At 32.4% G+C, this 50,478-nt stretch carries 40 protein-coding genes, 2 pseudogenes, 1 riboswitch and 1 other annotated feature (1 of these 44 cut by a window edge); of the genes and pseudogenes, 30 read left to right on the top strand and 12 right to left on the bottom strand.

Features of this window, described 5'->3' with window-relative positions; genetic code table 11:
- From V7Q02_RS05710 to V7Q02_RS05685, 6 genes and pseudogenes are all read left to right on the top strand, one after another.
- Positions 1-244, top strand: a pseudogene (locus V7Q02_RS05710) (hypothetical protein); the annotation flags it as partial.
- A 46-nt stretch (positions 245-290) separates the two neighbouring features.
- The gene (locus V7Q02_RS05705) at positions 291-749 is read left to right on the top strand and encodes a hypothetical protein (protein WP_333860042.1); all 459 of its coding nucleotides are present in this window, start codon (positions 291-293) and stop codon (positions 747-749) included.
- Positions 750-827: 78 nt separating this feature from the next.
- Positions 828-1,370: a phosphatase PAP2 family protein gene (locus tag V7Q02_RS05700; protein ID WP_333860041.1), complete on the top strand. Its 543-nt coding sequence runs from the start codon at positions 828-830 to the stop codon at positions 1,368-1,370.
- A 410-nt stretch (positions 1,371-1,780) separates the two neighbouring features.
- Positions 1,781-2,134: a hypothetical protein gene (locus V7Q02_RS05695; RefSeq protein ID WP_333860040.1), complete on the top strand. Its 354-nt coding sequence runs from the start codon at positions 1,781-1,783 to the stop codon at positions 2,132-2,134.
- A complete protein-coding gene (locus tag V7Q02_RS05690; RefSeq protein ID WP_333860039.1) occupies positions 2,131-2,838 on the top strand; it encodes a sigma-70 family RNA polymerase sigma factor in 708 nt (235 codons plus the stop codon). The genes V7Q02_RS05695 and V7Q02_RS05690 overlap by 4 nt, the downstream gene beginning before the upstream one ends.
- Before the next feature lie 415 nt (positions 2,839-3,253).
- Positions 3,254-5,152, top strand: coding sequence for a PAS domain-containing sensor histidine kinase (locus V7Q02_RS05685; RefSeq protein ID WP_333860038.1), 1,899 nt, complete (start codon positions 3,254-3,256; stop codon positions 5,150-5,152).
- Between the two features lie 361 nt (positions 5,153-5,513).
- Here V7Q02_RS05685 and V7Q02_RS05680 read toward each other — a convergent pair whose 3' ends face one another.
- The 4 genes from V7Q02_RS05680 to V7Q02_RS05665 all read right to left on the bottom strand — a co-directional run bounded on the left by V7Q02_RS05680 (position 5,514) and on the right by V7Q02_RS05665 (position 10,528).
- Positions 5,514-8,096 (bottom strand): ABC transporter permease, encoded by a 2,583-nt coding sequence (locus V7Q02_RS05680; protein WP_333860037.1) that lies wholly within the window; start codon positions 8,094-8,096, stop codon positions 5,514-5,516.
- Positions 8,093-8,776 carry an ABC transporter ATP-binding protein gene (locus tag V7Q02_RS05675; protein WP_333860035.1) on the bottom strand — a complete coding sequence of 228 codons (684 nt, stop codon included), beginning with the start codon at positions 8,774-8,776 and terminating at the stop codon, positions 8,093-8,095. Before V7Q02_RS05675 ends, V7Q02_RS05680 begins: the two co-directional genes overlap by 4 nt.
- 89 nt (positions 8,777-8,865) lie before the next feature.
- Positions 8,866-9,855: a sensor histidine kinase gene (locus V7Q02_RS05670; RefSeq protein ID WP_333860034.1), complete on the bottom strand. Its 990-nt coding sequence runs from the start codon at positions 9,853-9,855 to the stop codon at positions 8,866-8,868.
- On the bottom strand, positions 9,842-10,528 hold the full coding sequence (locus V7Q02_RS05665; RefSeq protein ID WP_333860033.1) for a response regulator transcription factor: 687 nt from the start codon (positions 10,526-10,528) through the stop codon (positions 9,842-9,844). Before V7Q02_RS05665 ends, V7Q02_RS05670 begins: the two co-directional genes overlap by 14 nt.
- Positions 10,529-11,100: 572 nt before the next feature.
- Between V7Q02_RS05665 and V7Q02_RS05660 the strand changes: the two genes are divergently transcribed.
- From V7Q02_RS05660 to V7Q02_RS05615, 10 genes and pseudogenes are all read left to right on the top strand, one after another.
- Positions 11,101-11,262 carry a hypothetical protein gene (locus V7Q02_RS05660; RefSeq protein WP_333860032.1) on the top strand — a complete coding sequence of 54 codons (162 nt, stop codon included), beginning with the start codon at positions 11,101-11,103 and terminating at the stop codon, positions 11,260-11,262.
- A 396-nt stretch (positions 11,263-11,658) separates the two neighbouring features.
- Positions 11,659-11,875: a binding site (T-box leader), on the top strand.
- 59 nt (positions 11,876-11,934) lie between these two features.
- Positions 11,935-13,371, top strand: coding sequence for a proline--tRNA ligase (proS, locus tag V7Q02_RS05655; protein ID WP_333860043.1), 1,437 nt, complete (start codon positions 11,935-11,937; stop codon positions 13,369-13,371).
- Between the two features lie 355 nt (positions 13,372-13,726).
- Positions 13,727-15,550: an ATP-dependent zinc metalloprotease FtsH gene (ftsH, locus tag V7Q02_RS05650; protein WP_333860031.1), complete on the top strand. Its 1,824-nt coding sequence runs from the start codon at positions 13,727-13,729 to the stop codon at positions 15,548-15,550.
- Positions 15,551-15,599: 49 nt separating this feature from the next.
- Complete coding sequence (locus tag V7Q02_RS05645; RefSeq protein WP_333860030.1) at positions 15,600-17,729, top strand: HelD family protein; 2,130 nt, start codon at positions 15,600-15,602, stop codon at positions 17,727-17,729.
- A 68-nt stretch (positions 17,730-17,797) separates the two neighbouring features.
- Positions 17,798-18,838 (top strand): [FeFe] hydrogenase H-cluster radical SAM maturase HydE, encoded by a 1,041-nt coding sequence (gene hydE / locus V7Q02_RS05640; RefSeq protein WP_333860029.1) that lies wholly within the window; start codon positions 17,798-17,800, stop codon positions 18,836-18,838.
- Positions 18,839-18,943: 105 nt separating this feature from the next.
- A riboswitch (Lysine riboswitch) is annotated at positions 18,944-19,114 on the top strand.
- A 202-nt stretch (positions 19,115-19,316) separates the two neighbouring features.
- Positions 19,317-20,516: an aspartate kinase gene (locus V7Q02_RS05635; protein ID WP_333860028.1), complete on the top strand. Its 1,200-nt coding sequence runs from the start codon at positions 19,317-19,319 to the stop codon at positions 20,514-20,516.
- Positions 20,517-20,561: 45 nt separating this feature from the next.
- Complete coding sequence (gene lysA / locus V7Q02_RS05630; RefSeq protein ID WP_333860027.1) at positions 20,562-21,857, top strand: diaminopimelate decarboxylase; 1,296 nt, start codon at positions 20,562-20,564, stop codon at positions 21,855-21,857.
- Between the two features lie 95 nt (positions 21,858-21,952).
- Positions 21,953-30,580: a GH36-type glycosyl hydrolase domain-containing protein gene (locus V7Q02_RS05625; RefSeq protein ID WP_333860026.1), complete on the top strand. Its 8,628-nt coding sequence runs from the start codon at positions 21,953-21,955 to the stop codon at positions 30,578-30,580.
- A 248-nt stretch (positions 30,581-30,828) separates the two neighbouring features.
- On the top strand, positions 30,829-31,839 hold the full coding sequence (trpS, locus tag V7Q02_RS05620) for a tryptophan--tRNA ligase (protein WP_333860025.1): 1,011 nt from the start codon (positions 30,829-30,831) through the stop codon (positions 31,837-31,839).
- A gap of 353 nt (positions 31,840-32,192) precedes the next feature.
- Positions 32,193-32,806, top strand: a pseudogene (locus V7Q02_RS05615) (phosphotransferase).
- Positions 32,807-32,979: 173 nt separating this feature from the next.
- Here the strand turns inward: V7Q02_RS05615 and V7Q02_RS05610 are convergent.
- A complete protein-coding gene (locus V7Q02_RS05610) occupies positions 32,980-34,368 on the bottom strand; it encodes a radical SAM protein (RefSeq protein WP_333860023.1) in 1,389 nt (462 codons plus the stop codon).
- A gap of 544 nt (positions 34,369-34,912) precedes the next feature.
- Between V7Q02_RS05610 and V7Q02_RS05605 the strand changes: the two genes are divergently transcribed.
- The 4 genes from V7Q02_RS05605 (at position 34,913) to V7Q02_RS05590 (ending at position 37,418) form a co-directional block, all read left to right on the top strand.
- Positions 34,913-35,434 (top strand): HD family phosphohydrolase, encoded by a 522-nt coding sequence (locus V7Q02_RS05605; protein ID WP_333860022.1) that lies wholly within the window; start codon positions 34,913-34,915, stop codon positions 35,432-35,434.
- Positions 35,435-35,594: 160 nt separating this feature from the next.
- A complete protein-coding gene (locus V7Q02_RS05600) occupies positions 35,595-36,254 on the top strand; it encodes a helix-turn-helix transcriptional regulator (protein ID WP_333860021.1) in 660 nt (219 codons plus the stop codon).
- Positions 36,255-36,301: 47 nt separating this feature from the next.
- Positions 36,302-37,051, top strand: coding sequence for a hypothetical protein (locus tag V7Q02_RS05595; RefSeq protein ID WP_333860020.1), 750 nt, complete (start codon positions 36,302-36,304; stop codon positions 37,049-37,051).
- Positions 36,975-37,418, top strand: a complete 444-nt coding sequence (locus tag V7Q02_RS05590) for an L-serine ammonia-lyase, iron-sulfur-dependent, subunit alpha (RefSeq protein WP_333860019.1) — start codon at positions 36,975-36,977, stop codon at positions 37,416-37,418. The genes V7Q02_RS05595 and V7Q02_RS05590 overlap by 77 nt, the downstream gene beginning before the upstream one ends.
- A gap of 73 nt (positions 37,419-37,491) precedes the next feature.
- Here the strand turns inward: V7Q02_RS05590 and V7Q02_RS05585 are convergent, their stop codons facing one another.
- Positions 37,492-38,319: a GGDEF domain-containing protein gene (locus tag V7Q02_RS05585; protein ID WP_333860018.1), complete on the bottom strand. Its 828-nt coding sequence runs from the start codon at positions 38,317-38,319 to the stop codon at positions 37,492-37,494.
- Between the two features lie 35 nt (positions 38,320-38,354).
- Complete coding sequence (locus V7Q02_RS05580) at positions 38,355-38,705, bottom strand: hypothetical protein (RefSeq protein WP_333860017.1); 351 nt, start codon at positions 38,703-38,705, stop codon at positions 38,355-38,357.
- Positions 38,706-39,149: 444 nt separating this feature from the next.
- On the opposite strand from V7Q02_RS05580, the gene V7Q02_RS05575 reads away from it, so the two are divergent.
- From V7Q02_RS05575 to V7Q02_RS05550, 6 genes are all read left to right on the top strand, one after another.
- Positions 39,150-39,377, top strand: a complete 228-nt coding sequence (locus V7Q02_RS05575) for a hypothetical protein (RefSeq protein ID WP_333860016.1) — start codon at positions 39,150-39,152, stop codon at positions 39,375-39,377.
- 136 nt (positions 39,378-39,513) lie between these two features.
- Positions 39,514-40,092 carry a helix-turn-helix domain-containing protein gene (locus V7Q02_RS05570; protein WP_333860015.1) on the top strand — a complete coding sequence of 193 codons (579 nt, stop codon included), beginning with the start codon at positions 39,514-39,516 and terminating at the stop codon, positions 40,090-40,092.
- On the top strand, positions 40,082-40,411 hold the full coding sequence (locus V7Q02_RS05565; protein WP_442882157.1) for a transposase: 330 nt from the start codon (positions 40,082-40,084) through the stop codon (positions 40,409-40,411). The genes V7Q02_RS05570 and V7Q02_RS05565 overlap by 11 nt, the downstream gene beginning before the upstream one ends.
- Before the next feature lie 353 nt (positions 40,412-40,764).
- Positions 40,765-40,890, top strand: coding sequence for a hypothetical protein (locus tag V7Q02_RS05560; protein WP_333860014.1), 126 nt, complete (start codon positions 40,765-40,767; stop codon positions 40,888-40,890).
- A gap of 273 nt (positions 40,891-41,163) precedes the next feature.
- Positions 41,164-42,123 carry an FAD:protein FMN transferase gene (locus V7Q02_RS05555; RefSeq protein ID WP_333860013.1) on the top strand — a complete coding sequence of 320 codons (960 nt, stop codon included), beginning with the start codon at positions 41,164-41,166 and terminating at the stop codon, positions 42,121-42,123.
- Positions 42,120-43,316 (top strand): 4Fe-4S binding protein, encoded by a 1,197-nt coding sequence (locus V7Q02_RS05550; RefSeq protein WP_333860012.1) that lies wholly within the window; start codon positions 42,120-42,122, stop codon positions 43,314-43,316. The genes V7Q02_RS05555 and V7Q02_RS05550 overlap by 4 nt, the downstream gene beginning before the upstream one ends.
- Before the next feature lie 118 nt (positions 43,317-43,434).
- Here the strand turns inward: V7Q02_RS05550 and V7Q02_RS05545 are convergent, their stop codons facing one another.
- The 5 genes from V7Q02_RS05545 to V7Q02_RS05525 form a co-directional block, all read right to left on the bottom strand.
- Complete coding sequence (locus V7Q02_RS05545; protein ID WP_333860011.1) at positions 43,435-44,232, bottom strand: ABC transporter ATP-binding protein; 798 nt, start codon at positions 44,230-44,232, stop codon at positions 43,435-43,437.
- Positions 44,207-45,097, bottom strand: a complete 891-nt coding sequence (locus V7Q02_RS05540) for an ABC transporter permease (RefSeq protein WP_333860010.1) — start codon at positions 45,095-45,097, stop codon at positions 44,207-44,209. Before V7Q02_RS05540 ends, V7Q02_RS05545 begins: the two co-directional genes overlap by 26 nt.
- Positions 45,097-46,113 carry an ABC transporter substrate-binding protein gene (locus V7Q02_RS05535; protein ID WP_333860009.1) on the bottom strand — a complete coding sequence of 339 codons (1,017 nt, stop codon included), beginning with the start codon at positions 46,111-46,113 and terminating at the stop codon, positions 45,097-45,099. Before V7Q02_RS05535 ends, V7Q02_RS05540 begins: the two co-directional genes overlap by 1 nt.
- A gap of 334 nt (positions 46,114-46,447) precedes the next feature.
- Positions 46,448-46,864, bottom strand: coding sequence for a HutP family protein (locus tag V7Q02_RS05530; RefSeq protein ID WP_333860008.1), 417 nt, complete (start codon positions 46,862-46,864; stop codon positions 46,448-46,450).
- Positions 46,865-46,890: 26 nt separating this feature from the next.
- A complete protein-coding gene (locus V7Q02_RS05525) occupies positions 46,891-47,466 on the bottom strand; it encodes a class I SAM-dependent methyltransferase (protein ID WP_333860007.1) in 576 nt (191 codons plus the stop codon).
- A gap of 177 nt (positions 47,467-47,643) precedes the next feature.
- On the opposite strand from V7Q02_RS05525, the gene V7Q02_RS05520 reads away from it, so the two are divergent.
- The 4 genes in view from V7Q02_RS05520 to V7Q02_RS05505 are tightly spaced (at most 25 nt apart) and all read left to right on the top strand, a layout consistent with a single transcriptional unit that may run on beyond the window.
- Positions 47,644-48,480: an Mrp/NBP35 family ATP-binding protein gene (locus V7Q02_RS05520; protein WP_333860006.1), complete on the top strand. Its 837-nt coding sequence runs from the start codon at positions 47,644-47,646 to the stop codon at positions 48,478-48,480.
- Positions 48,477-48,836 carry a NifB/NifX family molybdenum-iron cluster-binding protein gene (locus tag V7Q02_RS05515; protein WP_333860005.1) on the top strand — a complete coding sequence of 120 codons (360 nt, stop codon included), beginning with the start codon at positions 48,477-48,479 and terminating at the stop codon, positions 48,834-48,836. The genes V7Q02_RS05520 and V7Q02_RS05515 overlap by 4 nt, the downstream gene beginning before the upstream one ends.
- A 25-nt stretch (positions 48,837-48,861) precedes the next feature.
- The gene (locus V7Q02_RS05510; protein WP_333860004.1) at positions 48,862-49,692 is read left to right on the top strand and encodes an ATP-binding protein; all 831 of its coding nucleotides are present in this window, start codon (positions 48,862-48,864) and stop codon (positions 49,690-49,692) included.
- On the top strand, positions 49,683-50,478 hold the 5' portion of the coding sequence (locus tag V7Q02_RS05505; RefSeq protein WP_333860003.1) for an ATP-binding protein. The gene runs 53 nt beyond the window's last position; the window shows 796 of its 849 coding nt (coding positions 1-796); it begins with the start codon at positions 49,683-49,685; its stop codon lies beyond the right edge, outside the window. Before V7Q02_RS05510 ends, V7Q02_RS05505 begins: the two co-directional genes overlap by 10 nt.

Below are 50,478 nucleotides of genomic sequence, written 5' to 3'. Positions count from 1 at the left end.
GATATTTTATGCTTTTTTTGCTTCAATATTTTTGAATACAAGACATAGCACAACGTGTTATTATAGGTATACTGGAGAAAGATTTAAAAGACCTCATAGGGAGGCGTTTAAAATAAGTGTCCATAAAAGCTATAGGGAGAATGGCAAGGTTAAGAAAAAACAATTGATAATATGTACTGTAGGCTATTATGATATAACTGATGGATGGTCATACATAGGGGGATCATATTATAGGCGGAATTGAGAGAAAAGCCGGAGAATTAGGCATTACAGAAGATGAATTATATGATATGGTGTATGAAAAATTTGACCCTATAATAGCGGCAGTAGAAAAAGAATTTGAGGCAACAAAAGAATATAAGGTTAAAAGAAAACATGAGAAAATATTAAAAGAATACATAAAGGCAAAAGCCGCTTTTGAAAAGAAGTATGGGGATAGAACCTATGACTATTGTTATGATGTATTTGGAGTTCTTAGGAATAAGGAGTATTTAAAAGAGCTGAAGGATAATTATAGGGCACAGCAACAATATTATAGTAGTTACTATGACAATTTCAAAAGTAACTACAGTAATAATTATAATAGTGGTTACTTTGAAAATAAACAAAGTACCTACAATGAGGATGATAAGGCCAAGCTTAAAAAGATATATAAAGTTCTTGCATTAAAGTTTCATCCAGACATGGAGGAGGGTGATTCTGATATGATGAAATTCATTAATAAGTTAAAAGAACAGTGGGGAATATGAAAAGCAATTGTTGGATTTTAAATTTAAAATGTAGTATTATTGATTGATTATATAAAAGAAGTAATAAGGAGATAAAAAATGGTTGCATTAATATATAAATTTGATGAAAATATTCTCTCATATATAGCAAATAATATGCATAATCACGCTTTAGATAAGATAATGATTGTATTTACTTCACTTGGTAATAAGGGGCTTATATGGATTGTGATTTCTATGTTTCTGATAACAATTAAGAAATATAGGAAAATTGGAATTATGGTTTTAGTAGCTCTAATAATAGGATCAATATCTGGTGAAGGATTACTAAAACATTTATTTAAACGTACAAGGCCATTTTATTTTGTTCCAGATATGAAGCTTTTGATTGCAAAGCCAGTTTCATATTCATTCCCATCCGGGCATACTACGGCATCTTTTGCGGCAGTTAGTATATTATGTAGATATTTTAAAAACTATACACCTGTATTTTTGGTTGTAGCAATTTTAATAGCTTTTTCACGAATATATTTATATGTGCATTATCCCACTGATGTGCTTGCTGGAATAGTTTTGGGGCTTATATCTGCCAAAATAACAGTATATCTATTTAAAAGATTTAATTTAAAAATGAAAGCTTAATTTAATATGATAAAACATAAAATAATTATAAAAATAACATAAAATGTATAAAAATGCTTAATTCAGACGACATTATGATATAATAAATCCCAAAAATAAATATTTGAGTTAAGTACCCTACTAGAGATAGTGGAAGCTGTAAAAGGCACGGGAAAATTAGGACAATCTAAAGTTAGAGAATCCTTTTTCCTGTGCTTTTTTATATCAGAGTAATTCATTTAATAGAATTATTGCGAGTTTTCTGAGTCCCTAAAAAGAAATATCTACAGTTTTTGCAGTCCCTAAAAAAGAGGTTATCTATACTTTTTGAACTCCCTAAAAAGGGAAATAAATAATTAATTCTTAGATTTACTGCTTAAAAATTAACCGCTCCTGGTAATTAAAATAATAGAAATGAGGGAGGTCCTACTATGGTAAAAGATAAAATAAAACGTCAGGATTTAAAGTTGTATTTCCGGAAACTGCATGAAATAAAGATGCTGGAATCTGAATGTATAAAACCTGACAAGAATAATAAAGCTGAGTATGATGATTATTTAGAGAAATGTTCCAAGGTATCTAGGCTTAAGAGGGAAATATCTAGTGTTAACGTAGCATTTAACTTACTCACTGAAGATGAAAAGAATATATTGTATTTGGCATATTGGAAGCAGGTACCAATAATTCAGATAAGAGGTATATATCACATAGAAAGTACAACTATAAATAGATGGATTAATAAAGCTATTAGCAAGATGAATGATGTTATGGGTGATTTGGCATGACTAATGAAGAATTGGTGGAATTATACCAAAGTGGGGATAATCAGGCCTTAAATGAGCTTGTAGAGAAAAATACAGGTATGGTCCGTAAACTGGCTAACAAATTCTATACTGAAAAAACCAATTCTATAGATATTGAGGATTTGCAGCAGGAAGGGTTTATAGGGCTTATGGTTGCTGCTAAAAAATATGATTTTGATAATCCTAAAAGGACTAAATTTATAACCTATGCTGTATACTGGATTCACCAGAAGATGAACAATTTTATAAGGAGTAAAAATACAAATGATGAAGTAAGCATAAATGTACCTGTAAGTGAAAAAAATGATACGGAGCTTGTGGATTCTATAAAAGATGAAAATAACCTCTATGAGAATGTAGAGGATAGAATATACAACCTGCAGCTAAGGAAAGAGCTTGAGGATGTTATGAATAGCTATAATACCTTAAATGAAAGGGAAATTCTAAAATTAAGGTACGGATGGGACAATAATAAGTGTATGAGCTGTGAGGAAGTAGAACAAGTATTTAATGTTACAGGAACTAAGGCAAGGAATATAGAGTATAGAGCTATGGATAAAATAAGGCGTACTCCCTGGGGAGTTAGGAAAGCAGAGGAATTGTATATTGAGAAGGTTAAAGGTGCAAGATATAGCATAGATAAAATACTTGATACCATTAATTTTGGGTATAAATATTTGGTTTAAATATAAAGAATCCCATTGATTAAAGCAATAATAATGGGATTTCTTATATAAAAGTTTTTGTGATGGATACCATAGTATAGTAACCAATAGTGATGTGTATTATTCTTAAATTGTTAAAGTTTTCTCCTTTTAGGAGGATTTATCTGTTTTTTAGAGAAATATTAATTCAATATATGGCGAATATAATTTAGTTGTGACGTTATTGTAAAAAAAGGCGATGTAACTGCTATGAGTAAAAACAGGAATAATATTTTTTGAGACCAAATAACGTAATGTTAATTCTTCTTATTTTAGAGGTTACAATAAATTGGTTTGGGTGACTCATAGTGGAAATATGTATAATATTATGGTAAAATATTTTTATGTAATTATAAGTATAAATGACAATCATTTAAAATTTAAGGGGGAGTATATTATGTGCGATGAAGATTTCTTTAACAATTTAAATAAAGTGGCGGTTATATTAGTAAAGAATAAGAAGATTATAAAAGTTAGCCAACAATTCATTGACATAACTGAATATACTTGTGATGAACTACTAAATAGAAATATAGAAGGCGTGTTTAGAATCTTGAGAGTTGGCCCAAATGTCAGTATTGATAACATTGACGAACAGGCCAACTATTTTTTATTTACTAAATCATTTGAAGTTAGATTTATTAATATTGAAGTAATACGAAAAAAAAATGAACAAATATATATTTTAAAAGAGAAGCCAAATTTACGATTTGATTATAGATTTAGTTTTCTTTCCCAAATGTCTTCCGAGGATATATATGGGGTGGCAATATATAGCATCCCAGATTATATTTTACTTAAAGCTAATCAAAAGTACCTTAATTTTCTTGATGCATCATATAGTACCGCGGAAAATGCATTAGGTAGATTTATAGGTGAAATTATCAAAGGATGGCGTAGTGCCGAGGATATATTTAATATGGTTGCAAATGGTAAATCACAACATATAAAAGAGTTTGAACTTGATAAACTTTTAAGGGGCATAACATATTGGGATATTACTTTTATGCCTCTATATGAAAACGAAAACATTAGATATATTTTAATTTTCTGTGATGAGGTAACTGATAGAGTTCTTTATAGAAAGAAACTGGAAGAAAAGAATAAAGTAATAGAAAAACAAAAAAAACTATTAGAACTACTTGTTGAAAATATGGCTGATGGATTGATTTTATTGGATAAGGACAATATGTTAACTGTGCTTAATAAGGCAGCTACAGATTTATTTTATAAGCCAGAGAATGGAGATAGTTGTACTCAGACAAGGTATTATGATAGAGGTGGAAATGAAATTACTTTGGATGATTTTCCTAGCTCAACAATATTAAAAGGCGAAAAGGTGCGTGAATTTTTTGTAACAGCAAAAATGCCTGATAAGACTGTTCATTATAGTATCACTGGAACACCTATTTATAATAAAGAAGGAGAAATAGACTGTGGTATCATATGTGCACACGATGTTTCAGAAAAAGTTAAATATGAGCAAGAGAAACTGGAAGTACTTGAAAATGCTATAAAAATGAAGGACGAGTTTCTCTCAATAATATCGCATGAACTTAGAACACCACTTACTGTCATTAGTAGTGCTACCCAAGCAATGAATTATATTTGTGGTGACGAATTACCGGATAAGGCTAAAGAATATACTAATATTATAAGAAAGAATACATATAGGCAATTAAGATTGGTCAATAACCTCCTCGATATTACCCGTGCTAACGCAGGACGCATTAAAGTACATAAAAAAAGCCTGGACATCGTCTTTCTAACAAAGGCTATCACTGATTCTGTATGTACATATGCCTCACAAAAGGGTATTAAGCTAATGTTTGTATCTTCATTTAAAAAGAAGATACTCAGGATTGATGATGAAAAATATGAAAGAATACTTTTAAACCTCATCTCTAATGCTATTAAATTTACGTCGGGAGGAGAGGACATTATTGTGAAGCTAAGTTCTATAAAAGAAAACATATGTATTGAAGTAGAGGATAATGGAATAGGCATTCCTAATGATAAAATAGATATGATTTTTGAACGGTTTGGACAGGTTGATAGCTCCTTATCACGGCAGGCAGAAGGTACAGGTCTCGGCTTATCGCTGGTAAAAAAGCTTGTTGACGCATTAGGAGGTAGTATATCTGTTAAAAGCAAAGTTGGCATAGGTAGTACCTTTTCAATCTTACTCCCTGATGAAAAAATAGTTAAAAAATGCGAAGAGAAAGAAATGATAAATCTATTAGATAACCGTCTTATAGAACATATTAATGTAGAGTTTTCTGATATTTATTTATAATATATTATTTAGGGTTACTTGCAATAAGTCGTATTTTTCATATTTTGTAAAGTAAGCATATGCTCGCCTATTACAATATAATTAAACACAAAAAAGGATAGTGGCCGCTATGACATTAAATAGAATACCGGAGGATATGAGAAAAGATATTTTAAACCTCCAGAAGTAATATGAGTTAACCAGAAGAATGAAAGACAATGATAGGTACCATTATTGGGAAAGTTGTAGAAAGAGTAATTTGAGTGTACTTAAATTTAATACTATCACCTTACTTTTTGATACATAAGGATGTAAAAGTAAGGTGATTTTTATATCTATAACTTTTTTTTATTTTCCAACTCAGGTTAATATTAGTATTGAATCAAGTCATATCGTCCCGAAGAGCGTCAATAATATTTTGTTTTTTTATCTTGCCAGTGGCATACATCATTGTAATAAATACCACAAAGAGCACGCTGAACACACTGATAACCATACTTCCTAACGGGAATACAAAATGGACATTGTCTGCCCCGCCATTTGCCATCCCTTTGTAAATCAACCAAGAAGAGATTGCTGCTATGGGAAGTCCGAAGAGCAGCGTCCTCATACCATAAAAGGCACACTCAAAATTCATCATCTTTTGGAAATCACGGTCAGACATCCCTACAGAGCGCAGCATAGCAAGTTCTCGTCTGCGTAGTTTGATATTTGTGGAAATGGTGTTGAACACATTTGCAACCGCAATCAGCGAAATCATAATGATAAAAGTATAAGAGAACACGTTGACAATAAATATGTAATTGCGATTCTCATCAAGCATTTTATGAGAATTGTACAGAGTATAACTGGATTTAATTCCCGCGCTTTTAAGTATAGTCTCCATTTTAGATGCTGACTGTGTTGGATTTTTTGATTTAAATGTCAAGCCTTTAGCAGCAACATAGGTATCAGGGGTCTCAAACTTGTCTTTCAGCGAATAGGGAACAATCACCCTAAAAATAAGTGGATTATTTGTGCTAGAGTTTTCTAGAACCGGGAGAGTATCAGGCGGTACGGTATTTACAAACTTAATGCTTACGTTTTGCCCCTGTTCTATCTTGGGCTTGCCATTTACTTCGGGAGCAATGGTAAAATTTATAAAAGAATTTTTGAACACATCGTTTAAATCATTAACCTCCTGATTGGCTTTCGTTTGGTTTGTCATTTTTGCAACAGCAATCATTTTAGCATTTTGACCGGTATACTCATTTTTTGGTAAAACCAAACCTTTGATAATATTAAAATAGGTGCTGTCATCAATAAACTGAATGTCTATTGGCAGATTAATGGTTTCATTAGGTGAAGGTGAGCCTGCATATTTTAAATAAGCATCTGAAAGATTGTCTGTTTTGACAGTACATGAATACTTCAAAAGTGCTTGATATGAACTTTCGTAAACGCCATCCACATTTTTTAGTTTATAATAAAGCTGCAGCATTTTGCTATCGTCCATGTCCGGCGTGGCTAAACCAATGTCGTATGTGGTAAATACTGTAACCTTCTCCGACGCCTGTTTCATATACGTTACAAAAGAACTGGTGGATATAAACAGCACCACACTTAAAATAAGTGATAGTACAATACTGCGATAGCGTTTTTTGTTTCTTTTAAAATTTTTTAGCGCAAGAGTTCCCTCTAAACCATAAATACGCTGTGCAAGTTTTGATGTTTTCACAGCTTTTGATTCAACTTTGACCTCGTTCGTCTGGTGAATACTTTCCATAACTGGAGTGTTTGCAGCTTTTCTTGCCGGGATATAGGCCGAAATCAGAATCGTAATTATACTGACTGCTGCTGCAGCAACAATTATCGGTATAGATATCGTCAAGGTTAAAGGTACGCCGCTGTACATAATATTCTCGAATTTTTTGGCAACAATAGAAATTACAAGGCTGATACTACCTATGCCGACGATAATTCCAATAGGTATGCCAATTGCACCAATGCAAATTCCTTCAAATAGCACCGAATTTCGCAGCTGCTTTGCTGTGGCACCTACCGATGACAAAATTCCAAACTGGCGTGTACGCTCGTTTAGGGATATGTTGAATGAATTATAAATTAGAAAAATAGATCCTATCATTATCAAGATAACTAAAATACCGCCAACTGAGTACAGAAAAGTATTAAATATATTATCCTCTGAAAGACCCATGAAGCGCAGCACATTATCGTTAAAGATATAAGTGTGGCTTTGAGCCGTGCTGCTTGCGTAAGAGTGAACCCTGCGCGGATTTTTAAGCGTGATGAACAGGCTCAGGCTGTTAGCTTTTTCTTGCGGATTGGCTTTTGTTATCAAGGTATATCCTGGTGCGGAATCTTCCTCAAAATAGGCTTTTTGATAGATACCAACAACCTTGTAAGTTCTCGTAGTTTTTGGTACAAGTCTTTCTTTCGTGAAAATATAAGGGGCGTGTTGACCGAGATTTTTGCTTATTTCCATGCGGTTTCCGACATCAAGTGAAAGTGTGTCACCTAGTGAGAACTTAACACCGCCTTTTGTCTCGACGCCCATTGAAACAACAATCTCGCTGCTATTTTTAGGCAATCTGCCTGAAACAAGGGTTAGAGGCAGGGTATCAAAGGCTTTCTCACTAAATCCAGCTATAAAAAGATAGGGCTTTTTTGGATTTCTTGATCCATCAAGTCTTGCGTATCCTATATTTTCAAATACCGCGGTGTTTATGGCTTCTTTGTCCAGACTTCTTTCCTTCGCAAAAGAGGAATCAACATTCAAAAACTCCACATGCCAACCACCGTATTTCTGAGCAGCACCCTTTGCCAAATAGTTCAGAAGAGAAATGCCAAAGGTAGCTACTGCCGTGATCATGGCAGCGGACAGAATAACTCCGATAATCGTTACAATTGTTCGTGTGCGGCTCTTTTTCATACCCTGCAGTGTGACTTTATTGAAAATGTTCATGGTCTCACCTTCTCATCTCGTACTATTTTGCCGTCTGATATGCCGATAATGCGGTCTGCCTGCAGAGCAATATTTTCGTCATGGGTGACCACGATAAGGGTCTGATGATATTTTTGATTGCTTAATTTGAGCAGATTTATAATTTCATGTCCATTTCTGCTGTCCAAACTACCTGTAGGTTCATCGGCAAGCATGACTGCTGGAGCGTTCATTAAAGCGCGTCCAATGGAAACACGCTGCTGTTGACCGCCTGAAAGCTGATTGGGTAAATGCGTTTTACGGTCTTTTAACCCAAGCAGATTGAGTAAGTCATCAAGGCGGTTCTTGTTAACTTTTCTTTTGTCCATCAGTATAGGTAGGGTAATGTTTTCCACCACATTTAGTGTTGGAATGAGGTTGTGGAACTGGTAAATAAGTCCAACCTGACGCCTGCGGAAGATGGCAAGTTTTTCGTTGTTTTGAGCATATATATCCTGTCCGTCCAAATATATCTTTCCGCTTGTTGGTACATCTACACCACCGATGCTGTGGAGTAATGTGGATTTACCGGAGCCTGAGGATCCTATGATTGCAGTAAATTCTCCCTTTTCAATTGTAAGCGAAACATGGTCAAGTGCTGTAACTTGATTTTCACCCTTGCCATAGATTTTACATAGATTTTCAATTTTTAAAAATTCCATTATGGGAGTCTCCTTTCTTGTTTCCTGTGGTTTACTTATATAATAGAACCTTTAGCTTACATCTCTGTGACTTTCAGGTGAGAGATTCGTCACTTTGGGAAACGAATGGCAAATATCGCACCGCCCTTAGGGTGATTTTTTGCAGTAATTGTTCCTCCCTGCCGTATTATAATCATCTTGCAGAGAGCCAATCCAATCCCATATCCTGTGGCGTTTGAGTTTTTCCCACGATAGAACCTGTCAAACAAGTGAGGTAAATCTTCTTTTTCAAAACCCGCTCCGCTGTCGTGAATAGTAATTTCGCTAAACAGAGGATTGGATCTGCAGACAATCTCAATTTTACCCTTTTCACCCGTGTTCTCTATGCAATTTTTGAGGATGTTTTGAATTGCTTCTGAGAGCCAGCCTGAATCCCCCTGAATAATCATCCCTTTTGGTACATCTATTCGCAAATCAATATCATGCAGTTCCATTGGGATCAGGAATGGGCGAAGTGCGGTACATATCAAGTCCTTTACATCTATCTGCTTGCTTTTAAATACCACAATACCCGCATCTAGGCGTGATAATTGCAGTAGGGAAGTGAGTAGCCAATCTATTTGTACAAACAATCCTTCTGTTTCCCGTATCAATGCTTTCCGGTTATTCTCATCAGGGTTGGTCTCTACCAATGACAGAATAAGGTTTGCAGATGTGAGTGGAGTTCGAAGTTGGTGGGCTATGTCAGCTAGGGAATTGGCAAGATGCTCTTTTTCTTTTTTAAGGGCATCGTTTTGCTCACGAATACGCAGCGTCATTTTTGTTATTTCGCTTTGCAAAATGGAAAGTTCCCCTTCGTCCGATTCGGCAATATACAGATGATCAGCATTATGAAGCACAAGATCAATTTGATCTGAAATCTGCGCGATGCTTTTATATCTGGCTCTGGTAAACACAAAAAAAGCTGTGCAAAAGGCAGCGGCAGAAATAATGGATAAGATTCCAGCTGACATGTTGATTGAAAATCCCATCAGTATAGAGGCGGCGGCCATTAAGGATAACAAAATGGTAAATTTAAAAAGCTCTCTATTCCGAAGCATATTCTCCCCCTAGTCTATATCCTGTTCCGCGGACAGTTAAGATAATTTGCGGGTTTGCTGGGTCATTCTCTATTTTTTCCCGTAAGCGTTTTATGTATACAGTAAGTGTATTATCATTTACAAACTCGCCTGCCGCGTCCCACAATTGGTCAAGCAGTCTGCCTCTTGTGATAATACTTTTGGGGTTTCCGATAAACATCAGAAGCAATCGGTATTCCAATGCCGAGAGGAAAATTTCACTGCCGTTTTTTTTCACAACACCGCTTGCCGTATCCACATGAAGCCCGTAAATTTTAAAATCCACTCTTGAATGTCCGCTTTTTCGCAAGGCGGTCTTTATTCGTGCAATCAATTCACGGGGACGAAAAGGCTTTGTTATATAGTCATCTGCGCCCATGTTCAGCCCGGTGACAACACTTGCTTCATCACCAGATGCCGTAAGAAATATAACAGGAACATCCTGCGTTCCTTTAATTTCCGTGCAAACTGTAAACCCATTTCCATCAGGCAGAGAAATATCAATTAATGCAAGGTCAAATTTATTCCGAGAAAGCTCAGTAAGGGCTTCAATTCGCGTAGAGGCGTGAGTTACTGTAAATCCCTCCGAGCGGAGCAGAAGTACAAGATTCTTGGCGATTGTCTTATCGTCTTCAAGCAAAAATATGTGTTTCATTTATTATTTTCACCTTCCTTTACTTTACTGCTGCTGTCTTTCGTAAGCAGGTTTTTCAGCGTCAACTGGAACAAGCCACGTATTTCCTATTTTTTTAGCTCCCTTAATTCGCCAGGCAGAGCAATAATACACTACCATTCTATCTGTGATTCCCTAATTCTTTGCTGCTTCTTTTGTAGTTATATAATCCACTCATAGCACCTCCATAATTTTATTATATTTCTTATGACACAAATATACAAGTTGAGGTATAAAACGAAGAAATACGGGAGAGTGGAAAGAAGTTCATGCTCTCGCACAGGCTGAAGATGCTATAGTACTACTTAGAAAATGTTTAATAATAAGAAAGTTGTCTTTGGAGAAAAACTAACAAATATTTAAATAAGGGTTTAAATTTAAGAGAAATGAGGAATTTATTAAATTCTGTTCAAAATCAGGGGCTTAATCTTTTATATGGTATTAATGGGTTTTTAGGAAATTACATATTATTCTTGGATTGTTGATGATTTGATATTATGATATAATTTATCTATTAATTATTAGATCAAAATATCGATATGGGGGAAAGAAAAATGTTTTGTAAAATAAGAAAGAAACACATACTATTAATATCAACATTGGTAGTTGTGGTAGTAGTTGGTTTTGTTTCTTTTAATAATTTGAAACAGAATATTAAAAAAACGTCAAGTATTAATGTACTTTTTAAGTTGTTTAACAAATTGAAGTTTATCTAATCATTTAAAATCCATAAAGTAATTTTGCAAATCCAAGTTCATTGAATAGAAGAAAACGTCCCATAAACATTACAACTATGTATACAATGGGTTCCCATTTACAGTAGTTACCTGATTCAGGTTTATTCTTTTAATATTTCTTTGGGCAATACAGTTTTTATGTACTCTTGTCTGTATGTAAATCCTTCATAAAATTATTCTTGCAATTTCTTTCTGTGAAATGGTTCATAGAAAATACAATTTTCTTTTGTTGCTTTATGTTCGGTATTATATAAGGCGATTTTTTTCTTGTAAGCTGTCATCAGGCCAGGTGTACATAGCATTGCTGAAAAATATATTGACAATAAATTTTTTATAACCTATTATATAAAATATCATTGCGTTTAATTGAATATTAAAAATACAAAGAAAGGGATTAGTAAATTTCATATTCTTTTTTAGAGAGGAAACGTATGGTGAGAGTTTCCAAGGAATTATTTTGAACCTGCCCTGGAGTTTCTGTATTTTAATTATTAGAGTACAGCGGTGACAGCCGTTAAAATTTTAAGTGGGTGTATTTGATATTAAATATGCTAATCAGGGTGGTACCGCCGACATAACCTCGGTCCCTTTTGGGGATTAGGGGCTTTTTTATGTTTAAAATAAGTTCGTAGAAATTATAATTTGGAGGTAATTAAATTGGATAAAAAATTGGTAGAGCAAATAACATCTAGAGATGAGGATTTTGCCAAGTGGTATACTGATATTGTAAAGAAAGCAGAACTAGCCGACTACTCAAGTGTAAGGGGATGTATGATAATAAGACCTTATGCTTATGCCATATGGGAACATATTCAAGGTTATCTGGATAGAAGATTTAAAGAGACAGGTCATGAAAATGTATATATGCCCCTTTTTATTCCAGAGTCACTCCTTGAAAAGGAAAAAGATCATGTAGAAGGATTTGCTCCTGAAGTTGCATGGGTAACTCAGGGTGGAAATGAGGAACTTACAGAAAAGTTATGTGTGAGACCTACTTCAGAAACTTTATTTTGTGAACATTATGCTAAAATAGTTCAATCTTATAAGGATCTCCCAAAGCTATATAATCAATGGTGTTCCGTAGTAAGATGGGAAAAGACTACTAGACCTTTTTTGAGAACTACAGAATTTTTATGGCAGGAAGGTCATACAATACATGCTACAGAAGAAGAGGCACGAGAAGAAACTATAAAGATGCTTAATATATATGAGGAATTGTGCAGAGAAATGCTTGCCATCCCTGTTTTAAAGGGACAAAAAACTGAAAGTGAGAAATTTGCAGGAGGAGAAGCCACTTATACCATAGAATCGCTAATGCATGATGGAAAGGCGCTACAATCAGGTACATCTCATTATTTCGGTCAAAATTTTGCGAAACCTTTTGAAGTGCAATATTTAGATAAAAATGGGAAATTACAATATGTATATCAAACTTCCTGGGGAATAACCACTCGAGTTATAGGAGCTCTTATAATGGTGCATGGAGATGATAATGGATTAATAGTTCCTCCAAGAATAGCCCCTGTGCAGGTAATAATAGTTCCTATAGCTCAGCATAAGGAAGGAGTACTTGAGAAGGCAAATGAATTGAAAGAGGAATTAAGCAAAATTGTAAGGGTAAAAATTGATGATAGTGATAAAATGCCAGGTTGGAAATTTAGTGAACATGAAATGAAAGGTATACCTATTCGTTTAGAAGTAGGCCCTAAAGATATTGCAAAAAATCAAGTTGTGCTTGTTAGAAGAGATACCAGAGAAAAAATAATAGTACCTATGAGTAATCTCTGTGATGAAATACCAGCATTATTGGATAATATCCACAATTCCATGTTAAAAAAAGCAGAGATGTTTATAAAAGAAAATACTCATAATGCTGTAGATATGGAAGAGTTTAAAGATATACAAAATAACAAAAAAGGTTTTGTAAAAGCTATGTGGTGCGGGGATGCCAAATGTGAAGAGAAAATAAAAGAACTTACCGGGGCAACCTCAAGATGTATCCCATTTGATCAGGAACATATTTCAGACAATTGTGTATGTTGTGGAAAGAAGGCGGATAAATTGGTTTATTGGGGCAGAGCATATTAAAATAATTATCTAGTATAATTGAAAAGTTGCAATAAAAAAGTAGGGAACGTATCTTGATTGGTTTTACACAAACCTAAGTATGTTCCCTTTCTTGTTATAAATCCTCATATTTTTGATCCTCCAATTCCTTGTTTTCCTTCAGGCAGCACAAATCTTCTACGTTAAGTATAAGTACAAAGGTTACTTCACAAATAAAGCTTCATATGTGATTTCGTTTGCAGATACCTTCTTATTGATCCAGATATTTTATATAAATAACTTTGAAAATATAATTTTAAGTGTTAAGAAAGAAAAGATTTATTGTTATAATATAAGTAGAGTTACAAGTCATAATAATCTGGAGGCCCATATAAATATGTTTAATGGCAAAAAATTTAAGAATAATAAACTTATATATTTTATTTGTTATGCACTGCTGGCTATTATAATTGTATTTGTGGTTAATGAATATTTTAATGGATTAAAATATGATCATATAAAATACAGTGATTTTGTCAATTATATTAAGCAGAATAAAATTTCACAGGTTAAAATAGGAAGAGATAAATTATTTATAGTGCTTAAAGGCAAACAGGATGAAGAGAAAGAAAGAATGCTTTATACGGAGAAGTTAAATGATCCTGATTTGATACAAAAGTTAAGTGATGCAAATATCATATTTGGGGCATCTCAAGAAAATGCTTTGATGAAGAATGTTTTTACAGGATGGATTCTACCTGTAATTGTACTTATGTTCTTTGCTAAAATTATCTTAGGAGCGTTAGGTAAAAGGATAGGCAGCGGAGTTATGTCTTTTGGTAGAAATACTGCTAAAATATATGCAGAAAATGAAACAGGCGTTAATTTTGAAGATGTAGCAGGACAAAAGGAGGCTAAAGAGTCTCTTGTTGAAATAGTGGATTTTTTGCACAACTCTCAGAAGTATGCTTCCATAGGAGCCAGATTACCTAAAGGGGCACTTCTTGTGGGACCTCCAGGTACAGGGAAAACTTTGCTTGCAAAGGCGGTGGCAGGAGAGGCAGAGGTTCCTTTTTTTTCCATATCAGGATCTGCTTTTGTGGAAATGTTTGTAGGTATGGGTGCTGCCAGAGTGAGAGATTTATTTCAGCAGGCACAGGAAAAGGCTCCTTGTATAGTTTTTATAGATGAAATAGACGCAATAGGAAAGAGCAGAGGCGGAAATGTATCGGGAAATGATGAAAGAGAACAGACTTTGAATCAGCTTCTTGCAGAAATGGACGGATTTGATTCTTCAAAGGGTGTGGTAATACTGGCAGCTACAAATAGACCAGAAGTTTTGGATAAGGCACTTTTAAGGCCGGGGAGATTTGACAGGAGAGTGGTAGTTGACAGACCAGATTTGAAGGGAAGAGAAGATATATTAAAGGTTCATATAAAGGGAGTTAGGGTTTCAAGCAATGTGGATTTAAATGCTATAGCAAAGTCTACCCCTGGAGCTGTGGGAGCAGATCTTGCGAATATAATAAATGAGGCAGCACTTAAGGCTGTTAAAAATCAAAGATATGAGGTAACCCAGGATGATCTGGAAAATGCTGTAGAATTAATTATAGCAGGGAAGGAAAAGAAAGATAAAATACTTTCTCCAGAAGAAAAAAGACAGGTTGCTTTTCATGAAGTGGGGCATGCACTTGTAGCTACCCTTTTGAAACATACGGATCCTGTTCATAAAATAACTATAGTGCCAAGAACCATGGGATCCCTTGGATATACAATGCAGCTTCCTACAGAAGAGAAATATTTAATTACCAGAGAAGAAATGATAGACAGGATATGTGTTATGTTAGCGGGAAGGGCTGCAGAAGAAGTTGTGTTTAACAGTATATCTACAGGAGCTGCCAACGATATTGAAAGAGCCACTGAAACTGCAAGGAGTATGGTTACTCTTTATGGAATGACGGAAAGATTTGATATGATGGCATTAGAATCCATACAGGATAGATATTTGGATGGAAGTCCAATGCAAAACTGTAGTGCAGAGACAGCTTCAATTATAGATGAGGAAACTTTAAAAATAATAAAACATTGTCATAATAAGTCTAGGAAACTTCTTGAAAATAATGTAGAATTACTTGCAAAAATATCAGAACAGCTTATTGAAAAGGAAACTTTAATGGGAGACGAATTTATGGGTATAATAAGAACATACAGAGATAAATAGCTTAATAAGAGCCCTAATAATTAAAAGTCAGTGAAATGGAGATATAAATATGTATGAGGAAAATTTAAAAAAGGACTTAAACAGGGAATTTGAACTGAACTTGGAAAAACAAAAGCTAGACGAAGTATTGAAAGAGATTAATGTTCAAATATTGGATTATATAAATATTAGAAAGCAAATTGTAAATTCCATACTTGACTTGAGAGAAAAAAATCTAGAGCAATATAGGGATGATGAAGATCAATATGTAGAATATTTCAGTCATGAAATGTATGCAAGGGAAGAACAGTATAGATTGGTGAATAAAAATATAAGAGAACTTTCCATACTGAAATCCTCACCTTATTTTGGCAAGATTGAGTTTAAGGATAGTTACGGTAAGGAAAGTATATATATAGGAAGATTTGGAATGACTGCAAGGAAAGACTACGAACCCATTGTAATAGATTGGAGATCTCCTGTTTGTGCGTTGTTTTACGAGGGAAAATTGGGAACTTTGAAATATCAATCTCCTGGAGGGGAAATTGAAGCGGAAGTACTTTCAAAAAGGCAGTTTATTATAAAAAAATCCACTCTTTTGGGAATGTTTGATTCTAATCTGGATGTAAAAGATGAAATATTACAAATGGTACTCAGTAAAAATGCAGGGGAAAAGTTAAAAGATATAGTAATGACCATACAAAAAGAACAGGATAATATAATAAGGCAGCCAAGAAAAGGAGCAGTAGTTGTAAATGGAGTGGCGGGAAGTGGAAAAACCACCATAGCTTTACATAGAGTAGCATATCTTTTATATAATTATAGGAAAATATTACAGGAAAAAGTTCTTATACTGGGACCTAACAGTATATTTATAGATTATATCTCAAGAGTACTTCCAAGTCTGGGGGAAGAAAAGGTTATTCAGACAACTTTTACAGAATTTTTTGGCAGCATGATAGATTTGCCTCCTACAATGAGTTTTAGGGATTATACGGAAAATATTGTAGATAATAATAAGGGATTTATTGCTGAGGTTATATATAAAGGTTCATTGAAATACATGAGTGATATGGATAATTTGATTCATAATGTGGAAGAATCTTATTTTAAAACAGAAGATCTTCTGTTTTATGATAAAGTAATATTATCTGGGGAACAGATAGATAAGATGTTAACCTGTGATTTTAAAAATATGCCTTTATTTAAGAGGGTCAGGAGATTAAGAGGTATTATCTATTCAAAAATAAAAGATGAAAGAAATATTCTGGTAAATCTTATTCAGAAGGATTATAAGGACAGAATCGAAAATATGACAGAGGAAGAACTCAATGATTTTCAGGTTGATTTAGAGTATAAAAGACGAAATAAAATAAGAAGTGTAATAGGTGAGGTAATAAAAATTAAAAAAGAAAAGTTAAAATGGATGAATGAACCGGATGTAATTTCCATATATAATGACTTTAATAGTAATAGACCATTGATTTATAATGATCTGGCTGCTATTTTATATCTTAAGATAAAATTAGAAGGGATGAAATATAATGGTGGAATAAGACATATAGTGATAGATGAGGCTCAGGATTATTCACCTCTTCAATTTTGGGTTATTAAAGAACTCACAGATTGCAAGTCATATACTATAGTGGGGGATATAAATCAGAGAATTATATCTTCAGCGGATAAATGTGCCATGATGGGATTAAAAGATATTTTTACTGATATAGAAGTGAAGAATTTTTTATTGGATAAAAGCTATAGGTCTACCAATGAAATAATTACTTATGCAAATAGATATTTAAAACATAATAAAATAATATCTTTGGTTAGGACGGGAAAGGAAGTTATAGAAAAACAAATAGATAATCATAAAGAACTTGTGGACAAAATACTCTATAATGTTGTAGAATTAAAGGAGAGAGGTTACGAAAGTATTGCTGTAATATGTAGGGATTTAAAAAATACAGAAGCTTTAAGTAATTTAATTAAAAGAAGGATGCATATAAATCTTATAGATAGAGAAAATATGATTTATTCTAGTGGAGAAGTTATTCTCCCAGCTTATTTTGCTAAAGGTCTGGAATTTGATGCTGTTATAATGGTAGATACCTCTCAAAGCAATAATGATACATTAAAATATATAATGGCTACAAGAGCTCTACATGAATTGTATGTGTATAAGACTTCCTCGATTAATTAAAGTTTCTAAGCTTCAGGTTTTGTTAAATTATCTGAAGCTTAGTGTTTTATAAAGGAGTTTGTAAAATTATGAGTAAATCAGTACAGTTAATTGAAAAAGCAGAGTATAACCACATATTAGATAAAGATCAAATAGTTTATTTGCTTAAAGATGATGAATGTAATGAGAAACTTTTTAAAGCAGCTGATAGAGTAAGAAAAAAATATGTAGGGGATAGAGTTCATTTAAGAGGATTGATAGAATTTTCAAATATATGTAAAAAAAATTGTATGTATTGCGGATTAAGATGTAATAATAAAAATATTGAAAGATATAGAATATCTCCAGATGATATTATTGAACTGGCTAAAAAAGCAGAGGGGTATGGATATAAGACTATAGTTATGCAATCTGGAGAGGATGATTACTATACTTTAGATAAACTTAAATATATAATTTCAAATATAAAAAAAATGGATATGGCACTGACTTTGAGTATAGGTGAGAAGACTTTTGAAGAATATAAATATCTTAAAGAAGCAGGTGCAGACAGGTATTTAATAAGAATAGAAACCACAGATGAGAATTTATATAAAAAAATGCATCCAGGTATGAGTTATGAAAATAGAAAAAGATGTTTAAGGGATCTAAGAATTTTAGGCTATGAGGTAGGTACAGGATGTTTGATAGGGCTCCCGGATCAGAGTGTAGAATCTTTGGCAGAGGATATATTGTTCTTTAGAGAAATAGATGCAGACATGATTGGGATAGGACCTTTTATTCCAAATGAAGATACTCCACTAAAAGATAAAATAGGGGGGGACTTTATAACAAGTATAAAAGTTATGGCTTTGATTAGATTGTTAATGCCTGATATAAATATTCCAGCCACAACGGCCATGGAAAGTCTGGTATCAGATGGGAGGCAAATAGCTCTTCAAAGTGGAGCAAATGTAGTTATGCCAAATGTAACAGAAGGAGTGTACAGAAAACTCTATGCCCTATATCCAGGTAAAATTTGTACTGGAGATACTCCAGTTCAATGTAGAAGGTGTATTACAGAAAAAATAAATAGTATAGGTAGAAGCATTTCAAATTCTAAAGGATTTAGAATAAAATCAACAGTTTAAGTAATTTGGGAACTATCTAAAAATAATGGGAAAAAGTTTTCTGACTAAAAAAGTTGAAATTAGTAAAAGTTTGTGATAAACTTAGGGCAATTTAATAATTGGGCTGCCTAGGGTAGAGGTGCTGTAATTAATAGTATTTATTTTTAATCGGCAGATGTTTGAGGAATAAAGAAAGGAATTACAGCCGAAAAGTTAGTTTGCGAACCTAACTTTGGTCTTGCATATAATATGTGTAAGGCTGTCATCAAAATATTTTGATGGAGAGCTACAAAGGTACACAACTGTACATAAAGTGCAGTATAGGTGTGTTCCTTTACTGCACTTATTTTTATCCTAGGGTTACATTGATAATACCTCTGGTTTATTTAAATTGGAGGTCTAACAATGCTGCACATATGAATAAATTATTCTAGTATTCATAAGATGAAGTTACTTGAATCTAGAAATCATTTGATAACCAGAAATAGGGAGGAGTATTATGGCAATTATTGTTCAAAAGTATGGAGGAAGCTCTGTAGGCACTCCAGAAAAAATAAAAAATGTAGCAAATACTGTAGTAAACAAAGTAAAGGCTGGAAATAGTTTAGTGGTTGTAGTATCAGCTATGGGTGATACTACAGATGATTTAATAGCCCTGGCAAGGCAAATTACAGATAATCCAGATAAAAGAGAGTTGGATGCACTTTTATCTACAGGAGAGATGATGTCCTGTGCACTGCTTGCAATGGCTATTAAGGATCTGGGATATGATGCCATAAGTTATACAGCTTATCAGATTGGAATAAAAACCAGCGGTCAATATGGAAAATCTCTTATAGATGATATAAATGCAGAGAGAATGAAAAAAAGTTTAGATGAAGGTAAAATTATAATTGCGGCAGGTTTTCAAGGTATAAATGATGAAGGAGATATAACTACCTTGGGCAGAGGTGGTTCAGATACTACAGCTGTGGCTATAGCTGTAAAATTAAATGGAGTATGTGAAATATACACTGATGTAGATGGAATATATAGTGTGGATCCGAGAAAGTACAAAAATGCCAAAAAATTGGATGAGATAGATTATGAGGAAATGCTTGAACTTTCAAGTCTGGGAGCTCAAGTTATGCATTCTAGATCTATAGAACTTGCACAAAAATATAATATACCTGTGTATGTAGGGTTAAGTAATAGTAATATAAGAGGAACAGTTATCAAGGGGGTAGATACAATGAATTTAGAAAGTAAACCAGTAACGGGACTTGCCACTAGTGATGAGGATATTGCAATTACGGTAAAAGATATTAAAAATGATATAAATATTATTTCAAATCTTTTTGAAAGTGTGGCAGAGAAGAAGATAAATGTAGACATGATAAGTCAAACTGCACCTATAAATGGCAAGGTTAATGTGTCCTTTACCATACCAAAAGATGATATGAAAGAATGTCTAAATATTCTAAAATCATATTTTGATAATAACCAGATAGATATAGACGAGGATATAACCAAGTTTTCCATAGTAGGTATAGGAATGAAAACTACTTCAGGAGTAGTTGCAAAGATGTTTAAGTTATTTAGGGAAAATAATATAGCTGTAAAAATGATAACTACATCGGAAATAAGAATTACCTGTGCTATAAAGCAAGAAGACAAGATGAAGACAATAAGTGTTATAGCAGAAAAATTCAATTTGTAATGATATGAATATGTTTTGGGCAAAAACTTTTAGGAGGATACCAGTGTGAGATTAATAGGTAACATGGAAGTTAAAGATAATATTTTATATATCGGTGGAGTGAGCACTGAAAAATTAGTAGAAGAGTATAAAACTCCTCTTTATGTAATAGATGAAAAATTAGTTAGGGACAAATGCAGAAGATATCATAAAGCTTTTAAAGCGGATAAAAACAATAAGGTCACTTATGCTGGTAAAGCCTTCTTAAATTTAGCTATGTGCCAGATAATAAATAGTGAGGGATTGTATTTAGATGTGGTATCAGAGGGGGAACTTTATACTGCTTTAAAAAGTGGTTTTCCTATGAAAAAGGTTTATTTTCATGGAAATAATAAAACGTTAAATGAAATAGAAATGGGAATAGATCTTGACGTGGGAAGATTTGTGGTAGATAATCTTTATGAACTGGACAAGATAAATTCTTTAGCAAAGGAAAAAGGGAAAATACAAAAAATTCTTTTAAGAGTAACTCCTGGGATAGAAGCTCATACCCATGAATATATAAAGACAGGACAAATAGATTCCAAATTTGGATTCACTATGATAAATGGTGAAACTATAGATGGGGTGAAAAAAGCTATAGGCTTCTCAAATATAAGACTTACAGGTATTCACTGTCATATAGGCTCGCAGATATTTGAAACAAAACCTTATGAAGATGAGGTCGAAATTATGTTGAATCTTGTAAAAAATATAAAAGATGAAACAGGATACGAAGTAGAAGAATTGGATCTTGGCGGGGGATTTGGAATATATTATACTCCAGAGGATAAACCAAAGACTGTGGAGGATTTTTGTAGTGTTATATTGGAAAAGGCAGAGCTTAAGGCAAAGGAATTGAATATGAAATTACCATCTCTTGTGATAGAGCCTGGCAGATCCATAATAGGAAATGCAGGAACAACCCTTTATACCATAGGTGCAATAAAGGAAATTCCAGCTATAAGAAAGTATGTGTCTGTGGATGGAGGAATGGTAGACAATATAAGACCTGCACTTTATAATGCTCCTTATGAATGTGCCATAGCAAATAAAGTAGAGGATGAGAGCAGAGAAGTGGTAACTGTGGCAGGAAAGTGTTGTGAATCGGGAGATATATTGATAAAGGATGTAGAACTTCCAAAGGTTCAGTCAGGAGATATATTAGCCGTATTTACTACAGGAGCCTATGGGTATTCCATGGCAAGCAATTATAATAAGATTCCAATTCCAGCGGTGGTTTTGGTAAAAGATGGACAATCAAAGCTAATTTCTAAAAGACAGAGTTTTGATAATATGATAGAAAATCAAATAATGTTGTAATTTAATTCCATCCTACTTGAGAATTTATATTTTCATCTTTATTGGGAACAATAATGAAAGTACAATTCTTTTTCACAAGAAAGGATGGATTTTTTATGCTTTATATGCTTTATATCGTAGGTATAGCTATAATTATATTACTTGCAGTGATTTATAAAAATTCAAATAAATGCAGTGATGTGGATGAAAATATGGTAGATGACATTCCTGTACTGAATCTAGGCAGGGAAGAATTAAAAAAATATGCCAGAGAAATATCAATTATACCGGCACAAGTTAAAAAAAGAAGCTGTAAGAAAAAATTAATTGATAGTTTAGATAAAAATTATAAAAGTATTTTACATGGATATAATTTTTTTAACATGGAAATTAAAAACAGAAAAGATATAGTATTTTGTGCTGAGTGGCTTTTAGACAATTTATATTTAATTAAGAAAGAGTATAAGGATATAAAAAACAATATGCCAGGAAATTATTATAGAGATCTTCCTGTAATTACTAAAGGAGCTATGAAGGGGTATCCTAGAATATATTACATAGCAAGAGAGATGTTACAGTGTAGTTATGGTACTGTAAGTGAAGAAACCATAGAAACTTTCATAAGTGCCTATGAAGAAAATACAGTATTAAAAAGTTGTGAACTCTGGGCACTTCCTATAATGCTCAGAATAGCTTTGATTCAGAATATAAGCAATATAACAGAAAATATAGTATTTATGCAAAAAGAAAGAAAAAGGGCAGAGTCTGCAGCAGAAGGAATTATAAACTCTGGAAACAATATAGATTTTGAAATTGAACGTCTTAAAAGAAGTAGAGTAAAATTCACTTCACCTTTTACTGAAAGGTTTATAAAAATACTAAGGGATAATTTTATAGATAGTGGTAAGGTATATGATTGGATAGATGAAGAATTGGATAAAGAAGATAGCAGTGCTGCAAGGGCAGTAAATATAAATCATCAAAAACAGGCTGTATATCAAGTATCCATGGAAAATTCCATTAATGGTATAAGAGAAGTATGTGCGTTGAACTGGAAGGAGAATTTTGAACATTTAAGCTATGTAGAACAGGTACTAAGGAAGGATCCAGTAGGGATATATGAACTTATGGATTTCAATTCTAGGGATTATTATAGGCATAAAGTTGAAAAATTATCTAAAAAAATAAATGTACCTGAATCCTTTATAGCAAGGAAGGCCATAGAATGTGCAGAGGAAGCATCTGGAGAGGTATATGAAAAGCATGTGGGATATTACCTTATTGATAAAGGTATATCCTGTCTCAAGAAGAAGATAAAATCCAGTGGAGAAGAATATAAAAAAGTGAATTCTGAAGTTGGAACTAATATAACAGTAGATCTCTACATAGGCACTATAATATTTGGCACTATTTTTTTAGACTCATTAATAAGTGGAATGAACTTCTATAATGAGAGTTTGTCTTTGTGGAAATACATAGTAGCTGCCATAATACTTTTAATACCAAGTAGTGAAATATTTATATCCATATTTAATTGGAGTATAAATAAATTGGTGGAAACTAGATTTATACCTAAAATGGAATTTAAACAGGGTATACCGCGAGAATTTAGTACTGTAGTTGTAATTCCTGCCCTTATAAATGATGTAGATAGGCTAAAAAGTCTTATAAGTGATTTGGAAGTGTATTATTTAGCCAATGAGGAAGAAAATTTGTATTTTGTATTACTTGGGGATTTTAAGGATAGTTTTTATGAAGAGGAAAGTGGAGATAAATTAATAGTAGAAGCTGCTCTGGAACAAATAAAGAGTCTTAACAAAAAGTATGGAAAAGATGGCAGGGATAAATTTTATTTTTTGAGTAGATACAGAAAATATAATGAAAAAGAACAAAAATGGATTGGATGGGAAAGAAAACGCGGGAAGCTTATGGAATTCAATTCCCTTATAAGAGGGGACAAAAATACCAGCTACAATGTTATAAGTGGAGATATAAGTGGTTTATATAGTGCAAAGTATGTGATAACATTAGATGCAGATACCAAGCTTCCGAAGGATACGGCTAAATCACTTATAGGAGCCATGGCTCACCCCTTAAATATTCCTTATATAGATAAAAATAATAAAAGGGTATTGAGAGGACATGGATTAATGCAGCCTAGAGTGAGTGTAGGGGTATTAAGTGCCAACAAAACGGTATACTCTAATATTTTTTCCGGGGAAACAGGCATAGATATATACACAAGTGCTATTTCAGATGTATATGAAGATTTGTTTGATGAAGGCATATTTACAGGAAAAGGTATTTACGATATAGATATATTTAATAGCATTTTACAGGATGAAATACCTGAAAATACCGTGTTGAGTCATGATCTTCTGGAAGGTTCTTATGTGAGGGCAGGACTTGTTACGGATATAGAACTTATAGATGGATATCCTGCATATTATGATTCCAGTTGTAAAAGGCTCCATAGGTGGGTGAGAGGAGATTGGCAGCTTTTACCTTGGCTGTTTAAGAAGAATTCTTTAAACAGACTGTCCAAATGGAAAATAATAGATAATTTAAGAAGGAGTGCTGTAAGTCCTGCAGTTATAATACTTATTATAGGTTCTTTAACTTTGTTTTCTAACTCAGATAATCTACTTTTAATAGCCCTTATCTCGCTGCTCTGTCCTATATTTTTTGATGTATCGGAGACTGTAGTTTCTCCTGTAAAAGGCATAAGTCTTTCGGGAAAAGTAAGCAATTTTAAAACTGCTATAGAACAGTTTTTCCTGATATTGAGTTTTTTGCCCTATCAGGCATATTTAATGTTAGATGCTATAATAAGGACGCTTTACAGGATTTTTATAAGCGGTAAAAATTTGCTTCAATGGCAAACTGCTGAAGATGTGGAGGCAGCCTCAAAAAAAGAATTTGTACATTATTTTAAAACAATGTGGGTAGGCAGTGTTATTGCAATTGTAATAGGAGCCTTGGGATTTATGAACTCTCTGGAAACTGCATTTTTAGTATTGCCATTTTGTGTGGTATGGTTTTTTTCACCTTGGATAGCTTTTAATATAAGTGAAGACAGAAATAGTATCAGGGAAGAACAAATGGACAGGGAAGATAGAGAGTTATTGAGACAACTTTCCAGAAAAACCTGGGCCTATTTTGAAGATTTTATAAACTCGGAAACTAATTGGCTTTCACCAGATAACTATCAGGAAAAACCTTATAAAGGAATAGCCTATAGAACTTCTCCTACTAATATGGCTATGGGTATTACTTCTAATGTGGTAGCCTATGATCTTGGATATATAGGTATATCAGAATTTCAAAGCAGACTAGATAATATAATTTCAAATATGGAATCTTTAGAAAAATATAAAGGACATTTCTATAACTGGTATGATATAAAAAATAAAAGGCCTCTTTATCCAAGGTATGTATCTACAGTGGACAGCGGTAATTTAGTAGGATATATATGGCTTGTGGAAGAAAGTATTGATGAATATATGGGGTATCCTCTAATAAATAAAAGCTTACCCTTAGGTTTGCAAGATACTTTAAAACTGGCAGAAAATGAAATTTATAAGGAACTTAAGGTTAAACAGGCCTATGGGGATTTTATAGAGAAACTCTCTGGCGATGGTTTGAATAAGTTTCAAGGAGAACATATTATTGACGTATTTCTGTTAAGGACATTTTTATATGAATTAATAAAAAAATCTATGGAATTTGACAAAAAGTCTGTAAAGCTATATTGGAATATGAAAATTTACAATATGTGTATAAAATTTTTGGAAGAATTAAATAATTTATTTCCGTGTGTTGCCTTTGTAAATGAAAATCCTCAGTTTAAAGGTTTTAAAAACAAGGTGAATGATTTGGCAGTTAAGGTACCTTTGGGGAAGATTCCTGAAGCTGTGGATAAATTGATTGGTGAATTTTCTCATCAAGAAGAAAATGACAGTATAAATGATTTAAAAGAACTTCTGTTAAAGACTAAATTCAATATAGGCAAAATTATATTTCAAATAAAGACTATAAGGGATACCTTATCCAGTATGGCAAAAGAGCATAATTTCAGTATGCTGTATAATAAAAAAAGACAGCTCTTTGCCATAGGATATGATGTGGAAAAAGATACTTTAGGTAAGAATTATTACGATTTGCTTGCATCAGAAGCGAGGCAGGCGAGTTTTGTAGCCATAGCTAAAGGAGAAGTGGAACAGTCACATTGGTTTAATTTGGGAAGAGCCATGACTTCTGTAGGCGGAGGTAAAGGACTGGTTTCCTGGTCTGGAACTATGTTTGAGTATTTGATGCCCCTTATAATTATGAAAAAATTTCCTGATACCTTATTTAGTGAAACTTATGAATATATAGTGGAAGTGCAAAAAAACTATGGAGATAAAAAACATATACCTTGGGGGATATCAGAATCTGCATATTATGATTTTGATATAAATTCCATATACCAATATAAAGCTTTTGGAGTTCCAGGCATAGGATTAAAAAGAGGACTTACCAATGAATTGGTTGTTTCGCCTTATGCTTCTGTAATGGCACTTCAAGTAGATTTTAAAAATGCAATGGATAATATAAAAAAGCTTATAGAAATTAAAGCTGAAGGAATATATGGATTTTATGATGCAATAGATTATACTTGTGAAAGATTATCTAAAGGTAGGAAAAGCGCTATAGTAAACTGTTTTATGATACATCATCAGGGAATGAGCTTTATGTCCCTTGATAATGTGCTCATGGGAAACATTTTACAAGAAAGGTTTCATAGAATTCCAAGAGTTAAATCAGTAGAATTGCTGTTGCAGGAGAAAGTTCCAAAATCTATTATCTATAATAGAGAGGAACACAGCAAAGAAGCGAAATCTTTATTTAGAGAAGAAAATGTGGTGGGGAGAAAGTATACTACAGCCATTACTAAAACACCAGAAACAAATATAATTTCAAATGGAAATTATTATTTGATGATGACAAACAGCGGCAGCGGATACAGCAAAAGAAATGATATTATGGTGTATAGGTGGCGGGAAGATGCTACTACAGATAATACAGGGATGTTCTTTTATATAAAAAATATAAATTCAAATGAGTATTGGAGTGCCACCTTTGAACCTTGCAAACATGAAGGAGAAGATTATGAGGTTATATTTCTTCCAGATAAATGTGAATTTAAGAGAAAAGATGGCAACTTGAGAACTTATACCGAAGTTACTGTATCTCAGGAAGATGAAGGGGAAGTAAGGAGACTTTCAATTACAAATAGCAGTAGCCATAAAAGAGAAATTGAAATCACCAGTTATTTGGAAGTAACCCTTGCACCATATAATGCAGATCTGGTTCATCCTGCTTTTGGAAATCTATTTATAGAGACTGAATTTGTTCAAGAACCAATGTGTATTATTGCAAGCAGGAGACCTAAGTCAAAAGAAGAAAAATTATGGCTTATGCAGACCATAGCAGTAGAAGGTAAACAGATAGGTTCTGTTCAATATGAAACCAGCAGAGTTAATTTTATAGGAAGAAACAGAAATCTTGTGAATCCAAGAGCTATGGATAATGATGTCCAACTAACCAAATCTATAGGGGCAGTAATTGATCCTATAATAAGCATGAGAATCAGAGTGCTTATAGAGCCTGGAAAGACTTGTAGGGTAGCTTACAGTACTGTAACTGCAAATTCTAGAGAAAAGGCAATCCAGCTTGCCAATAAATATAGGAATATGTCCAATATAGATAGAATATTCCAGCTCTCCTGGACGGAAGTACAATTGGAAATGAAATATTTGGGGATAAAATCGAACCAGGTAAATATGTATCAAAAAATGGCCTCAAAGATTTTATTTATAAATGATTTATTTAAAGACAGGTATGAGTATATCACTAAAGTAAATCAGGGGCAATCAGCACTGTGGCCTTATGGAATTTCAGGGGATTTACCTATAGTTCTTCTTATTATAAGAGAAGAAAAACACATGGAACTTGTGAGACAGCTTATAAATGCACATGAATACTGGAGTTTGAAAGGATTATCAGTGGATTTGGTTATATTGAACCTACAGGATACCTCTTATGTACAATTGCTTCAAGATAAAATAAGAGATACGGTAAATTCAAGGAGAGCAAACAAGAAAAATGTACCGGGAGGCATATACATTTATAATAATAGCACCATTGCCAAGAGCGATATAGAATTTTTTATAGCTATATCCAGAGTTGTAATAGATGCTGAAAAAGACGAATTTGTAAAACATATTAAGTATGCCGCGGGAAAAAAAGCAATTTACGGGAATACAAGTAACAGGTACAAGGATAATACTTCAAATTACAGTTTTAATATTTCAGGACTTCAGTACTTTAATGATATAGGAGGGTTCTCCAAAGATGGAAAATCATATTTTATAATATTGAGGGATTATAGAAATACTCCGGCTCCATGGATAAATGTAATATCAAATAAAAAGTTTGGATTTCATATTTCCGAAAATGGAGTATCCTACACATGGAATAAAAACAGCAGAGAAAATAAACTTACTACCTGGTCCAATGATCCGGTAGTAGATGGAGAGGCTGAAGCATTATATATAAAGGATGATGTTACAAAAAAGATATGGAGTATATCTCCCAAGCCAATAAGAGATTCAGGAGAATATGTAATAGAACATGGATATGGATTTTCTACATTCAAGCATGAAGCCAATGAAATACTAGGAGAAATGACTGTATTTGCAGATATGAATGAGAGTATAAAAATCTGTCGTATAAAATTAAAAAATATTGGAGAAGTAAAAAGAAAACTTTCACTTACTTATTATGCAAAGTTGGTACTTGGAGTTTGTCATGAACAAACAGCCCAATATATATATACTGGATTTAACAGTAAAGAGGAATATATATACGCGGTAAATCCTTATAGTGAGTGTTTTGGAAGAGGCATATGTTATATGAAGATTTTAGGAGGTAAGGATTCTTCCTATACTTCGAGCAGAGAGGAATTTATAGGCAGAGGAGGAGATATATCAGAACCAAAAGGTTTAGAATATGAAGGCTTTTCTGGTAAAATAGGAGCTGGATTTGATCCTTGTTTTGCTGAAAATACAAAAATAGAGTTGGATGAAAATGAGGAAGGTGAAATTTTAATTCTTTTGGGTCAGGAAGATAGTTTTGAGGAAATAAGCAAAGTTATTGAAAAATACAGCAGTGTTGAGATTTGGATTGAAGAATTATGCAAGGTTAAGGATTACTGGGAAAGGATGTTTAATGTTATACAGGTTACTACACCGGATAATTCCATGAATATTATGTTAAATGGATGGCTTATGTACCAGGTAGTGGCATGTAGGTATTTTGCAAGAACTGCATTTTATCAGTCTGGTGGGGCATATGGATTTAGAGATCAACTTCAAGATGTAATGGCTATTTGTTATTTAAATCCTGATATAACAAGAAAGCACATATTATATAGTGCTTCAAGGCAGTATTTAGAAGGTGATGTACAGCATTGGTGGCATCCTTATGTAGAAAGTGGAATAAGAACTAGATTTTCAGATGATCTATTGTGGATGCCTTATGTAGTGGCAGATTATATACAAAATACAGGGGATTACAGCATACTGGATGAAGAAGTGCTATATCTTGAAGATGAACAATTGAAAGAAGGGGAAGATGAAAGATATAAAATATCTAATGTTTCCAATAAGAAAGGAAATATTTATGAACATTGTATAAAGGCTATTGAAAAATCATTAAAATTTGGTCCTCACAATATACCCCTTATGGGTTCAGGAGATTGGAATGATGGTATGAGTACTGTTGGAAATAAAGGACAGGGTGAAAGTGTATGGTTGGGATGGTTCCTGTACAGTATATTGGATAAATTCCAGGCCATATGTAAGTTCAAAAGCGATGATAAACGTTCAGATGAGTATTTAAAATTAAAGGAATTTATAAGAGAAAATATAGAGATAAATGCATGGGATGGAAGCTGGTATAGAAGGGCATATTTTGATAATGGAACTCCTCTTGGATCCGTTGAAAATGATGAATGTCAGATTGATGCAATTTCACAATCTTGGGCAGTTATATCAGGGGCTGCAAAAGAGTCAAGAGCAAGGGAAGCTGTAGATGCACTGGAAAGAAATCTTATAAAAGAAGATAAAGGAGTTATGCTTCTGCTCACTCCAGCTTTTGATAAATCCTCTTTAGAACCTGGATATATTAAAGGATATATACCTGGAGTCAGAGAAAATGGAGGTCAGTATACTCACGCTGCCATATGGTCTGTGCTTGCACTTGCTAAAATGTGTCATAATGATAGAGCCTATAAATCTTTTTCTATGATAAATCCTATAAATCACACTAAAACCTATTTAAATTGTGAGATATATAAGGTAGAACCTTATGTAATGGCGGCGGATGTATATGCAGTAGACTCCCACGTGGGAAGGGGCGGTTGGAGCTGGTATACAGGTGCTGCTGGATGGATGTATAGAACTGGGATAGAGACAATTTTAGGATTGGAGTTCAATGAAAATTATGGTTTTACCATTTCACCTTGTATACCAAGCAACTGGAAGGGATATACTATAAAATATACCCGGGGACAATGTGTATATAATATAAAAGTGGAAAGAAATTCAGAAGTTGGAATATGGCTGGATGGCAATATGATTCATAATAAGGTTGTGCCGTTTTTAAGTGAAGGAGAACATGAAGTGAAAGTAAATATATAATAGGGATACCTCCTAAATTGATTTTTAGGAGGTATAATTTTGAGGAGAACTAACATTATCATATATTACATAATATGATATAAATTAACATAGCAATTTTTAAATGTTTATAGTACAATAATGATGATATTTAGTGAAATTTAAGTTTTTTGGGATTTAGCTGATACAAGTGCCAGTAATACCCTATGATTATTTGTCATAGGGATTTTTCATACATCAGATGTTGAAATATGGAGGTAGTAAAAATTATGGAAGAAAAGAAAAAAGTAATATTTAGTGGGATTCAACCTTCGGGAAATTTAACTATAGGTAATTATTTAGGAGCGTTGAAAAATTGGGTGAAGCTTCAGGATGAATATGATTGCTATTTTTGTGTAGTGGATTTACATGCAATAACCGTAAAACAGGAGCCTAAGGATTTGAGAAGAAGAACTCTTGAGGTGCTTGCCATATACCTAGCAGCAGGGATAAATCCAGATAAAAACACCATATTTATTCAATCCCATGTACCCACACATAGTGAAGCAGCTTGGATTTTAAATTGTTTCACTTATGTAGGGGAACTTGAGAGGATGACCCAGTATAAGAGTAAATCACAGAATTCTGGAGGAGGAGAATCTGTACGTGCAGGACTTCTTAATTACCCTGTGTTAATGGCTGCAGACATACTTCTTTACAATACAGATCTTGTCCCTGTAGGAAAGGATCAAACACAGCATATTGAACTTACAAGGGATATAGCAGAGAGATTCAACAATCTTTATAGTCCTACATTTAATGTACCAGAAGGATATATACCAGAAGATGGTGCAAAAATAATGGATCTGCAAAATCCTACGAAGAAAATGTCCAAATCATCGGATAATCCAAATAGCTATATATTGATTATGGATAGTCCTGAGATTATAAGAAAGAAAATTAATAGATGTGTTACAGACAGCATTGGAAAAGTAAAATATAGTGATGAACAGCCTGGAATAAAAAATCTTATAACTATATTAAGTGCAATAACTGGAACGACTCATGAAGAAATAGAAAAAAAATATGATGGAAAAGGATATGCTCAGTTTAAAAAGGATACTGTAGAGGCTATAATAAACGAACTTAGACCTCTTCAAGAGAGGGTAAATGAACTGCTTAAAGATAAAAAATATTTGGAGGATATATATAAAAGGGGAGCGGAAAAAGCATATTATGTATCCAGTAAAATACTGAGAAAAATGCAAAAGAAAATAGGCTGTATACCTGTATCTAGGTGATATATAGTTTTAGATATTGACATATATAAAGGAATAGAATACTATGAAAATACTAAAAATGTTTTTAATCCACGGTTAATTAACAGTACATTTAAGAATAGTTTGAGAAGAGGTGTATGTAGTGAGTTTTCTTTCAAGATCATCAAGAAAAAGAAAATATGCAGATAGTCACCGGGGAAGCAGATACTATAAAAGAGAGGGATTTTTAGCTGCCTATTAAAGATGTTTGGTTCATATTTTAATTCACATAGAAGGTATAAAAAACACTATTCGCATAGTCCGGAGGAAAGATACCATTATGATAAAAGAAGGTATCCACCAAGAGAATATTACAGGAAAAGATATAGAAGTTCGTGGTCTTAATTCCTATTTTTAAGAAGAAAATATACCAACCAGATTATTTGGTGGGCAAATACAAAATTGTAAAATTAATAGGTGAAGGGCGTTTTGGTATATGTTACTTAGTTTATGCACAGAAGGAAGAATATTTATTTAAACAAATTAAATCTAAAACTATGAAAAAATATAAGGATAAAATTATATTTGAACAACAAATACTTGCGTCTATTGAGTATCCTTTTATTCCTAAAATAATTGACATAATAAATAGGGATGGCATATATGGCTATATTTTAGAATATAAAAAAGGTATTGTGCATAGAGATATAAGATTGCCTAATGTGATTGTGGATGAAAAGGATGTTCATCTTATTGATTTTGGACTTGCAAGACCTATAGATAATAAAAAGTATATATGTTTTGAGGATTTTTTATATTTAGGTCATTTGCTTATTCATCTGCATTATTCTTCTTTAAAAAAACCAGTATAAAATCAAGGCCATGGTATGATGAACTTCAGTTGTCACATAAGGAGTTAAATTTTTTAAAAAGGTTACTGGGATTAAAAGATGTTTATAAAAATATTTTTAAATTGGAAGAAGATTTTTTGAAATTGAACATAATCTAATTGGTATATTGATAGATAAAGATAAATGAAATACAAGCAAGGTAAGAATGTGAATAGGTTCTTTTAAGATTCAAGTGAAGAAAGTTTTTATAGCAAATTTTATCTGAATCTTAGAAGAATCTGAAGATTGTGGCTTTTAATTTTCTTATAAACATCTTTTATAATTATTAAGTTTAACCTTTTGACATAGTATAGTTACCAGTATTATTAAAATCATCTTTGAATGCTTGTTCTGCAGCAGGTTTAAATTCTTCGGATAGTTTATCTAGTTTTTTCATGAATTCTTTGTTCTTAATCATTAATTCTGCACTAGGATGGGTAGCATAAGCACCTGATTCTTTTACAATATCCCGGATACATTCAGGATTATCAATCATAGGGCATGGCATCAGCAAATTTTTGTTGAAGGGTTGTCTGTTTCTTAAATTTTTAAAGTAAGGTGACTTAAATGCTTCCATAAGAGGCTTGTTTTTAATATTTGTTGTAGCAAAGTGGGAAAATATACATGATTCCACATCTTCTTTTGAGTTTATATGGCAATAGTATTTACCGGATATGCATCCTCCTACATAGGGGGCATCATTAAAAAAGTCAATTGTAAATATTTTTTTTGTAGTTCTAATTTTTCTGCTTCTTCTCCCAAGTTCTATTCTCTCTTCTGGGGAGAGCATGTATTCCATTTCTTTTACCGGATTGGCACCTACAGGCATAAATATGAAGTACCAAATCATTTTACATCCCCGGTCAATGAGCATATCTATAAATTTTTCAGAGGTAACAGTATCAATATTTCTATTGGATGTAGCGGAGGAAGCTCCAAAAAGTATCCCTCTTTTATTTAACATTTCCATACCTTTTACAACAGAATTGAATATTCCATCTCCTCGTCTTGAGTCTGTTTCCTTTTCCCATCCTTCAATAGATAGCATAGGCATTACGTTACCAAGTTCGGCCAATTTGTCAGCTAATTTTTCGTTAAATAGAGTACCATTGGTAAAAGGAGTAAAATACATATCATTATACTTTTTGTAGATATTTAACATATATTCGTTGAAGAAAGGTTCTCCTCCTAAAATGATTATATAGTATATACCTGCGTCTCTAGCTTCTTTGACAAGTCTATCCACCTCTTCGTAAGGAATATCATCTTTTTTGCTATAGTTTGCCGCATAACATCCAGTACATCTTAAATTGCATCTCATTGAAGGACTAATAAGTATTACAAAGGGAATCTTTGTATCATTTTTTATGCCTACTTTTTCTCTTTTAGCAACTCCGTACCATATGGCATTACCGATAAAATTGGAATAGAATTTTTTCAAACAATTTTTATTTGTGTTTTTTAATATATTTTCAATGTATCCTTTTACTGATGGCAAGTCATTGTAATATTTTTTTATATTTACAATCTTGTTCCTTGTGAATTCATCTCTGCTTGCTTTTTCAGCAAGTTCAAACAATTTGTTCACATTTTTTTCCGGATTTTTATCAATTATTTGAAAGCCAGTTTTTATTATAGTTTTTTTTAATTCTCTCATTAAATTGTCTAAATTAAGTTCCATATAAAGGTTCCTCCTTATTATTAAGTTAGTACCTAAAATTCCCCTTTTTTGCGGAAAGTCCAGGTATAGATTTTAAGAAATATTCCATTAAATAAAGAAATAAAGTTCAAAAATGCAGTCTTATTTATTTTAAATAGAATATTTTAATTTATGCAATAAATAATGAAAATAATTGATACTGACATATTTTGTGTAAACCTTTAAAACTATGAAATTTAAAGCCATATCTGCTATTTTTAGGACTTAACATATCCCATTTTATCATCTCCTTTGTTTAAAATGGGTATAATTATAATTATCTTCTATAATAATATCATTATAAACCTATGTATATGCAGTTATCAACTTTATTATATAAAGGATATTACTTATAAAGTTTCAGTAGTATAAGAATATGTATTGTATTTAAGTATTTTGGGAAAATTAACATAATAAACAACATTAATATTATTGTATTTTTTTAAAAATGAAGTAAGATAAATAATATATTCTTAATTTAAATTAAATTTTGAGAATAATATTTATTATACAAAGGAGAATTATAGTGATTCAGTTAATAAAGTCAATTTGGAAATTGAACGAGTACGCAGAAGATTATGAAGGATATAAAAAGTGTATTAGTGATTTGATTCAGCATGAAGATATTATTTCTATGAAGGATTTTATACAGCATGGCAATGTAAATTGTCTTCAGCATAGTACCTATGTATCCTATATGAGTTATTTGGTATGTAAGGATTTGAGGCTTGATTATAGGTCTGCTGCCAGAGGAGGCCTGCTTCATGATTTTTTCCTCTATGACTGGCATGTGAAGAGATACGATAAAGGATTGCATGGTTTTACCCATCCTTATACTGCACTGCAAAATGCAACTAGGATTTTTCAGTTAAATGAGCTAGAAAAGGATATTATAGTAAAACATATGTGGCCTTTAACATTAAAATTGCCTAAGTATAAAGAGTCTTTCATAGTTATATTTATAGATAAATATTGTGCATCTATGGAGGTTGTCAAATATCATAATAAAGATAATATTTATAGACTCATGAGTGAAGTCTTATCCTAAGAGTATAAAAGTTCATCTTTCGGTTTTTTTAACTGGAAGATGAGCTTTTTTAGTGAATAAATAAGAAGATTAATATTGCAAAGTAGATATTATGCTGATATAATAACATATTCTTATAATGCTTAAAAGGGTTATGGGATAGCTTTAAAGAGAAGAAGGAGTGAGAAAAATCAATTCTTATCTTAAGAAATATGTATCATTAATAAATTTTTTAGGTGAAGTTCTAGGAGAAGATACAGAAATTGTACTACATGACATAACAAATGTAGATAACTCAGTTGTTGCTATAAGTAATGGTCATATAAGTGGAAGAGATATTGGAGAGCCTGCTACAAATTTGGTATTAAAGATACTAAAAGATGGGAAATATAGCCGTAAAGATTATATAACGAATTATAAGGGAATATCTTCTGAGGGGAATGTACTGAGATCTTCTACCTATTTTATAAAAGATGATAAAGAAGAAATTATTGGTATGCTCTGTATAAATATAAGTTTGGAGAGATTTAGGGAATTAAGGGATTTTATCGATAAATTTATGCATATAAAAAATGATAATTCAAAAGTGGAAGATATAGAAAAACTTGACCAGTCTGTTGAAGGAATTGCTTTGGAAAATATGCAGGAAATGATTAAGAGTACAGGAATACCTCCAGAGAGAATGTGTCAGGAAGAAAAAATTGAAGTTGTAAAAAAATTAAATGAAAATGGAATATTTCTACTTAAGGGTGCGGTAAGTGAAATTGGGGAACAATTGAAGTCTTCTGAAGCCACCATATACAGATATTTAAATAGAATTAAAAAAGAAGTGAGTTCTTAAAATATATATTAAATGTAATGAAATAATTATGAAAGGAAAGTGTTGCTATGTATGAAGGAATGATTGAATTATTACACAAAGAGGTAGCACTTGCCCTTGGATGTACAGAACCTATAGCAGTGGCTCTTTCAGCTGCAAAATGCAAGGAGACCTTGGGTAAAATTCCTGAGACAATAGAAATATTGGCAAGTACTAACATACTTAAAAATGGAATGGGTGTTGGAATACCGGGAACAGGAATGGTGGGACTTCATATTGCAGCAGTACTTGGGGTCACTGGAGGAAATTCCAGCAAATTGTTGGAGGTGCTTTCAGATATTAAACAGGAAGATATTAAATTGGCAAAAATAATGCTTAATGAAAATAGGGTGAATATTAAACGTAAAAATACATCAGAAAAGCTTTATATTGAGGTTTTATGCAAATATGACAATGAATATTCAAGGGTAGTTATAAGGGGAAGTCATACTAATATAGTTTTAGTTGAAAGTAATGGAAAAAAGATATCAGAAGAAGAGGGACAAGATACTCTGGGATATAAAGAGGGGAAAAATGAAATAATTACTGTGGAGGATATATATAAATTCATAAATGAAGTTTATACTGATAAAATCATATTTTTACTTCATGGATCACTTATAAATAAAAAATTGTCAGATGAAGCTTTGGCTAATCATTATGGTTTGGCGGTGGGAAAAAATTTTTATGAAAATGTGAAGTATGGACGAATTGAAGATTTCACAAGAGAAGCTGATAAGAGCTCTTGCACTCGGCAATTTAATTGCTATACATATTAAAAGCAGCCTTGGAAGGTTATCTGCATTATGCGGTTGTGTAGTTGCGGCTACTGGTGCTTGTTGTGGTATAACCTATATTTTTGGAGGTAAACTTGAGAACATAAAATATGCTATTAAAAATATGATTGGAGATATATCTGGAATGGTATGTGATGGTGCGAAATATGGCTGTGCACTTAAGGTGTCTACAGGGGTTAGTGCAGCAGTTCAAGCAGCTATGCTGGCATTGAACAATGTGGAAATATCACAAAATGATGGTATAATTGATAAAGATGTAGAAAAGACTATAAAAAATTTATGTGAGCTTGGTACGAAGGGATTGAAAGAAGCGGATGATATAATATTAAATATTATGACCTGCAAATAAATTTTAATTAATACTATATGATTGTAGGGGTTGTCCCATAGACTGATTTATGAGATAACCCCTTTTGTATGATTCATGCAATTGCATTTATATCTAAATTACCAGTAATAATTGCAGTATTGGTATTTTGCTTTGCTTTTGTAGACAATAAACTTGCTTTATTTACCAGTTTATTTATTATATCTAAACTATTATTTATTTTGCCACAATCATGTATATCACAACTTGCAATACCAATAGATGCAGAAACTTTTATATTATTTGGGAATTCATATGAATCAATAATATTTAATATGTTTTGAGAAAGTAATTTACTTTTATTTATACAATATGGAGTTAATACAGCAAATTCATCTCCTGCATATCTGCACAGATAACAGTCTTTCGGAATGTTATTTTTCAGTATGGTACTTATATTTTTCAATATGATATCGCCGTTTATATGACCATACTTTTTATCGATGAGGCCAAAGTTGTCTAAATCTAAAAATATAATAGTTGCATTTTGTTTGTTTTCTATAAATTTATGTGCATTATAAAACATATAATCGCTTTTATAAAGTCCAGTAAGCAAGTCAATATGTTTGCTGAATTCCGCATTTAAGTTTGTCCTTGATATGTATCCGACAACATCATCTTCATTTTCTAAAAGTATGACATTAATATCTTCATTTAAATCAAAAATTTCTTTAATGTGCCAAATGTGGATATGAGAATTGATACAAATAAATCTGTCAGACATAATATCTGCCAGTATCCTGTTGGGATGGGCTCTTACCAGTTCCTTTTTGGTAACTATACCCATTAACTTTTTGTTTTCATAAACTATGAAACAATCTATGTCTTCTTCGCAAAAAATATTTTGGATTCTCCTTACACCATCTAAAATGTCTACTTTCATAAAATTTTTTTCTGCTATGGTAATAGCCTTTTTATTCATAAATCTACAGATTTACTAACATGTAAAATAATATTAACCTGTGCTTTTACAATAATTGATTCGTTAGCAATCTTTCCTCCTTCCTCCATTATTATGGGAATAAGTTTATCTTCTGAAAGCATATTTAATAGGGATTTTCTAACTACAATTGCTTCTATATAGTTATGCTCAATTTTTATTATGTCATATTGTTCTGGAGATAATACGTCTACCATTCTTCTCGCAGCTTCAGGTCCGATAGGTGCATTTTTGCCTACTATCAATATATCTTGCATTGGAGGCATTTCAAATTCTGAAAAATGCATATTTATCTCTGCTCTTTTTGTTCCTTCTATTTTATCTTTCATTATATTGTCACCTTCTCCATAATTCACATATTATATTATCATATTTTGTCTAATTTTTCTATTATATGTATTATATTTTCGGATAAATTATTTTAAAAATTTTCACATATGTTATTATGTCAAAGTTACAGATTTAATATTAAATATAAATTTCATTAGGACGTGTCTAAAAACTCAAAAATGAACAAATAAAATTGCTAAACAACAAAAAAGTAAGAGTAATATATGCCAATGAAAGGTTATTTTATGTTAGTAAATTACATTAATTAGACTATTTGTATAGTAAAAAATAGTTTTCAGACACGCCCTAGTGGTTGAAGACGTAATTAAGTGGACACTTAAATTTCAAATAAATTAAAATATTTCCATATAGTTACTTGCAAAAAGAATAAAAAATATGCATGATAGTATTGCAAAAACCACCTAAAAAAGGAGGAAACTATCATGCATAATAAAATTATAAATGGTTTAAAAAACTTTTTCAAGAAAAATAGTACAAAAGATATTGATATAGATGGATTAAAAGAAGACAATCTGTGTCCAGGAGATGAATCACACAATAAATTAATAAAAATTATAGATACAACTTTGACTGGATCGCAACAAAATTTCAATGCAACACCTAAACAGGTGAAAATCCTTAAAAAAATAGTAGGTGGGAGCAATGTATAGTTGAATCAAAAAAAGAGCTGAAATCATTTTAGAATTATTAGAGAAATCGAATAACTCCACTGTTTCAAAAAGTCTGAATGTAAATAGAAAAACAGTTATTAAATGGAATTAAAGATGGATACAGGCTAAAATAGAATTGGACCGTATAGAAAAAGATGAACCGCGTAAATTAAATCAGGCAATAAAGGAAATTTTAGAAGATAATTATAGATCCGGACGGCCTAATAGTTTTACAATGGAACAAATAGCATGTATTATTAATTTATCATTACAAAAGCCGGAATCAGTTGGGGTACCGATAAGTCATTGGACTGCAGAAGAATTAGCTTGTAAAGCTATAAAAGATAATATTGTTGAAAGTATATCGGCAAGGCAAATTTGTAGATATTTAAAGGAAATGGATTTGAAAATACACCAGTTTGAAGGGTGGCTAAACTCAAAAGATAAGTTAAAAGATCCAGAAGAATTTGAAAGACGTACAGGTACAGTATGTCAGGTTTATATCAACAGTAATAATCTACAAAAAGAAGGATTTCATATTCTAAGTTGTGATGAAAAAACAGGTATACAGGCAATAGAACATAAATATCCATCAAAGCCTGCAAGACCGGGTGGGATTGAAAAATGCGAACAGGAATATAAAAGAAATGGAACTACAACATATAGCATCAAGAGATATAAAGACAGAACAAATTATAGCACCTATGGTAAGTAAAACAAGGACTGAAAAAGATTTTGTAAAACACATATCAGATGTAGTTTCCACCGCTAAATCTGAGAGTCTTATTAAATATGTTGCAAAGCAATGTGATATCCAGGAGAACTTAGGTAAGAAAGGTTACTGTGGAATATTAAAAACAATGGAAATAAGACAGGCGTTTTTAGAAGATGAAAGTCACCGTATAAGAATAGTATATACTCCAAGACATGCTTCATGGCTGAATCAAATTGAAATTTGGTTCGGTATATTAACCCGTAAGGTATTAGACGTGCAAGTTTTAAATCGGTTCATGAACTTGATGGGAAGATATTAGATTTTATAAGGTATTACAATCAAAATATGGCAAAGCCATTTAAGTGGAGTTATGCAGGCAAAATTTTAAAAGCATAGTTTGTTAACAATACACCTAAAAACAATTTCAGGTGGCAATAAAAAACTGCAGATGGGTATCATGAGCATAAAATTATTCTAAGAATGTATATTTTTAGTGCAAGAAGGTTAGATTTATCTCAGAAATAAGTGTCCACTTAATTACGTCCTGAGCTACTAGCTCAAACAAATTCCCTTAATCAATTACCAAAAGAATATTATCCACATGGAGTAGCTATATTAAATACACTTCAACAACTGTCAGCATCAATTGGTTCAGCATTATTTATAAGTATTATGTCAGCTTCACAACAAAAGGCCTTAAATAACCTATCAACTTCACAGCAAACTGCGGTTGCCACTGGATTTAGTACAGCAGTATTGGCTCTAACAGGAGTTGCTTTAATTGGAATTTATTTGTAGTTTATTTTAATATTTGGAAATAAAAGATTTCACTTATCATCTGAATTAAATAAATATGGCTTGCTGAGCGAACCCTAAATAAAATTTTTGTATTGAATTTAAAACAGAATACTTTTGACCTAAAAACCCTATAATTGAAATCACATAAACTTCACATGAAAATCTGATTGTTATCACAAAGTTTTCAGTTAATATTTTAACCAACACATATATAAACTTAGAAAACTCTAATAAATACAGGCTTTTAGAGTTTTTAACTAGGCGGTGATTATTATGATGCTAAAAGAGACAATTTACAATAAGAAATATGAAAAAACATTTTTTGCATTAGGAACTATAAATACAATAATTGCTTATGGTCTAAACTGTAAAGATGCTCTAAATAGTGCCTGTAGTAGAGTTTTGGAAATTGACTATAGAATGTCTGCCTTTAAAAATGATAGTGATGTGATGAAAATAAATCACTATGCTGGATTTGAAGCACAGAAAATAAATATTGACACGTTTAATTTACTAAAACGTGCCTTGGATTTTTCGAGGGCTTCAGGTGGGGTCTTTGACATAACAATTCGGCCTTTGACTGAACTTTGGGGGTTTGAATCAAAACAAAATTATGTACCAGAAAGAAAAATGATTGAGAAAGTTTTACGCCTGGTAAATTATCAAGATATACTATTAGATGATAAAAAATGTACAGTATTTTTAAAAAACAAAGGACAAGCAATTGATTTGGGTGGTATTGCAAAAGGATATGCAGCTGATGAAGTTAAACGTGTGCTGCTGCAATATAAAATTGAAAATGCCTTGATCAACCTGGGAGGAAACATTATAACAATGGGACATAATCCAACAGGTGCATCTTGGCGAATTGGCATTCAAAACCCGTTGTCCGCTAGGGGACAATATATCGGAAGAGTATCAGTCACAAATAAGACAGTTGTAACCTCCGGAAGTAATGAACAGTTTTTCATCAAAGGAGGGGAACGGTATCATCATATTATAGATCCACGCACGGGATATCCATCAAAAAATGAGCTTTTAAGCGCAACTGTACTATGCGAATGTTCAACTGATTCGGATGCTGTGAGTACTGCTCTTTTTGTACAGGATATTAATAAATCAATATCTTTATTGAAAAGTATTAATGCTGAAGCTATATTTATTTTGAAAAACAAGGATATTCTTGTTACAGAAGGATTATTAGATAATTTTGAGAGGAGATACCATCAATGAAGAAAGCTAAAATTTCAATAATACAGGTTTCAAGACTTCTGATTCAAATCATATTTTTTATATTCCTACCATCACTATACATAGATACATTTGTAGGAATTAAGCAGATCTATGTAGCTTTAATTAGGCAGAATATTGCTTTTACCCAACTGATTCCTCAATTAGTAGAAATTGTTGTTATTATTCCATTTACAATTATAATAGGTAGATTTTTCTGTGGATGGATGTGTGCCTATGGAGCTTTTGGTGATTTTATTTATAAAATATCAAGTAAGGTATTTAAAATAAACTTCGAAGTGAATGAAAATATAGACAAGGTTTTTAAATATCTTAAATATATCTTATTAGCATTTCTAATTTTTGCTATATGCACTTTTAACATCACTGCATTTAGTACCTTTAATCCTTGGAATGTTTTTGGAATGGTAGTTTCTGTAGGAAAAGTACCTGATTTTTCTTATGCAGCAGTAAATCTAACTGTTGGGTTTATTCTTTTTATTCTTATTGCTATTGCTTCAATGTTTATTGAAAGGTTTTTCTGTCGCTATCTTTGTCCACTTGGTGCAGTATTCGCTATTATATCAAAACTGAAAATTGCAAAAATACGAAAGTTAAGAACAAAATGTGGTGATTGCAGAATATGTACAAACAATTGTGCCATGGAAATACCTCTTTATAAATATGATGTTATAAAGAGTGGTGAATGCATAAATTGTATGCAGTGTATTACCGCGTGTCCAAGAAAGAATATTACTTTGACTGTATGCGGAGATGATGTACGCCCTCTTATTGCAGGAGCAGCAGCTGTATCTGTTATGACAGGCTTTTATTATGTAGGTAATCTTGGAGTAAGTGCAGTGGGGATAAACAATACGCAGACAAAAACACAAAGCAGTCAAAGTACTGCAACTGCAGGTACTCTTTATAAAGATGGTACTTACGAAGGCTCTGGGACAGGATTTAGAGAAGGTACAACAACAGTTTCCGTAGTTGTTAAAAATGGTAAAATTACTGATATCACTACTCTTTCTTACCAAGATGATGAAAAGTTTTACGATAGAGCATCTAGTACAGTTATTCAGGAAATTATAGATAGCCAGTCTACAAATGTTGATGCAGTTTCAGGGGCTACCTTTAGCAGTAATGGTATCATGAAAGCTGTAGAGAATGCGCTGACCAACGCTAAACAATAAAAAGTATTCTAACAATGTATATTTTTAGGTGTGTACGGAATTAAGTCTTGAACCACTAGTTAAAAAGGTCATGATAAGAGATTTTTAACTCCATATCATGACCTTCTCTAATATTTTTTTAAGAAAATAAAACTCTGTCACTTAATCCTTCTTGTTTACCCTGAACCTTTTCAAAGGATTTCAGTAGTTTGTCTATGGTTAATCTGCTTTTTTCCTCTTCTCTTACGTCCATAACTATCTTGCCTTCATGCATCATAAACAGTCTGTTTCCTAAAGTTATGGCATGATTTAAGTTGTGGGTAACCATAAGGGTAGTTATTTTATTTTCTACTATTATTTTATCTGTAATTTCTATTATACGTTCTGAGGTCTTAGGATCCAAAGCTGCTATATGCTCATCTAAAAGCAATAGTTTGGGTTTGCACATTACTGCCATTATTAGAGATAAAGCCTGTCTTTGCCCGCCAGATAAAAGATTTACTTTGGTATTAAGTTTATCCTCTAATCCCAGATTTATTTGAGACAACAGTTCAATAAAAACTTTAGTGTTGTTTTTATTTACACACATTGTGAGTCCGTATCTTTTTCCTTTATTATAAGCTATAGACATATTTTCTAATATAGTCATATTGGGTGAAACGCCTTTTGAGGGATCCTGAAATACCCTTCCTATATATCTGGTTCTTTTATATTCAGGAAGCGTACTTATTTCTTTACCATTTAATATTATAGAACCTTCATCTGCACTTAAAGTACCACATATTAGATTGAGCAAAGTTGATTTTCCAGCACCATTACTCCCTATTATGGTGACAAAATCACCTTCCTCCACTGTTAAAGATAAATTGTCATATAATATATTTTCATTTAAAGTATTTTTGTTAAATACTTTACGCAGTTTTTGTATCTTTAACATAGGACTCACCTCCAAGATTATGTTTCTTAGTCTTGAAACTTAATTTTTTGCCATTTAAGGATAAGGCCAAAATTACTATTAAGGCAGTTACCAGCTTTAAATCATTAGATTGAAGGTTACACATAAGTGCTAATGCTATGGCAGCTTTATATAATATGGAACCAAATAATGCTGTAGTTGTAGGTTTTAATGACCTTATTTTGCCAAATACGGATTCCCCCAAAATAACTGCTGCAAGACCCATTACTACAGTTCCTGTTCCCATTCCAACATCGGAAAAACCTTGATATTGAGCCATCATAGAGCCTGATAAAGCTGCAAGCCCATTTGAAATGGCAAGTCCTGTTAATTTTATATTATCTTTGTTAAGACTAAGGGAAGTCACTAATTGTTCATTATCCCCCACAGCCTTTAGTGCAAATCCTAGTTTGGTTTTCAAAAATAAATCAAGAACTACCTTTACTATGATCATAATGATAAACAGCATCAATAGAAGATTTACATTGCTTGAAAATATGGTTTTTTGGCCAAATAAAGGTACATTGGATTTTGTCATTATTCTTAAATTTATAGAATATAGACCTATCATTACTAAAATACCGGATAAAAGGTTACTTATCTTTAATTTTACATGGAGAATGCCTGTAAAAAATCCACCGATACACCCTGCACCAAAGGATAGAATAGATGCTGCAAAAGGATTCATTCCCTTTACTATACACATGGCAGTTACAGCAGCACCAAGGGGGAAGGTACCATCTACAGACATATCAGGAAAATCAAGTATTCTAAAGGTTATATATACTCCAAAAGCTGCTATGGAGAATATAAGACCTTGTTGTAATACACTCATTAGTATATTCACTAATTAACTCCTCCCTTTACTTTTTCAGCTTTGGAGTTTAAATCATCTGGAATAGTTATATTAAGTTTTTTAGCTGCATCTTCATTTATAACAAGCTGCATGTCCTTTAAAGTGGTAATAGGAAGCTCACTAGGTTTTTTACCGTTTATTATTTCTACAGCCATAAGACCTGTTTGATAGCCTAATTTAGTGTAGTCAATACCTGTAGTGGCAAGAGCACCACTTGTTACCTGTCCTTTTTCAGAACCAATTACAGGTATATTTTTCTTGTAACAGGTGTTTACTACGGTAGCTATAGATGAAACTACTGCATTATCTGTAGGTACATACAGGGCATCAATTTTTCCAACTATGGAATCTAAAGATTGAGGAACTTCACTTACATTAGTAACTCCTGTTGTTACAATTTCAAATCCGTATTCAGGGGCAGCTTTTTTAGCATTTTCTACCTGAATTTGTGAGTTAGCTTCACTGGTATTGTATACAATACCTATTTTTTTAGCATTAGGTGCTAATTTCTTTAAAAGTTCAAATTGTTTTCCAATTGGTAAGTCATCTGAAGTTCCTGTTACATTTGTTCCAGAGTTATCAAGAGATTTTGCAATTCCTGCCTTAACTGGATCTGTTACTGCGGTTATAAGTATAGGAATATCCTTTGTAGCATTATAAGATGCCTGGGCAGAAGAAGTTGCTATTGCAAGGATTAAGTCTTCTTTTTGTGATACAAAGTTTTGGGCAATACTTTGAGTTGTAGGCATATCACCCTGGGCATTTTGATAATTTATCTTAATGTTTTTACCATCTTCATATCCTTTAGCCTTTAATGCTGCTATAAAACCTTTTCTAGCGGCATCAAGAGCTGGATGTTCCATAAACTGGGTAATACCAATTTTAATTACTTCTTTGTCTTTAAGAGTTGATTTAGAACTGTTTGATGATGTTCCGCCACATCCTCCTAGAATTGATGCAGCCAATAAAAATACTGCAAGAAATGAAAGCTTTTTCTTTCCTACCATACTACTCATCCTCCAAAATAATATTTTATACTGTATTTATATATTGAAGTGTATAGATATATAGCAAAAATAAAAAAGTTCTGTGTCAGCAGAACTTTAGATAACAGAAAAATTTTTATATCTTTAGACTATATTATGTTCTACATAAACTACCAATTATACTTAATTAAGTCCAATATAGTATTTTTTATTTTAAAATTACTATGTTATAAATCCTGCCATACTACATTATATTTTTATATAAAACTAGCCTACAATATATAAACATACGACATAATTATACTTTATATAGCATAGCTTGTCAAACACCATAAAATGCACTTTTTACAAGTTTTTATAGGGGAATAGAACGATGACCAAGTCCAATTACTACTTCATTTAAATGCAGCAAACCTATACTCATGAATATACATACACTTATATGTTCTTTACTTCGTGCTATACCAATTTTACCTCCTACATTTAGTTCATTTGCTTTTTGAATAATTTGAAAAAGTGCCTCTCTTGTAGCACCTGCTATGGCACCATCATGTACATGGTAATTTTCTCTTATAAGGCCTCTTTTTTTAGATGATACTAAAGCTCTTTCAATTATTTTTGGTATGCTATTATTGATATTCCCTCCTATATCCACAGCGGCGGTTAAAATGCCTTTATCTTCAAAAAACTTTTCTAATTGTTTTTCATTTTCTCTAGAGGATATGGACATTTCTATAGAAGCTTTTGCTACATCCGTACTTTCTATAATCATATATTTTACCTCCATAATTAAATAAATTATTTCTGTGCTGTTAATCCATAAAAGTTTTCCCCTATATTTACAAAGGATATATTTGAAAATTTAATTTTTTCTAATACCTCTATAAGGTAAAATTTATCTAATCTATGTTTTAGGGGAGGACCAAATTCTCCTTGAATCTTTTCCCATTCCACAATGGCTAATCGTCCTCTGTAAGAGAGAATTCTTTTTATTTCACTTAAAAGCTTCTCCCTGTCTGATGCTTCGTGAAGTACATTGCTTATAAGGGCAAAAGATATTGTGTTGTCTTCTAATTTCAAATTGTTTTCTGTAGTTAGTATGGTTTCTATATTACAAACAAGGTTATGTTTTTTTTTATTTATTTCAACTTCCTGAAGCATTTCAGGCAGAATATCTATAGCAAATATTTTTCCTCTCTCTCCCACAATTTCACATGCAGGAATTGAAAAGTATCCAATTCCACAACCTATGTCTGCCACTGTATCTCCTTGCTGTAATCCAAGTTTTATGAGGGTTTCTTCTGGAGGAAGCAATTTCCTTCTGGTGGCATTGTCTAATTTGTGTTTATTTTTTGCATCAAATTTATGAGTCATAAGTTATAAAATCACCTCCAACTATATTATTAATGTTTTTCATCTTTTAGTATTCTTTCTTTCATAATACTATATGAATAATTTATTTTCAATTTTTTAAATTGGCATTTGACAATAACGATAAATAGTAGTATTATAAAATTGGCAAATGCCAATATGCATATAGGAGATGATTTTGTGTCAGAATGCGATTCATGCCCGTCAAATGATGGGTGCAGCAAGGATAAGGAAAATTGTATGGTTAAAAACAATCCCTATAACAATGTAAAGAAAATTATTGGTGTTATGAGTGGTAAAGGAGGAGTGGGAAAATCATCAATTTCTGTTCTTATAGCCAGACATTTAAAAGATATGGGGTATAGTGTAGGAATTTTGGATGCGGATGTGACAGGACCCAGTATTCCTAATCTGCTGGGCTTAAGAGGCAGGAAAGCAGAAACTAATGAAGAATTTATAGTACCTGTAGAAACAGAAAGTGGAATAAAAACGATATCATTAAATTTGCTTTTACAAGATGAAAATCAACCGGTTATATGGAGGGGACCGCTGATATCTGGAGCGGTAAAACAATTTTGGACAGATGTAATATGGGGAGAACTTGATTATCTGGTAATTGATATGCCACCTGGAACAGCAGATGTTGCACTTACAGTAATGCAGGTTATTCCTATAAGTGGCTTAGTTATGGTATCTATACCGCAGGAGTTAGTTTCCATGATAGTTTCCAAAGCTGTGAATATGGCGAAGGCTATGAATATAACTATTTTAGGAGTTATTGAAAATATGAGTTATATAACTTGTCCTGATTGTGGAAAGAAAATAAAATTTTTCAATGAAAAAAATACAGAGAAGTTTTTAAAAGAGATGAATTTGAACTTTTTAGGAGAACTTCCTATGTTAAGTAGTGTGAGCAATTTATCAGAGAATAAAAGTGAGAGTATAGACGAGGGGCTTAAAAGTATTTTTAGTCCTATTGTTACTAATATTATAAATAGTTTGGAGGAAAAAAGATGAAAATAGCAATTTCAGCACATGGTGTAGAAGCAAATAGTTTGTTAGATATGAGATTTGGAAGATGTAAGTATTTTCAAATTCATAATACTGATGGAGGAGAAATTAAGGTATTGGAAAATAATGGGCAATTTTCAGGAGGTGGTGCTGGTATTGCGGCGGCACAACAAGTACTTGATGAAAATGTGGATGTTATAATTACTGGGAGTTTAGGACCTAATGCTTTTAAGATTATTGATAAATCAGGAATTAAGGTTTATAAGTGTGAAAGCATTGCTGTGAGTTCTGTTTTAAAAAAGTTTGAAAAAGGTGAACTTAAAGAATTGACACAATCAGGACCGGCGCATCATGGAATTTAAAATAGGATTTTAAGGAGGAAGTAACTTGAATATAGCGGTATTAAGTGGAAAAGGAGGTACAGGTAAAACTACTGTGTCTACAAATATTGCCCTTGCATTAAAGGCAAATTATGTAGATTGTGATGTAGAAGAACCAAATGGATTTTTATTTTTGAAACCACATATTGAAAAAACAGAACAAGTTAAGGTAGAATATCCATTTATAGATGATGAAAAATGTATTTCCTGTGGCTTATGTGTAGAAGTCTGCGAATTTAATGCTCTTGCAAAGGTTAAAGAGGATATTATATTATTTCAAAAGCTGTGTCATAGTTGTGGAGCCTGTAAAATTGTATGTAAGCAAGATGCCTTAAGTTATAGGTATAGAAATACTGGTAAAATAGAAAAGGGTTATGCACAAAATATAGGATGCCTAAGAGGAGTACTTAATGTAGGGGAACCTATGGCAGTACCTGTGATAAAACAACTTTTAGAAAATGTACCACAGGGAGTAAATGTAGTTGATTGCAGTCCAGGTACTTCCTGTAATGTAGTAAATACTATGAAATATGCAAAAGGAGCAATACTTGTTACAGAGCCCACTGAATTTGGATTTCATGATCTTAAAATGGCTATAGAAGTGGTAAAAATATTTGATATTCCTTTTGGAATAGTAATAAATAAAGATAATGGCGAAGATAATATAATAAAAAAGTACTGTAGGGAAAAAAACATACCTTTAATAGGATGTATTGCCTATAGTAAAAATATAGCTGAAATTTATTCAAGGGGAGAAGTTCTATATAATAATCCAGAATACAAAAAGACCTTTGATGACATGGCAAAGAGTGTATTGGAGGTGCTAAAGTGGAATTAGTAATATTAAGTGGAAAGGGAGGCACCGGAAAGACCACCATTGCAACAGCACTATCAGAACTTGAAAAAGATGTGGTCAGAATAGATTGTGATGTGGATGCCCCTAATTTATATCTTTTTTATAAGGGCGTGGATATAGAAAAAAAAAGTTTTTATGGTGGCAAAAAAGCAGTTATAAATGAGGAGTATTGTAATAAATGTGGAAAATGTGAAATCACATGTAAATTTAATGCCATCAAAGACTGTGTGATAGATAATTTTCTTTGTGAAGGATGTGGGGCATGTACTTTAGTATGTCCTGAGAAAGCAATTAAGCTGGTGGAGGATAAGTCAGCTGAAACTTTTATCACAGATACAAACAAAGGTATAATTTCTAGAGCACAGATGGATATAGGCAGTGATGGTTCAGGAAAGCTGGTCACCTTTTTAAGAAATAATGGAAAAAAGTTTACTACAAAAGACACATTGACAATTATTGATGCTTCTCCCGGAATAGGATGCCCTGTCATTTCATCTGTAACTGGCAGTGATGCAGTGTTGCTTGTTACCGAACCCACGAAATCTGGACTTGAAGATCTGATGAGAGTAACTGCATTATGTATGAGTTTTGGGGTATCTATTATGGTATGTATAAATAAGTATGATATAAATTATGATATGACTATGGAAATAGAAAGATTTGTGACAGAAAAAGGATTAGTGTTAGTGGGAAAAATACCTTATGATGATACTGTAATAAAATCAATAAATGAATTAAAATCAATTATATACTATGAAGATAGTGATG

It is taken from the genome of Clostridium sp., from assembly GCF_036781005.1.
Classification (GTDB): Bacteria; Bacillota; Clostridia; order Clostridiales; family Clostridiaceae; genus Clostridium_B.
This window is presented reverse-complemented; position numbering and strand designations above follow the sequence as displayed.

Coding starts and splice junctions, on each gene's coding strand:
- V7Q02_RS05705 (WP_333860042.1), top strand. CDS start 291: ATGGTGTATGAAAAATTTGACCCTATAATAGCGGCAGTAGAAAAAGAA.
- V7Q02_RS05590 (WP_333860019.1), top strand. CDS start 36,975: ATGGACGAATTGAAGATTTCACAAGAGAAGCTGATAAGAGCTCTTGCA.
- trpS (WP_333860025.1), top strand. CDS start 30,829: ATGGAAGAAAAGAAAAAAGTAATATTTAGTGGGATTCAACCTTCGGGA.
- V7Q02_RS05685 (WP_333860038.1), top strand. CDS start 3,254: ATGTGCGATGAAGATTTCTTTAACAATTTAAATAAAGTGGCGGTTATA.
- V7Q02_RS05660 (WP_333860032.1), top strand. CDS start 11,101: ATGTTTTGTAAAATAAGAAAGAAACACATACTATTAATATCAACATTG.
- V7Q02_RS05665 (WP_333860033.1), bottom strand. CDS start 10,528: ATGAAACACATATTTTTGCTTGAAGACGATAAGACAATCGCCAAGAAT.
- hydE (WP_333860029.1), top strand. CDS start 17,798: ATGAGTAAATCAGTACAGTTAATTGAAAAAGCAGAGTATAACCACATA.
- V7Q02_RS05550 (WP_333860012.1), top strand. CDS start 42,120: ATGAAGAAAGCTAAAATTTCAATAATACAGGTTTCAAGACTTCTGATT.
- V7Q02_RS05525 (WP_333860007.1), bottom strand. CDS start 47,466: ATGACTCATAAATTTGATGCAAAAAATAAACACAAATTAGACAATGCC.
- V7Q02_RS05670 (WP_333860034.1), bottom strand. CDS start 9,855: ATGCTTCGGAATAGAGAGCTTTTTAAATTTACCATTTTGTTATCCTTA.
- V7Q02_RS05555 (WP_333860013.1), top strand. CDS start 41,164: ATGATGCTAAAAGAGACAATTTACAATAAGAAATATGAAAAAACATTT.
- V7Q02_RS05580 (WP_333860017.1), bottom strand. CDS start 38,705: ATGAAAGATAAAATAGAAGGAACAAAAAGAGCAGAGATAAATATGCAT.
- V7Q02_RS05680 (WP_333860037.1), bottom strand. CDS start 8,096: ATGAACATTTTCAATAAAGTCACACTGCAGGGTATGAAAAAGAGCCGC.
- V7Q02_RS05535 (WP_333860009.1), bottom strand. CDS start 46,113: ATGGTAGGAAAGAAAAAGCTTTCATTTCTTGCAGTATTTTTATTGGCT.
- V7Q02_RS05515 (WP_333860005.1), top strand. CDS start 48,477: ATGAAAATAGCAATTTCAGCACATGGTGTAGAAGCAAATAGTTTGTTA.
- V7Q02_RS05695 (WP_333860040.1), top strand. CDS start 1,781: ATGGTAAAAGATAAAATAAAACGTCAGGATTTAAAGTTGTATTTCCGG.
- V7Q02_RS05625 (WP_333860026.1), top strand. CDS start 21,953: ATGCTTTATATGCTTTATATCGTAGGTATAGCTATAATTATATTACTT.
- V7Q02_RS05545 (WP_333860011.1), bottom strand. CDS start 44,232: ATGTTAAAGATACAAAAACTGCGTAAAGTATTTAACAAAAATACTTTA.
- V7Q02_RS05565 (WP_442882157.1), top strand. CDS start 40,082: ATGGTAAGTAAAACAAGGACTGAAAAAGATTTTGTAAAACACATATCA.
- V7Q02_RS05610 (WP_333860023.1), bottom strand. CDS start 34,368: ATGGAACTTAATTTAGACAATTTAATGAGAGAATTAAAAAAAACTATA.
- V7Q02_RS05575 (WP_333860016.1), top strand. CDS start 39,150: ATGCATAATAAAATTATAAATGGTTTAAAAAACTTTTTCAAGAAAAAT.
- V7Q02_RS05645 (WP_333860030.1), top strand. CDS start 15,600: ATGTATGAGGAAAATTTAAAAAAGGACTTAAACAGGGAATTTGAACTG.
- V7Q02_RS05700 (WP_333860041.1), top strand. CDS start 828: ATGGTTGCATTAATATATAAATTTGATGAAAATATTCTCTCATATATA.
- V7Q02_RS05530 (WP_333860008.1), bottom strand. CDS start 46,864: ATGATTATAGAAAGTACGGATGTAGCAAAAGCTTCTATAGAAATGTCC.
- V7Q02_RS05595 (WP_333860020.1), top strand. CDS start 36,302: ATGTATGAAGGAATGATTGAATTATTACACAAAGAGGTAGCACTTGCC.
- V7Q02_RS05585 (WP_333860018.1), bottom strand. CDS start 38,319: ATGAAAGTAGACATTTTAGATGGTGTAAGGAGAATCCAAAATATTTTT.
- V7Q02_RS05675 (WP_333860035.1), bottom strand. CDS start 8,776: ATGGAATTTTTAAAAATTGAAAATCTATGTAAAATCTATGGCAAGGGT.
- ftsH (WP_333860031.1), top strand. CDS start 13,727: ATGTTTAATGGCAAAAAATTTAAGAATAATAAACTTATATATTTTATT.
- V7Q02_RS05635 (WP_333860028.1), top strand. CDS start 19,317: ATGGCAATTATTGTTCAAAAGTATGGAGGAAGCTCTGTAGGCACTCCA.
- V7Q02_RS05690 (WP_333860039.1), top strand. CDS start 2,131: ATGACTAATGAAGAATTGGTGGAATTATACCAAAGTGGGGATAATCAG.
- V7Q02_RS05560 (WP_333860014.1), top strand. CDS start 40,765: ATGTCAGCTTCACAACAAAAGGCCTTAAATAACCTATCAACTTCACAG.